This window comes from Paraburkholderia sp. GV068, assembly GCF_003058125.1.
Classification (GTDB): Bacteria; Pseudomonadota; Gammaproteobacteria; order Burkholderiales; family Burkholderiaceae; genus Paraburkholderia; species Paraburkholderia graminis.
On the sequence record NZ_QBUB01000007.1, the window covers coordinates 115036 to 171991 of the forward strand.

Consider the following 56956-nt stretch of genomic DNA (forward strand, 5'->3'; position numbering starts at 1 on the left):
ACGACACAAAAAAGCCCGGCAGCGCAGCCTCGATAATTGCTTTCACCTGCTGTTCATGCGCCGGGTTGCGGTACGAATGCAGCAGCGACACCACCACGCCTTCGCAGCCCGCCGCCTGCAAGCCGCGTATCGCATCGAGCACGCTTTGTTCATCGACCGGTGTCTCTTCTTCGCCGTCAGCGCCGAGCCGTCCGATGACACCGAACACGCGGTCGCGCGGAATGAGCGGCGCGGGACGGCTCGACATCAGGTGATACATATCGGGAATCTTCAGGCGCGCGATGTCGAGCACGTCTTCGAAATTGCGCGTTGTGATGAGGCCGAGTTTCAACCCGCGGCGCTGTACCACCGCATTCACGCCGACCGTCGTGCCGTGCGTGAAATAGCTGACATCGTGCGGCTCGATGCCGTAGCGCTCGCGCAGTCCTTCGACGCCCGCGAGCACTTCGCTGCCCGGGCTGTCCGGGCGCGAAAACACCTTTAGCGTGCGGATGCTGCGCGTGTCCTCGTCAAGCACCGCGAAGTCGGTGAACGATCCACCGATATCGACTCCGATTCTCAAGCCCATTGTCGTGCCCTTGCGTGTGTTAAATGGTATGCGTCAAGCGATGTGCGGCCGTTCATGCGTGCCGCCTGCGTTTGTCGATGACGTCGCGAATCTGGTAGTAACTGCCGAGCGCGGGCATGAACCACGGCTTGCCGCTATAAAGCGGATGCGTGACCATCGGCGTGCCGTAGGCGCTTGTCTCGGGCGCCTGTCCTTCGGCGATCAGCCGCGCGACCTTGTAGCCGAGGTAGGTCATCATCACGACGCCGCTGCCGTTGCAGCCGAGCGCGTAGTAAATGCCATCGGCGGTGCGGCCCAGATGCGGGAGAAAATCGAGCGTGAGCGCCACGGTGCCGCCCCAGCTATACGCGACCTTCACATCGGCCATCTGCGGAAAGCGCTCGACCATCTGCGCGTGCAGCACCGCAGCCGACTGGCGGCGATCGAGGTGATAAAAGCGCGCGCGGCCGCCGAACAGCAGGCGTTTGCCATCCGGCGAATAGCGGTAGTAGTTGACGACACGCCGTGTCTCGGAGATGCCGCGACGCTTCGGTATCAGCGAGGCGCGCAGGTCGGCCGGCAATTCCTCGGTGGCAATCTGGTGCGATACGACCGGCACCACGCGACGCTGCAAATCGGGCATCGACGAACCGGTGTAGCCGTTCGTGCAGATCACCACATGCCGGCTCGTGAGCGCGCCGCGCGACGTTTCCACCCGGTATTGAGCGCCGCTTCGCGCGATGCTTCGAACCGCCGCGCGGCTGCATACGGTCACGCCCGCGCCGCGCGCGGCGGCGAGCAAACCGGCGAACATCATCGACGGATGAACCTGGCCCGCGCGTTCGATCAGCACGCCGCCCGCATAGATGTCGCTCGCCAGTTCGCCGCGTAATTCGTCGCGCGACAGCATGCGTGCGCCGGCGCGCGCATAGGCGTTCAGATTGACGATGCGCTTGCGCCAGGCGGCCATGTGCGCATCGGTCCACATTGCGTTGATGCGCCCTGCCTTGACGTAGCTGCATTCAATCGCGTTGTCGCGCAGAATGTTTTCAAACACTTCGTACGACACGGACGCTTCGCCGAGCAACCTTCTCTGTCTTTCTTCGGATACCGAATTATCCAGCTTCTTACCCGACGGCGCCTTGCCGACGTTCACGCCTCCCGATACCTGGCCACCGCTTAGCGTGCTGGCGCCGATGCCCGGCACGTCCGCTTCGAGCACCGCCACGCGCAAGCCCTGCTTCGCGAGTTCGAGCGCGCACGACAAGCCCGCATAACCGGCGCCGACAATCGCCACGTCCGCGTCGCGAGGCACGTCCGACATCAGTTCGTCATGAGGACGCCAGTCTTGCCACCAGTACGGCGTGTCGGTGAAATCGGAAGAGAAAACCTGCTTGCGCGTGGACACGGTCGAGTCCCTGGTTGAGTTGAAGAGCCCCGCTCGCGAGGCAAGCGAGGGCGTGAAAACAGGCGGCTACTGCACGGATAACGCGTCGCTAACATCGTCCAGCGCACGGCGCGCAATCGCGACAATTTCGTCGATGTCCGCGCGCGTGGCGACAAGCGGCGGCGCAAAGCCGACGATGTCGTTCGTGCCGAGCGCACGCACGATCAAACCGCGCGCAAGCGCTGCCTGCGCTACCCGCTGGCTCGCCTTCGCCGCGGCCGGAAACGGGCGGCGCTCGCTCTTGCCGGCCATCAGTTCGAGCGCGGCGAGCATGCCCACGCCTCTGACATTGCCGACGAGCGGATGCGCGTCGAACGCCTCATGCAAACGCGCCTGGAAATAAGCGCCAACCTGCGCTGCGTTGTTCACGAGCTGCTCGCGCTCGATGATGTCGAGATTCGTCAACGCCGCCGCCGCGCACACCGGATGGCCCGAATAGGTCCAGCCGTGATTCATCGCGCCCTGCTCACGCGAGCCGCGCTCGATCACATCCCACACGCGCTCGCTGACGATCACACCCGACAGCGGTAGATACCCGCTCGTCAGGCCCTTCGCCACCGACATCAGATCCGGCTCGAGACCGTAGTGCTCGCTGCCCGTGCGCGAACCGAGCCGGCCGAAACCGCACACCACTTCATCGACGGCGAAGAGAATGTCGTGACGCCTGAGCACCGCCTGAATCGCGGGCCAATAACCTGACGGCGGCGGCACGATGCCGCCCGAGCCCATCACCGGCTCGCCGAAAAATGCGGCGATCGTGTCGGCGCCTTCACGCGCGATCAGTTGCTCCAGGTGCTCGACGCAATCCGCGACGAACTCCGCTTCGCTCGCGCCGGGACGTGCATCGCGATAGAAGTCGGGACTAGCCGTGTGCAGCACTTCGCGCATCGGCAGATCGAAACCGGCGTGGAACTTGGGCTGCCCCGTGAGGCTGCCGGTCGCGATGCCCGAGCCGTGATAACTGCGCTGCCGCGCGATGATCTTTTTCTTGCGCGGCCGTCCCAGCACGTTGTTGTAGTACCAGGCGAGCTTGATCTGCGTTTCGTTCGCGTCCGAGCCCGACATGCCGTAGAACACTTTCTTCATGCCGGGCGGCGCCCACTCTTCGATCAGGCGCCGCGACAGTTCGACAGCGGGGTCGTTCGAGAAGCCCGCATACGTGTGATAGAACGACAACTCGCGCGTCTGCGCGGCGATGGCGTCGGCCATTTCCTCGCGTCCATAGCCGATGTTCACGCAGTAGAGTCCTGCGAACGCGTCGATGTACGAACGTCCCGCCTGATCCTCGATGCGAATCCCTTTCGCCCGCGAGATGAGGCGTGCGTCGAGTTGACCCGACGCATGATCGGACGCATGCGTGCCGGGATGCATCAGATGCCGCCGGTCGGTTTCGAGCGTCAGTTCGCCAGGCGTGCGGATCGCGGGGTTCATGGCGGTGTCGATGAAGTTCATGGTTTGTCCGCCGCTGATGAATGCGCAGGTGCGTCCCACTCGGGATGCCACGCGGGCTTGCTCACGCGGCCGTCGGCGCGAGTGAGCGCGCCGATGCGCGCCATTGCGCCCGCATCCAGTTCGAAATCGAACACGGCCAGGTTTTCGCCGATGCGCAGCGGATTCGACGACTTGGGAATCGCCGCCACGCCAGGCTGCTGCACGAGCCAGCGCAAGATGATCTGAGCCGGCTTGCGCCCGTATTCGCGTGCGATCTCCGCGATGACCGGATCGGCGAGCAGCTTGCCGCTGCCAAGCGGCGTATGCGCAATGAGCACCATGCGATGCCGCCGGCACGCGTCGAGCACGCGCGTCTGATCGAGATACGGGTGGTATTCGCACTGATTGGCGGCCAATGGCACAGAAGCAAGCGCGACCGCGCGATCGAGCAGCGCGGCCGGAAAGTTCGATACGCCGATATGCCGCGTCAAGCCGCTGCGCTGCGCGTCGCAGAGCGCGCCGATGGTCTCTTCGAGCGGCACATCCGGATTGGGCCAATGCACCAGCAGCAGATCGACGTGATCGAGCCCGAGCCGCGCGACGCTCGCCTCGGCGGCACGCCTGAAATCCGCCGCGCGCAATTCTGTGTGCCACACCTTGGTCGTGACGAACACTTCGTCGCGCGGCAAACCGCTCGCCGCGAGCGCCTGCCCGACCGCCTGCTCGTTCTCGTAACGCGCCGCCGTGTCGATATGGCGATAGCCCGCTGCGAGCGCCGCGCACACCGCTTGCACCCCTTCGTCATGGGTGGAGCGCCAGGTGCCGAGGCCGATGGCGGGCAAGCGCGCGCCGTGCGCTTCGATAACCGGCGCAGCGCCGGGCGGCTGAAAAGAGAGTCCCATTGCCTTAATCGTTCTCCGATGCTTTGCAACTCTAAGAGAGGTGTGCCACAATACGGCACGGCGTGCCACGAACAGTGCCCGAAAAGTAACACGCGCTTTTTTGCGTTGCAAGCGCAGCGTGGGCGCGCGCTCGCCCGTCGCCGTCGCTCATCGGAGACCTGCATGAAAAGTTTGTTGAAGAGCCTCGAGATTCTCGAAGCTGTGTCGAAGAACCAGCCGGTCAGCGTCGGCGTGCTGGCGCGCCTGCTCGATATGCCGAAGTCGAGCGTGCAGCGCGCGCTGCTGACGTTTCACGAGGCCGGCTGGCTTCGCCAGACGAGCGGCGACCTGACACGCTGGGAAGTGGGTCCGCGAATCCTCGGCGTGCGGCCTGCCGCGCTGCGCGGCGGTGCGCTGTATGCGGCCGCGCGCGGGCCGATGCGCGAGTTGCGCGATTTGACCAACGAGACAGTTCATCTGTCGGTGCCGGACAGCACCAACTCAATGGTCCTGATCGATCGTGAAGACTGTACGCAGACGGTGCGCACCTTCAGTCCGATTGGCGATCTGAGTCCGTTTCATGCGACCGCGACGGGCCTGGCGGTACTGGCGTACATGACGGAAGCCGACGCCGACGAAATCCTGAGCCGTGACTTGCCGAAGTTCAGTGACACGACGCCATCCGATCCGGCCGAGATACGTCTCGAACTCGAGCGCATCCGGCAACGCGGCTATTCGGTGAATCTCTCGCAGTATCGTCCTGCGGTGTGCGCGATCGGTGCGCCGGTCATCGACTCGGACGGCGCGCCGGCGGCGAGCATCTGCATCTCGATGCCTGAATCGCGCTATGACCCGGCACGTCTTGAAGAATGGGGTAATGCGGTGGCGAAGGCCGCTGCCGCGATCGGCGTCTAGCAGTCGGGCGGCATGCGGATTTCACCAGTCATTTTTTGCAGATATCAGCTTCAGCTATCGCGCGCTCAAACGCTTCCCGTATCGCGCCGCAAAACGTCTCTGCCACGAGCGATAACGGCCGTGACCCATTGGTCACGAGATAAAAATGATCCGGCACGGCGGGCGTGAACGGCCTCACGGCCACACGCTGCCGCGCAAATGCAGCGGTGACCGGATCGATCAGCGCGACGCCCGCGCCATTCGCGACGAGCGCCACGATGGCTTGCGAGAGTTGCGCCTCAATCACGAGATCGCGCGCGATGCCTGCATCGACGAAAACCCGGTCGATCGCGCTGCGTGCATCGAAACTCTGCGGAAACGACACGAAGCGCTCGCCGCGTAAATCCGCGGGAGTCAGCGACGTCTTGCGCGCCAGCCGATGCCCGCGCGGCACGATGCAACGCATGACCGCATTCGCCAGGCGTTCGCTTTTGACGGCCGGATGCGGAATCGGCTCCGCGATCACGCCGACATCGCACTGCCCGGACGCGACTTTCTCGACGACCGTCGTCGCGCTATGCGTAAGCAGACTGATGTCGATACCCGCATGCCGCTCCACGAACCGCGCGATCACCGAAGGCAGCAAATCCAGCGCCACGGCGGGCGAGCCTGCCACGCGCAACGAGCCGCGCCGCATCGCGCGTATCTGCCGCGCCGCCTGCGAGATGCGGTCCATGCCGACGAACGCGCGCTCCACTTCCTCGGACAACACGCGCGCTTCCGCCGTGGGCGTGAGCCGCCCCTGCTGACGATCGAACAGCACGAAGCCGACGCGGCTTTCCAGATCGGCGATAAGACGGCTCACGGCAGGCTGCGAAATATGCAGCGACTCCGCGGCGCGGGTGACGGTGTGCCGAAGCATGACGGCGCGAAAGGCCTCGATCTGGCGAATCTTGAGTTCGGATGTGTCCATAACATTGGATTATAGATGACCGACAAACTGGCATTTGACGCAGTTTTTTGCAGCGCCCAAAGTTCGGTCTCGACTCGTAAAAACAGGCAGGAAACGCATTTCATGCAGCATAAGCTGGCTCATAACACGGCACGCCGCTTCGACATCGTGATCGCGGGCGGAGGACTCGTCGGCATGGCCATCGCCTATGGGCTCGTTCGTGCAGGAAAACGCGTGGCCGTATGCGACGGCGCGGACTCCGCGCATCGAGCGGCACGCGGCAATTTCGGGCTCGTCTGGGTACAAGGCAAGGGCGGCCGGTGCCTGCCCTACGCGCAGTGGTCGCGTGAATCGTCCGAGCGCTGGGGCGCGTTCGCCGCGCAATTGCAGCGCAAGACCGGCGTCGATGCGGGCTTCGAACGTCCCGGCGGCATCGAGTTGTGCGAAACCATCGAGCAGCTCGAAGCGGGCCGGCAATTGCTTGAATCGATTCGCTCGCGCGACGCGTCGCTCACTTATGAGGTGCTCGATATCCATGCGCTGAAGGCGCGCGTGCCCTCGGCATCGGACAAACTGGCGGGCGCGCTGTACTCGCCGCATGACGGACACGCGAGCCCGCTCTATACGTTGCGCGCGATGCAGCAGGCCTTCGCGCTCGCGGGCGGCACGTATCTGCCGCATCATGAAGTCCGCGAAATCCGCCCATATGTGGGCCGCTTCGAAATCGATACGCCGCACGGCACGCTGGAAGCCGAACGCGTCGTGCTCGCCGCGGGCCTCGACAACCAGCGCCTGGCGCCAATGGTCGGCATGCTCGCGCCCATCACGCCCCTGCGCGGCCAGATCATGGTGACGGAGCGGCTCGCGCCGTTTCTCGACTATCCGACGCTCGTCGTACGGCAGACGCCCGAAGGCTCGGTGCTACTCGGCGATTCTGCCGAAGCCGTCGGCTTCGACGACGGCCAGACGCGCGCCGTCATGGCCGATATCGCGCGCCGCGCACGCACCGCATTTCCGGTGCTCGGGCATGCGCGCATCGTGCGCGCGTGGGGCGCGCTTCGCATCATGACGCCCGACGGCCTGCCGGTCTACGAGGAATCGTCCACGCATCCCGGCGCGTTCCTCGCCATCTGCCATAGCGGCGTGACGCTCGCCGCCGCCCATGCCGACGTGATCGCGCCGTGGATCGCGGGCGGCGCGCGACCTTCAATACTTGATCCCTTCGTCGCCACGCGTTTTTCGAATTCGACCGATGCCCACGTACTTTGAATCTCTCGTCACCTTGCCGGCGCCCACGGTGCGCGTCGATATCGACGGCACGCACCGGCATGTGCCGCAGCACTACACGGTCGCCGCGGCGTTGCTCGAAAGCGGCGCGCTCGCCTGCCGGACCACGCCCGTCAGCGGCGCCCCGCGCGGACCGTTCTGCATGATGGGCGTGTGCTTCGACTGTCTCGTGGAAGTCGACGGCGTGCCGAACGTGCAGGCGTGCATGACGCGCGTCTGCGACGGCATGCGGGTCCGCGCGATGTCCGGTAAAGCGAGGCTCGCATGACGCAGCGTCCAGTGCAATCGACGTGCGATCTGCTGATCATCGGCGCGGGACCGGCGGGCATGTCGGCGGCGATCGCTTCGCGCCGTGCGGGTCTCGATGTGATCGTCGCGGACGAAGGCGAGGCGCCTGGCGGACAGATTTATCGCAACGCCGCGCAGTCTCCGCTCACGGATGCGCATGTGCTCGGCGACGAGTATCTCGGCGGACGCACGCTGATCGCGGCTTTCGATGCCAGCGGCGCGAAGCATCTGGCGCGCTGCGTCGTATGGCAGATCGCGTTTGAAAACGGCCGCGCCGTCGCGATGCTCACGCGCCGCGCGCAAGGTGCACAAGGTGCGCAACCTGGCGGCACGCTCGACATCTCGGCGCGCGCGGTGCTCGTCGCGACGGGCGCGCAGGAGCGTTCGTGGCCGGTGCGCGGCTGGACGCTGCCGGGCGTGATGGGCATCGGCGCGGCGCAAACGCTGCTCAAGTCGTCGGGACTCGCGCCATCGCAGGACGCGGTGCTCGCGGGTTGCGGACCGCTGCTGTGGTTATTCGCATCGCAGTTGCTGAATGCCGGACGCCGTGTGCGCGCCATCATCGATACGACGCCGCGCGATGCGTGGCGCGCCGCCTTGCCTCATGCGCTGCCCGCGCTTGCAGGCGCCGATTATCTGCTGAAGGGTCTGCGCATGATGCGCGCGGTAAAGCGCGCGGGCATCCCCATTTATCGCGGCGCAAGTGCGTTCTTGATCGAAGGCGAAGAGCGCGCCGAACGCGTGCATTTCGCCGATGAACACGGCACGCGTCGTTCGATCGACACGTCGCTCGTGCTGCTGCATCAGGGCGTGATTCCGTCGACGCAACTGGCCCGCTCGCTCGGTTGCGAGCACGAATGGGATGCGTCGTCGGCCTGCTGGCGCCCGCGCACCGATGCGCACGGACGCAGCACGGTCGGGCATGTTTGGATCGCGGGCGACGGCGCGGGCATCGGCGGCGCGAAAGCGGCTGCGCACGCGGGCACGCTTGCGGCACTCGATATCTCGCGCGAACTCGGCGCGCTCGATGCCGCGTCGCGTGATGCACGCGGCCGCCGCTCGCGGCTCGCGATGAAACGGCACCTCGCCGTGCGCCCGCTGCTCGATGCGCTCTACACGCCGCCTGCCGCGCTGCGCCGTCCCGCCGACGACGTCATCGTGTGCCGTTGCGAGGAAGTCACCGCAGGCGAGATTCGCGCGATCGCGGCAATCGGCTGTCAGGGGCCGAACCAGATGAAGGCGTTTTCACGCTGCGGCATGGGCCCGTGTCAGGGCCGATGGTGTGGCGCGACGGTCGGCGAACTCATCGCGCAGGTGCAGGAACGCGCGGTCGGCGACGTCGGCTACTACCGCATTCGCGCGCCGATCAAACCCGTTACGGTCGACGAAATCGCCGACTCCATCGCGCTCGGCGACGACTTCACTCGCGGCGAATTTCCCAGTTGATCCCATCCATCGCAGACGAAACGAATCGCACCACACCCACACCACACCACATCACACACGGAGCCTCTATGAAGACCACACGCGTAAAGACGATGTTGAGCGCCGCCCTGCTCGCCCTGATGGCCGCGAGCACGATGGCATCGGCCAAGGAGTGGACCACGATCCGCATCGGCGTCGACCCGACGTACCCGCCGTTCGAATCGATCGCAAAAGACGGCACGGTCGTGGGCTTCGACGTCGACCTCGGCAATGCAATCTGCGAGAAACTGAAGGCGAAGTGCGTGTGGGTGCAAAGCAGTTTCGACGGACTGATTCCCGGCCTTCAGGCGCGCAAGTTCGACGTGATCCTTTCGTCGATGGCGGCGAACGCGAAACGCCGCGAACAGATCGACTTCACCGACCGGCTGTACCGCAACCAGACGCGCCTGATCGCGAAGGACAGCGCGCATCTGCTGCCCGAAGCGTCGAAGCTCGCGGGCAAGCGCGTGGCGGTCGAGCAAGGCACGGTGCAGGAAACGTATGCGCGCGAGAAGTGGGCGTCGTCGGGCGTGGAAGTGGTCGCATATCCGAGCTACGACCAGGCTTATTCCGACTTGACGGCGGGGCGCGTCGATGCGGTGCTGATGGACGCCGTGCAGGGCAAGCTGGGTTTTCTCGCGACGCCGGCCGGCAAGGGCTTTTCATTCGCAGGCGATGTGGTCTACGACGCGAAGATCATGGGCGACGGCGACGCGGCGGGCGTGCGCAAGTCGGAGCCGCAACTGCGCGACGCGTTAAACGGCGCGATTGCCGAATTGCTCAAGGACGGCACGTATCGCAAGATCGAAGCGAAGTACTTCGATTTCGACATGTACGGGAAGTAACAACCGTTTTTCTCGCTTGTTGCGTATGTATGCGCCGGATAGCCACATCCATTGAACACCGGCGCATCGATCCAGCTAAAGAGTAGCGAGCGTCGCCTCGCTCTCTCCTACTCCAACACCAAATCCCCCGCTAAACGGCTCCGTAACCTCCACGTCACGTTCGCCCACGACAATGCGCCATCTTTGACCCTCAGGATGGAGTTGGCATGTTTGCGTCACGAAGCCGTTTTCCGCTGCACGTCGCAGCGTTGTCGAGTGCGATCGTTCTGGCTGCCTGCGGCGGCGGCGGCGATGTCGTCGCCACTAATACGCCCGTCGCGGCCGTGCCGGCGCCGCCGGCCGATCCCGGTTTCGTCGACAGCGCGCCCGTGCCGGGCGTGCCCGCCTTCGTCGATAACATCGCGACCAACCAGCGTGGCGACGCGCGCTATGCAACGCTGTCGACCAACGCCGCAGTGCGTGTCGTGAGCCGCTTTCTCGACCTGTGGCAGCCGTCGACGATGCTGGTCGACGCGGGCGTGAGCGCGCCGGCAAACGGCGCGTTTCCGGCGATCGTGCCGTCGACCTGCTCCGGCTTGCCCGCCAGCGGCACGCCGTGCGGCACGATCCTGAACAGCACGGTGCTGAGCGCCAACGTTCAATACGTGATCGACGCGACGACCGCGCGCACGCCGCAGCAGGCCGACGCCGCGTATTTCGACGACCGCCGCGGCAAGGGCTACAGCGTGACCGACGGGATGGGCCCGCTCACCGCCGCATGGCGCACGGCGGCGCAGCAGACGACCAGCATCACGAGCGTGCCGCCGGATGCGACGACCGTGCTGTACAACGACTCGGGCAATAACGTCGGCGTCGGCGGCAGCACGAACGCGAGCTTCGGCAAGGTCGTCGATCTGCTCAACGAGATGGGCAACAACGCATCGACGGAACCAGCGAAACGCTTTTACAAGTACGCACGGCCGTATCGCTGGAGCGCGAGCGTCGTGGTCGCGCCGACGCTCGTTCCCGCGGAAAGCACGACACCCGCGACCGACGGCGGCTTCATCAGCGGTCATGAGGCCGAAGCGATGCGCGATGCGACGACGATGGCGTGGCTCGTTCCCGAACGATTCCAGGAAATGGTGAGCCGCGGTCTCGAACTCGGCGAGAACCGGATTCTCGCCGGCATGCACTCGCCGCTCGACGTGATCGGCGGCCGGATGCTCGCGCTCGCCGTCAGCGCGGCGAACCTGAACACGTATGCAAGCGACGCGCAGGCCGCCTACGTTCAGGCTCACCAGGCGCTGCAGCAGCTCAGCGGGACCAACGGCGCGAGCTTCGCCGCATTCGCTCGTTCGGGCACGGCGGCAACGGACCGCTTCGCCGATTACACCGCAAATAAAGCGGCATTCATGCGCCGCATGACGTTCGGCTTCGGCCCGATCGCATCGACCGATGCGCCGCCGCTCGTGCCCAAGGGCGCGGAAATTCTGTTGCAGACGCGCTTCCCGTACCTGAGCGCGGACCAGCGGCGCGTCGTGCTGAAGACGACCGAGATGCCGTCCGGCTATCCGGTGATGGACGACGCGGAAGGCTGGGGCCGCCTGAACCTGTTCGCCGCGGCGGACGGCTATGGCGCGTTCAACGGCAACGTGATCGTGTCGATGGATGCGTCGCAGGGCGGGCTCAATGCGGCCGACGTGTGGCGCAACGATATTGCCGGTGCAGGCAAGCTGACGCTGCAAGGCACAGGCACGCTGACGCTGTCGGGCAACAACCGCTACACGGGCGGCACGCAAGTGAGCGGCGGCACGCTCGCGGCGGGCTCGGCGAACGCGTTCGGCAACGGCGACGTGTACGTCGGCTCGGGCGGCAGCGTGAAGATCGCGGCCGGCGTGCCGGTGACGATCGCGACGCGCTACACGCAGCTCGACAACACGACGCTCGAACTCGACATCGACGGCAACGGCGGCGGGCGTCTGCGTGTGGGCGGCACGCTGAGCGTCGTGGGCGGCACGCTGCATGTGAAGTTCGTCAACGGCTATGCGCCGAAAGCCGGCGACACCATCGCGCTGATCGACGGTGCGGCCGGCTCGGCGAAGTTCTCGACGGTGACCGTCGACGGCTTCAAGGCGACGCCGGTTTATACGGGGACGGGCGTGTCGGTAAGGTTGTCGGCGGCGTAACGGTTGTGGCTGAGCAGTGAACCGCGACGAGACGTTCGCTACTTCAAACGTCTCGTCGCCTCGCGCATCCTAGTGCGCGCCTGCCGCCGCCCCGCCGCCACCGCCCTTGCCCGGCTTCGTGAGCCAGATCAGCGGAATGATCACGATAAAGATCATCGACGAAAGCCAGAAGATGTCGTTCAGCCCGAGCATCGCGGCCTGTGCATTCAGCGAGCGCTCGAAGAACGCCGCCGCCTGATCCATGTTGCCGCCGAGCGTCGTATGAATGTCCGCGAGCGCGGACGTATAAGCCGGATTGTTGACGCTCGACTGTTCCGCGAGTTGCGCGTGATGCAGGATCGTCCGGTTGTTCCAGCCCGTCGTGATCAGCGACGTGCCCACGCCGCCGGCGAATACGCGCACGAAGTTCGACAGGCCGGCGGCCGCAGGAATTTTATCGGGTGAGAGTCCCGACAGAATGATCGCGGTAAGCGGCGTGAAAAAGAGCGCCATCGGAATGCCTTGCAGCAGCGTCGGCAGCACGAGCGTATAGGTGTCGACGCCCGTCGTGTAATGCGAGCGCATCAGGAAAACCGCGGCGAAACCGACGAAAGCCAGCGTCGCGAGCACGCGTGCATCCGTCTTCGGCATGATCTTCGCCATCACGGGCGCGAGCAGCACCGCGAAGATGCCGAGCGGCGCGGTGACGAGACCCGCATCCACCGAACGATAGCCGAGATAGCCCTGAATCCATTGCGGCAGAATCACGAGGTTCGCGAAGAACACCGCATACGCGACCGAAATCGCAATCGTGCCGCCGCGGAAATTGCGTACCGCGAAGAGCCGGAGATCGACGATCGGGTTCTTTTCCGTGAATTCCCAGATCAGGAAAAACACGAAGCTGACCGCCGCCACTGCCGCGAGAATGCAGATCACCGGCGAGCTGAACCAGTCGAGGTCCTTGCCCTTGTCGAGCATGATTTGCAGCGACGCGACCCATGCGACGAGCGACATCAAACCCACTTTGTCGATGGGCAGTTTGCGCGCCGGCGTCTCGCGGTCGCGATAGATAAACCACGTCACGGCCGCAGCAAAGAGACCAACCGGAATGTTGATGTAAAAGATCCACGACCAGCTATAGCTGTCGGTGATCCAGCCGCCCAACGCCGGACCGGCAATCGGGCCGACCGTGGCCGTCATCGCCCACAACGCCAGCGCGGTCGAGCTCTTTTCCTTTGGATACGAGCCGAGCAGAATCGCTTGCGACAACGGAATCAGCGGACCGGCCACGGCACCCTGCAACACGCGCGCGGCGAGCAGGATCACCAGGTTCGGCGCGACCCCGCACAGCCACGAAGAAAATACGAACAGCACGATCGCGGCGACGAACAGCTTGATTTGACCGACGCGCTGCGTGAGCCAGCCCGTCAGCGGAATGGCGACTGCATTCGCCGCGGAAAACAACGTGATGACCCACGTGCCTTCATCGACGGATACGCCGAGGTTGCCCGAGATAGTCGGAATCGCAACGTTGGCAATGGACGAATCGAGCACGTTCATGAACGTCGCGAGGGCGACGGCGAAGGTCGCGAGAACCAGCTTTGCGCCGCTCAGCGGCGGCGGTGCGAGTTGCGTCGAGGAATTCATCTTACTTCCAGTACGAAGTCGCGAACAGGCCGGCAATATCTATCTGACCTGTCAGCTAAATGGATAAATGAAGACGCGATAACGAACGGCGTCACGTTCTGCACTTCAGCCCGCGCGTTTTGGCATGGCGGCGCTGTTGCGCTTGTCACGCGTGCCCTGTGCCGACGATACGACACGCTCCGTCGGTCCCGGATGCGCGACAACACTATTCCGCTCGATGATCTTCTGAATCTCCGCATCGGCCTGAGCCCCGTATTGCGCGAAGACATCGGTGCGGTACGTCGTATTCACGGCCGCGCCGAGTTGCGCGCCGGTGCTATCGCGTGTGTCCACATCGACCTGCATCGACAAGCCGATTCGTAGCGGATGCGCTTGCAGTTCCTTCTGATCGAGTTCGATGCGCGCGGGCAAACGCTGAACCACCTTGATCCAGTTACCGGTCGCGTTCTGCGCGGGCAACGTCGCAAAGGCGCTACCCGTGCCCGCCGAAAAGCCGACCACGCGGCCGTGATATTCGACCTTGCTGCCGTACACGTCGGCCGTCAGTGTGACGGGCTGGCCAATACGCATGTTGCGCAACTGGCTTTCCTTGTAGTTGGCATCGACCCAGACGCCGTTGAGCGGCACTACCGCCATCAACGGCGTGCCCGGCGATACCCGCTGGCCCACCTGCACCGAGCGCTTCGCCACATAGCCGGTGACGGGCGCGGGCAACGTGTTGCGTGCATAGGCGAGGTACGCGTCGCGCACTTTCGACGCCGCCGCCTGCACGCTCGGGTGCTGTTCGATTGTCGTGTGGTCGGTCAGCGCGCGATTGGCTTCCGCCTGCTGACGCGCGGCGTCGAGCGCGGCCTGTGCGGCGGTCACCGTGTCGCGTGCATGCGCGATGTCTTCCGCGGACACCGCGCCCGTGTCGGCGACGGCCTGGCGGCGGCGCAGATCGTCTTGCGCCCGAGCCAGATCGGACTGTTTCTGCGCGATGTTGGCGGCGTAGAAATCGTTGTTCACGTACAGGCTGCTCACCTGGCGAACGGTCTGCCCCAGCATCGCTTCGGCGTTGCCGAGCGCGACTGTGGCGTCCGCGTTATCGAGCGTGACGACAGGGTCGCCCGCCTTCACGATCTGCGTGTCGTCGGCGTTCACCGCGACGACCGTACCGGTTACTTGCGGCGTGAGTTGCACGAGATTGCCGCTTACGTAGGCGTCGTCGGTCGTCTCGTGATAACGCGCATAGGTCATGTAATAGGCACCGTATGCCGCGACCGATACGACGACGGCCGCACCAAGCAGCGTGAGCAGCAGTTGGCGCTTGCGCGAATTCGGTTCGCTCGCGGCGGTGGGCGCGGTGGCCGCGGTGGCCGCGGCGGCATTGGGTGCCGTCGCTGTGTCTACGTTGGCGGGCGCCGCATGCGTCGCGGCGCGCTCCGGCGTGTTGATTTCACTCATGTCGATTCTCCAGGCAGATTCGGTCGTGGGTTATTCGGAAGGCCGCTCAACGCGCGGCGTCAACGGATGGGTTCGATGCTTGCGTGCGCCCCGCATCGGTGTTCGATGTATCGACGAAGCCGCCGCCAAGCGCGGAAGCCAGCGCAATCTGCTGATCGCGGCGGCTCATGCGCAGGTTCGCCACGGCCTGATCGGCGGAAAGCGCGTTGACGTCGGCGTTCAATACGGTCAGTTGATTCGTCAGGCCCGCCTTGTATTGCACGAGCGCGAGTCTGTCGGCCTCGCGCGCGGCGTCCTGTGCCGCCTGTGCATCGACAAGCTGTGCATCGGTCGAACGCACATTGGCCAGTTGAGATGCGACCTCGCTCAGCGCCGTCACGAGCGTCTGGTTGTAGGTCGCGACCGCATAGTCGAAGTCGGCGTAGCGGCCCTTCAACTGCGCCCGCAGTGCGCCTGCGTCGAAGATCGGCAAGTGAATTGCCGGGCCGGCCGATGCCGTTCGGCTAGCCGCCGTCAGAAAGCGGCCAAAGCCGAATGCGTCGAGCCCGATTGCCGCGCTCAGGTTGATGTCGGGATAGAACTCGGCCTTCGCTTCCTTCACGTCATGCGTCATCGCGTCGACGCGCCAGCGCGCGGCCACGATGTCGGGGCGGCGGCTCACAAGATCGGCGGGCAGGTTGTCGGGCAGACGGACTTCGTCGCCGAGACCGAGCGACGGCCGCGCAATCTGCAACCCGCGGTCCGGGCCCGCACCGAGCAGCGCGGCGATCTGGTAGCGCGTCGCGAGAATCTGTCCGTCGAGCGACTTCAGCGCGGCACGGCTCGTCGCGAGATTGGCCTGCGCCGTCTTGCGTTCGACTTCGGTATCGAGCCCGGTCGCAATGCGCCCCGCGGTAATGCGCTCGATCTGCTCACGCTGCGTGACCTCCTGCTGCGCGATGTCGCGCAACAGATAGAGGCGCGCAAGCTGGTTGTATGTGCGTGCAATCGACGTCGTCAGCGTCAGCTTCACGACCTCGGCATCGGCCTGACTCGCTTGAAGTTGCGAAATCGCGGCCTTCAGCGCTTCGCGATTCTTGCCCCACAGATCGAGATCGTATGAAGCATTCAACAAGCCCTTGTTTTCCGTTTGCCACGAGCCGCCGTACGGAGGCGGAACGAGCGCCGTGCCCGAGAATTGCTGACGCGTCAGCGAATAACTCGCGTCGACGCGCGGCATCGTGCCGGCCTTCGCGGTTTCGCTATAAGCAGCGGCCGCCGAGACGCGGGAGCGCGCCTGATCGAGCGTCGGGCTGCTCTTCAGCGCTTCGTCGATCAGCGCTTTCAGTTGCGCGTCGCCGAACTGGTCGGCCCAGTCCGCGGCGGGCCAGTGACCTTGTTCGGCGGGAATGCTTTGTTGCGTGGCGTACTGCTGCGGGCCGGCCGTCTTTGCGTCGCTGTGGATGCCCGCATAATTCGCGCACGCCGACAGCACCGCGGCAAACATGATCGACACACCCGCTTTCAGCAGCCGTGAAGCGCGCCGTTCTTTCTTTAACTCGTTTCTCATTTGCTGACCTGTCAGATATATGGTTAAAAAAAAGCGCTCAGTCGCTCAGAAACTTGCCAAGCAGACGGCGCAGTTCATTGAATTCGTCGCGAGTGAAGCCTTCGAGCCGGGCATTCAGCACATCCGGCACAATCTCGGCGATACGCAGCGCAACGTCGCGGCCCGCTTTCGTGAGTTCGACGTTGACGACGCGGCGGTCGCCCGTGCTGCGCGAGCGCGTCAACAGGCCCCGCGTCTCGAGTTTGTCGAGCGTGCGCGACATCAGGCCGGTATCGACGCCCAGATGACGCGACAGCGCCGCCGGTGTCGTGTCGATGCCCTGCAGTAGCGACAGCAAAATGCCGACGTGATGCGCGCGCACATTCAAGCCCTTCACCGCCGCGTCCATGTGCATCGCCATCAGATTGCGCGCCTTGCTGATCGCAAAGCCGACGCTATCCGTCAAATGAAAGTCAGCCTTTGAATAGTGCGACATGCGTTGCTCCTCGTTGCCTGCCGACACAATAGTTGACATGTCAGATACTATCAACGGCGCCACATGGAACTCATTGTTTCATTGGCGGCGACAGTCTTTAGTTTTGCGGAGGCACGGGCGAAGCAGACGGAGCAGACGGCGAGCGCCGCGTTCAGTCGCTCAGGAATTTACGCAGCAAACGGCGCAATTCAACGAGTTCGGATTTTGTGAAGTCGTTCAGCCGTGCGTTCAGCACAGCGGGCGCGACGTGAGGAATCTGATCGGCGACGGCGGCGCCCTCTTTCGTGAGTGAAAGATTGACCACGCGGCGGTCCGTCTCGTCGCGCGAGCGCACCAAAAGGCCCTTGGTTTCGAGCTTGTCGAGCATGCGCGTCATCAGGCCCGTATCGATGGCGAGCATTTTCGACAGCTCGAACGGCGTCGACGCGAGGCGCTGGCGAAGCGTCAGCATGATGCCCATTTGCTGGCTGGAGATGTCGAGTTCCTTGAGCGCCGCGTCCATTTCGGCGACGATCAGGTTGCGCGCCTTCACCAACTGGAAGCCCACGCTCTCCGTCAGCCTGAAATTGTTTTTGGTGTAGTGACGCACGCGAGGCCTCCTGAATGATCCGATATAACTGACCAATCAGATATTATCAAATCAGGCCTCGGGACATCGGCGTTCGGTTTACCGCGGTGCGCGCACTCAGCGTCAGATACGAGCGTAAATCGAACTGCCGATCGTCAGCGTCGTCGCGCCAGGCGACGCAAAGCGAATCTCGTACAGGTCGCGTCCGAAGTTGCCCGGCACTTTAACCGACATGCCGCCGAGCGTATCGCTCACCGGCACGAACAGTTCGTAGCGAAGATCTTCGTTGCCGAACAGCACGTAGCCGGGAAGTTCAGCCAGGGTCGCGAAAAACGCCGGCGGATTGCCAAGAACGACAATCGGCACGGCGCTCGGCGAATCGTTGGTCAAGGTCCATTGCGTGCCGACGCGTTGCTGCCACGCGCTGTCGAGCGGCGCCAGCGGTGCGAGTTGCTGGCCGACCGGCAGCGTCAGATACGCGTAGCCCGCGCCCGGCACGACCCGCTTCATCAGATAGCGATAGTTGAATGCATTGCCCTCGCTGTCGTTGCCCGACACGACGGTGAAGCGGTACGACGCCGTATCGGCAGCGCTCCACCACCAGCCGTCGCTGCGGTACTGGTATGCGCCGATCTCGGCCCAGCCTCGCGTATCGGCGTCCCACTGGTTGATCTGCAGACTGCCGTTCGCATTGGCGAGCACCTGATACGGCGAATCGGAATTGCCGTAAATGCCGGCGCCGCCCGCGATGCCCGGCCCCGATGCGGCCGGCGGCGCCGTGTTGGCGAGCTTCGCCGGCAGCGACGCGATCGTGCCGTCTTCCTTCAGCGCCGACAGCACCAGCGTTTCGGCAATCGCACGCGCGTTGTATCCGGCATTGCCGGTCACCATCAGCGCGAACTTCGCATTGGGGACGACGAAAAATTCGGTCGAGTAGAACGCCGTGCCGCCGTCCTTCTCCCAGCCGAGCACGCCTGCGGCGTTGAGCGCGGGCTGGACCACGCTGTCCCAGCCCAGACCCCAGCGCCATTCCGGCGACGGGTTGATCCTCAGGCTTTTCGTCTGGTCGGCGCCCATCTCCGCGATGCCCGCCGCGGACACGATGCGCTGTCCCTGGAAGACGCCGCCGCCGTAGATCATCTGCGCGAGATTCATCATGTCGACGGGTGTCGAACTCAGTCCGCCGGTCGCGTACGCATTGACGAATTCCTGATGCTGCGCGCCCTTCACGTACGGCAGCGAGAACGATCCATCGGACGGCACACTCGTCAGATAGCTGGAGTGCGTCATCTTCAGCGGCGCGAGAATCTCCGACTGCACGAAGTCCGCGAAACTCCGGCCCGTCACGGCGAGCACGATCTGCTCGACCATCGTGAAGCCGTCGTTGCAATAGACGGCCAGCTCGCCGGGCAAATGCTTCAGATGCGAGTTGGCGAGTTCGGCTTGCGTGTCGGCGGCGTAACCGGCGACCGGCTCAAACGTGAAGAGATTGCGCCCGTTCGTGCCGGGCAAACCGGATGCGTGCGACAGCAGATGACGCGTGGTGATTCGCGCGTATTCCGGCGACAGCATCGTGAAGGCCGGCAGATATTTGACGATCGGCGTGTCCAGCGTGATGAGCCCGCGGTCGACGAGGATCGCCGCCGCCAGCGCCGGGAACAGCTTGCTGACGGAGCCGATGTTAAAGCGCGTTTGCGGCGTCGCCTTGATCTGCCCCGGCACCGACGCCACACCGAACGCCTGCTGCCAGACCACCGCGTTGCCCTTGACCATCGCGACGGAGATTGCCGCGACGGGAGTCGACGGATCGCTGACGACCTGCTGGATCATCTGCTGACCGAGTGCAATGGTCTGCTGATAAGGCGTCGACTGCACCTCGTCGCTGCCGCAACCGGGCAGCATCGCGGCGAGCACGCCGGCGCCGGTGTAGCCGAGAAACTGCCGCCGGCCTGTGTTGAACGGAACCTCGTGATTGCGATCGTAGCTGGCCACGGCATTCCCCTTCGTTCTGGTTTGTTTCCAGGACCTGCAAAAGGCGCTTTGTTCAACCGCTTGTTCAACCGCTTTGTTCAACCGCTTTCTTCAACCACGAGCCGCCAACGCGGCAAACACAATCTTCACCAGTTTCGACGCAGCGGGACGGCGCTTTTGAATAGGCCAGGCGCCGCCCTGCTCCAATCATAGCTGCGCGGCGCGTGCGCGAATAGCGGCGTGTCGAGATGCTGCGAAGCTATGGCTCAATAGAGCGTCCTTGCGCCTCGCCGCTCAATACGCGCTCAATAAGCAAATTGCCGGTAGTTTTCATCGAAGGTGCGCGCGGTTTCTTCGACGACCGGATTAAAGCGCAACAAACGCCGCGCGCGCGGCGGCAGTTCGGCGAGCACCTTGCGCGGCACGTCGATATGCACTTCCGGCCGGAAATACCACCCGCGGCTATAGCCGATCACGACCATCGGACGCGGCACGCCGGTCAGATTCGGCGTGCCGCGATGCAGCCCGCGCACGTCGCGGATCATCACGTCGCCGACCTGCATCGGCACGCGCTCGGCTCGGAAGCGCCCCGCTTCCAGACCTTCCAATGCTTCTTCCCGCGAGATGCGATGCGTGCCGCGCGTCGTCTCGAGCGGCCCATTGCTATCGTCGACATCCACGAGCGGGAAGTTGACCGCAAGCTGAAACGACGGCGTTTCCGGCGCGTCGTCAAAGAGCGGCGGCGTATCGCGATGCCAGTCCTGGAACTGCGAGCCGAGCACCGGCGTATCGGTGGCAAGCTGGCACATCACCGGATCGTGGCCCGCCACACGCTCCACGATACCGACGATGTCTTCATCGCAGGCAATGGCCGGATCGGCAAAGAGGCCTTCGAACGGCAGCGTCACGTAATAGCGGCCGGGGCCGCGATTGCCGTTCGCGTCCGATTCGACATGAGGCTCGAGCAGCGGCGCGAATGCGTCGCGCCACGCTTCGATCGTCGCGCGCGGAAAGTGATTGCGCAACAGCACGAAGCCGTCGCGGTTGAACGCATCCGCGAGTGCGTCTCTCGTGCTTTCGTCGTAACGGGCCATGCGCGTCTCCTCCATGTCGGTTTGCAAAAAAGAATCGCATGCGTCGCTTTGGGTCGTCAATATTATTAGTAATACTCGGTGAAAACCCCGATCGAATGGGCGCCGATGCGCGTTGTTCATCGCTAATATTAGTGGTAAGTTTGCTGCACTCCAGCCGGCAAGCCCATGAAGAAGACGACCCAACGCCGCCCTACCATGACCGACATTGCGAAGCTCACCGGAGTCTCGCAATCGACGGTTTCACTCGTGCTCAACAACGCGAGCGGCGCGAAGTTCTCCGACGCCACGCGCGACAAGGTACTGCGCGCGGCCCAGGAACTCGGCTACCGGATGACGCAGCGCGAAACGAGCGCGCTGCCCTCGTTCGACACGGCACAGGGCGAACGCAACCTGATCGTCTATCTCGCCGATGAGATCTCCACGAGCCCGCATCCGGTCGTCAGCATCGACGGCGCGCGCGATGCCGCGTTCGCTCACGGCCGCATGCTCGCGGTGTATTCGACGCACGGCAACGCGGAGATCGAAGCCCGCGTGCTCGAAGCGACGCTCGGCAATGCGAACGTGCTCGGCGTGATCTACGCGACCGTGTACACCCGCCGCGTGACCGTACCCGCGGCGCTCGCGCGCGTGCCGACCGTGCTGCTCAACTGCTATTCGAGCGATGCCGATGTGTCGTCGGTGGTGCCCGCCGAAGTCGCGGGCGGCCACACGGCGACAGACTATCTGCTCGCGGCGGGACACAGGCGGATCGGTTATATCAACGGCGAGCCGTGGCAGGATGCGGCGCGCGATCGTTTGAAGGGTTATCGCACGGCTTTGGCGACGGCCGATTTGCCGTTCGCGCCGGAACTCGTGCGCGAAGGCGACTGGGGACCGGCGACCGGCTTCGAGGAAACGCTCTCGCTGATGCGCGAGCCGAATCCGCCGACGGCCATTTTCTGCGCCAACGATCTGATGGCGCTCGGCGCCATCGAAGCGCTCAAGCAGCTCGGCCTGCGCGTGCCCGACGATGTGTCCGTGCTCGGCTACGACGATCAGGAAATCGCGCGGCACACGCATCCGCCGCTATCGACCGTCGTGTTGCCGAACTACGAGCTTGGCAAATGGGCGGTCGACACGCTCTTGCAGGAAGAACACAACCGCGCGGCGGGCGCGCCCGTGCGGCGTCGCACGGTCAAGCTCGACGGACCGTTGATCGAGCGCGGCTCGGTCAAGGTCATCGCCGAAACGAAGCAACTCGCTATTAATAATATTAACGACTAGCCAGTGCATCTAGCTCTCTAGCTGGCGCTCTCGCAGCACGCAGTAGACCGGGCATCACAAGCATCGGCATTGACAAGAAGAGGCAAACCATCCTTATCGGAGGAAGACATGCTGTCGCTCACAAAGAAAACGGGCCTGCGCCCGATCGCTGCATCGTTTATCGCACTCGCTGCGCTCACCTTTTCCGCCGGCTTCGGCATCGCGCATGCCGCGGACGACGCGCTGCCGAAGATCCCAAACAAGAAGCCGCTGAGAGTCGGCTTCGCGCAGACGGAAAGCAATAACCCGTGGCGGCTTGCGGAGACGAGAAGCTTCAAGGAGATCGCCTCGAAGTGCGGCTGGCAGATGGTCATGACCGACGCGAACAGTTCGGCCGCCAAGCAGGTCGCGGACATTCAAAGCATGATCGCGCAGCACGTCGATCTGCTCGTGTTCCCGCCGCGTGAAGAGAAGCCGCTCGTGCCCGTCATCATGCAGGCGAAAAAGGCCGGCATTCCGGTGATTCTCGTCGACCGCAACGTCGATCAGTCGATGGCGAAAGCCGGCAAGGACTACATCACGTTCATCGGTTCCGACTTCATCGACCAGGGACAGCGCGCCGCCGACTGGCTCATCAAGGCGACCAATGGCAAGGCGACCATCATCGAACTCGAAGGCTCGACGGGCGCGTCCGCCGCGAACGATCGCAAGAAAGGCTTCGATGAAGTCATCGCCAAGAATCCGGGCATGAAGATCGTTGCATCGCAAAGCGGCGACTTTGCACGCGACAAGGGCCGCCAGGTGATGGAGACGCTGTTGCAGGCGCATCCCGACGTGACCGCCGTCTATGCGCACAACGACGAAATGGCGCTCGGCGCGATCGCCGCGATCAAGGCCGCGGGCAAGCAGCCGGGCAAGGACATCCAGATCGTGACAATCGACGGCACCAAGGGCGGACTCGAAGCGATCAAGGCCGGCGAACTCGGCGCGAGCGTGCAATCGAGCCCGTTCTTCGGACCGCTCGCCTGCGACGTCGCGCAGAAGTACGCGAAAGGCGAAACGATCCCGCCGTGGGTCAAGGTCTCCGATCGCTTCTATGACAAGAGCAACGTCGACGCGAGCATGCAGTACGGCTATTGAGCGACAGCTCTGTGCCTTCGCGGGCGCTTTTTCCAAAGCGCCCGCTTTGTCGTTTCAGTTCTTTCGATGATGGATGACGCACGATGGCTCAAGCTCCGTTGCTCGACATGCAGGACATCGACATCTCTTTCGGCGGTGTCGCCGCGTTGAAACGCGCGCGGCTGACCGTAACGGCGGGTGAAGTGCATGCGCTGATCGGGCAGAACGGCGCGGGCAAATCGACGCTCATCAAGATCCTCACCGGCGCGTATCGGAAAAGCGCGGGCACGATTCGCTTCGACGGACGCGAAGCCGATTTCCGCACGCCGAAGGAAGCGCGCGAAGCGGGTATCAGCACGATCTATCAGGAGATCAATCTGGTGCCGTTCCGCTCGGTCGCGGAGAACATCTTTCTCGGACGCGAGCCGCGCCGCTTCGGCCTGATCGACTGGAAAACCGTGCAGCGCCGCGCGGACGAACTGCTCGAATCGTTCGGACTGAAGATCGATGTGAAGAAGCCCGTGCGCGAATATTCCACAGCGATTCAGCAGATGGTCGCGCTCGCGCGCGCGGTGTCGTCGGATGCGAAGATGGTCATCATGGACGAGTCCACCTCGTCGCTCGATGAACGCGAAGTCGAGTTGCTGTTCAGCGTCGTGCGCCGTCTTCGCGATGACGGACGCGCGGTGATCTTCGTCTCGCATCGGCTGGACGAACTGTATGCGTTGTGCGATCGCGTCACCGTGATGCGCGACGGGCAAACCGTCGCCGAAAGCGCGATGCAGGACATGGACAAGCTCAGGCTCGTCACGACGATGCTCGGCCGCACGCTCGCCGCCGTCGTCCACGAAGACAGCGCGGTCAAGGAAGCGAATCTCGCGAAGCGCGGCGGCCTCGCGCTGAGTGCGCAAGGACTGTCGGCCGGCGCAAAAGTCGCGGACGTGTCGCTCGACGTGCACGCGGGCGAAGCCGTCGGCCTCGCCGGACTGCTCGGCTCGGGCCGCACGGAGACGATGCGTTTGCTGTTCGGCGCGGATCGTCCGGAGAAAGGCACGCTGTCGATGAATGGCGAGACCGTCGCATGGAAATCGCCGAAAGATGCGATCGCGCATGGCGTCGCGTATCTGACCGAAGACCGCAAGGCCGAAGGCATCGTGCCGGAGTTGTCGGTGCGCGACAACCTCACGCTCGTGTGTCTGCCCGCGCTCACGAAACGCGGCATCGTGGATGTCGCGCGGCAGAAAGAAATTGTCGATGGCTTTATCGAGTCGCTCGGCATCAAGCTGCGTTCCGCCGATCAGCCGATCCGCGAACTCTCGGGCGGCAATCAGCAGAAGGTGCTGCTCGCGCGCTGGCTCGCGACGCATCCGCGTCTGCTGCTGCTGGATGAACCGACGCGCGGCATCGACGTCGGCGCGAAGGCCGACGTCGCGAAGATCGTGCGCGAACTGCGCGATTCGGGGCTGGCGGTGCTGCTGTCGGCCTCGGAACTCGAAGAGCTCACGGCGGTCGCGGATCGCGCAGTCGTTATCCGCGATGGACAGACCGTCGCGCAGCTCGACGGCGCGCAGATGAACGAGGCCTCGATCATGGACGCAATCGCACACGGCGCGGGCGAGCGGTCGACGCTGGCCGAAGCGGTGGAGGAAGCCAAACATGATCGATGATACGCAGCGCGCGGCGCAAATCGTTCAGGCGCCCGCGAGGAAAAAACGCGGCGTCGCGATTCAGCGCGAGATCGTCGTGCTCGTCGCGATGATCGTCTTCAATCTGCTTTTCACGCCGCACTTCGTGTCGCTGCAAACCTTCAACGTCAACTTGACGCAAGTGGTGACGATCGTGATCGTCGGCATCGGCATGACGCTGGTGGTGGCCACAGGCGGCATCGATCTGTCGGTGGGCGCGTCGATGGCGATTGCCGGCGCGGTCGCGCCGATGCTCTTTATGAACATCGCGGGGCCGCCCGGCATTGCCCTCGCCTTCACGCTGCCGATCGTCGCGGCCGCGCTATGCGGCGTGTTCAACGGCCTGCTCGTCACGCGGCTTCGCGTGCAGCCGATCGTCGCGACGTTGGTGCTGTTCATCGCGGGACGCGGCATCGCGCAGGTCGTCACCGACGGCAGCCTGCAAGCCTTCTCCAATCCGGCGTTTCAATGGATCGCGCTCGGCAAGGTCGCGGGCGTGCCCTTCCAGATTCTGTTGATGCTCGCGCTCGTCGCCGTATTTACGTGGATCGTGCGCAAGACGCTGTTCGGCAAGTATCTGCTGGTGACGGGCGGCAATGAAGACGCGGCGTATCTGTCGGGCATTCCGACCGTGCGCGTGAAGATGATCGCCTATACCGTCTGCGCGGCGCTCGCCGGACTCGCCGGTCTGATTTCGATTTCGGTGAATTCGTCGTCGGATGCGAACGTCATCGGTCTGGGCGTCGAGTTGGATGCGATCGCGGCGGTGGCCGTCGGCGGCACGGCGTTGACAGGCGGCAAGGCGTATATCACCGGCACGCTGATCGGCGCGCTCATCATCCAGTTGCTGCGTTACACGCTGCTCGCGCACGGCATTCCGGATGCGGCGGCGCTGGTGCTCAAGGCGGCGATCATCATCGTCGCGGTGTACGTGCAACGCAAGCGAGGCTGACGCTTATGAAGAAGAATCTGCCCATTATCAGCGCACTCGTAGCGCTGCTCGTGCTAGGCGTGACGCGCTACGAGCATTTCGCCGACGCGTACAACGTGCTTTCCTTTTGGCGCTACAACTCGATGTTCCTGCTGATCTCGATCGGCATGGCGTTCGTCATCATCACGGGCGGCATCGATCTTTCGGTAGGCGCGGTGGCGGCGCTCGCGAGTGTCGTGTCGGCGCTGGCGAGTCCGCATGGCGGCGTGGCCGCGGTGCTGGCGGGATCGTTAGCAGGGCTTGCTGTCGGCGTGCTCAACGGACTCGTCATCACGCGCATGCGTATTCTGCCGTTCATCGTCACGCTCGCGACGAGTCTCGGCGCGCATGGTCTCGCGCTGCTGCTCGGTCACAACGACGCGGTCGGCATCGCGTCCGATTCGAGCTTTGCGGGCTTCGGCCAGGGCGATCTGTTCGGCTTGCCGATTCCGGGCATCGTGTCGGCAGTCGCTGCGATTCTCGGCTGGATCGCGCTGCGCTCGTCGCGCTTCGGGCGGCATGCGCTGGCTATCGGCGGCAGCGAGGAAGCGTCGCGGCTCATGGGGCTCAACGTGGATCGCACGCTGGTCGCCGTGTATGCGGTGAGCGGTTTGCTCGCGGGCATTGCCGGCAGCATTCTCGCCGCGCAGTTCGGCGCGGGGCAGCCCAACGAGGGCGTCGGCTGGGAGCTGTTCGCGATCTCGGCGGTCGTGCTCGGCGGCACACGGCTGACGGGCGGCGAAGGCTCGATTGCGATGACGATTGCGGGCGTCGCACTGCTCGCGCTCGTTTTCAATCTGCTCAACTTCGAGAACGGGCTCGGCTATATCAGCTTGTCGGCTTACTGGCAGTCGGTGATTCGCGGCATGTTCCTGCTGCTTGTCATCGTGTTGCAGGCGCGCGTGCTGAACCGCAATCGCGGCGCGGTGAAGCTGGCGCATTGAGTCGCAGCCGCAGCCGCAGCGCAGCCGCCGGTTAGCCTTGCATCGTGAAGACGGTGCGCAAGCGGCTGCCGCTTTCGTTCCAATGCGTCGCAAGTTCGGCGAGAGGAACGGCCTGCGTGGCAATCTCGAAGCGGGATGGAATCGCGGCATGCAACACCTCGCGCGTCGCGTTGAACAGCCGCTCGAGAGGAATGCTGCCAATTCCGCTGCCCATCAACATAATCGCCGATGCACGCAGCGCCGCGCCCGGCAGCGAGATGGTTGCGCCGCCAACCGAGCCGATCTGCACGAAGCGCATCGGATAACCACCCGGAAGCGACCGCGCCGCGCCCGTCAGCAGCGTGAGCGCGCTGGCGCCCCAGAGGTAATCGAGCACCACGTCCACACCTTCATGAAAGTGAGGCTCGAGCGCGCGCTGCAATGCGGACTCTTCCTGATCGAGCGAAAGCACGTAATCCGCGCCCACGGATGCAAGCGTGCTGAGCGTCTGCGGATGCCGCCCTGTGGCGATCACCTTCGCGGCCCCGAGATGTCTGGCGATCTGCACAGCCAGCCGTCCCGACGCACCTGTCGCGCCGTTGATCAACACGGTCTCGCCGCGAGCGAAGTGCGCGCGTTCGGCGAGCGCTGCCCACGACGACATGCCGGGAATCGCCATCGCCGCAGCCAGGACGGGATCGAGCGTCTCGGGGATTTCGATGCACTGGCTTTGCGCGACGACGGTTCGCTCGGCCAGGCCGCCTGACGGCTCCTTCGGCGCGAAGAAATAGACGCGCTTGCCGTCCTCGCGGCGGCGGCCCACACCGTCGATGCCCGCGACGAACGGCAGACGCGCCGATGACGAATAGTGCGTGCCGGACGCCCTGCCGCGCGTGATGTGACTGAGCGCCGAAGCCTCCACGTCGATTATCGCGTGACCTTCCGCGGGCGCGGGCTCGTCGATGTCCGAATACACCGGCATCTGACCGGCTTGCATGACGACCGCTGCTTTCATGACCGCGCCTCGGTAGCCGAATGAGTCGGTGCCCCGCTATCGATCCACTCGCGCAACTGTGGATCGCGAATCATCACGAAGTCGAACAGGCCGGACGCGCGCAACGCCGGCAGCGCCTCGCGAATATCGGCGGCGGCCTGGCCGCGTGCGGTCTCGCTTGCGGTGGGATCGGTCCACACACGCGCATTGGCAAAAAAGGCCGCGATCGTGCCCTTGCGAATCGTCACGCCGCCGACATCGACGGAATCGGCATGGTCGGGAAGAATGTGTTCGGCTCGCATCGTGATGAACTCCTCGAAGTGGTAGTGAGTTCAGTCTAGAGATGCAGTGCCGGGTCGTCTCAGGTATAAATGCCATTCGATACGGATTTCGAGCCATGACTATTCCGCTGATTCGTCCAGAACTGCTCACAGCGCCTGACGTGCCCTTTCTGATGGCGGGAGAACTCACACAACGGGCGTCCCGCGAAGTGGCCTCGCACGCGCATGCACGCGGGCAGTTGATGGGCGCGTTGAGCGGCCTCGCGTCGGTCGGCGTGGGCCGGCAGCAATGGGTCGCGCCCGCCATTTACGCCATATGGGTGCCGCCGTATTGCGAGCATTCGATGCGCTCGCATGGTCCGTTTTCCGGCTGGAGCGTGTTCATTGCCGAGGAGCGGTGTGCCGGGTTGCCCACGCAACCGCGGGCGATCCGCACGACGCCTTTGCTGCGCGCGGCCGTGCGCCGCGCGGCGAGCTGGACCGGCGCATTGCTCGATGCGCAGCAGGCGCGGGTTGCCGAAGTCATCATGGATGAACTGGCGGCGTCGAAGGCCGAGTCGCTGAATTTGCCGAGCCCGGAAGACCCGCGGCTCATGCGTATCACCGACGCGCTGGCCGCCGATCTTTCCGACTCGCGACGTCTCGAGGAATGGGCCGAGTGGGCGGGACTGTCGCCGCGCACGCTGAGCCGGCGCTTCGTCGCCGAGACGGGACTCAGCTTTGCGCAGTGGCGCGCGCAGGCGCGCCTGCTTCGCGCGCTGGAACTCGTCGCCGAGGGCGTCAGCGTGACGACGATCGCGCTCGAACTCGGCTATGAAAACGTGAGCGCGTTTATCGACATGTTCAGGCGCGCGACCGGGACCACACCGGGGCGCTATGCGGCGGCGGCGACGTCAAATCAAGAACCGGGCTGCGCCGCGTCTCGCGCGAGGGAAAACCCCTAAACCGCGCCACGTCCCCGCCCCACGCTGCTTTCACCGCTTCTTGCCGCGAATCGTTAGCCTCGCGATAACAAATGCTTGCCGAAGGTGATTGAAACCGGGTCTCTGTGTCCCATAGACTCGGCCATGCCCTAAAGAGCCGCGTTGTGCACGCAATGCTGGCTCGTAAGCGGTCAACCCCACCCGTCAGCAGCCCTTGCACAAAACGCGGGTAAGACACTAAAGCAAGAGAGTCGACCGCGGTCGACAGGAGACAACAGATGATCATCTACGGAACGGCGCTGCTCGCTTTCTGCCACCTTGCGGGACTCTTTCTCGGCGATCTGCTCGGGGTCGCGATCGGCGTCAAGACCAACGTCGGCGGTGTCGGCATCGCGATGCTGCTGCTGATTTTCCTGCGGCTCTATCTGCACGGCAAAGGACTGCTGCCGAAAGAAACCGAGGCCGGCGTCGGCTTCTGGGGCGCGATGTACATCCCCGTCGTCGTCGCGATGGCGGCGAATCAGAACGTGGTTGCCGCGCTCAAGGGCGGACCGGTCGCGCTGCTTTCCGCGTTGGGCGCGGTGGCTGTGTGCGCCGTGTGCATCGCGGTGCTCTCGCGCACCGGACGCGACAGCACCTCGTTCATCAGCAGCCCGCAACCCGAAGAGATCTGACGCAGGAGCCAGCCATGATCCATATGATCGACAAAGTACTGATACAAAACGGCCTCGTCACTGCGTTCGCGCTCGTGGGACTCATCATGTGGGTGTCGTCGATGATCTCGCGCAAGCTCACGTTCGGGCGCGTGCACGGCTCGGCGATCGCCATCGTGATCGGCCTCGTGCTCGCGTACTTCGGCGGCGCGTTCACCGCGGGTCAGAAAGGTCTCGCCGATTTGCCGCTGTTCGCGGGCGTCGGCTTGATGGGCGGCGCGATGCTGCGTGACTTCGCGATCGTCGCGACGGCCTTCGAAGTGCAGGCCACCGAAGCGCGCAAGGCCGGGCTCATCGGCGTGCTGTCGCTGCTGCTCGGCACGGTGCTGCCGTTTATCGTGGGCGCAAGCGTCGCGCATGCGTTCGGCTATACCGATGCGGTCAGCATGACGACCATCGGCGCCGGCGCGGTCACGTACATCGTCGGACCGGTGACGGGCGCGGCGATCGGCGCGAGCTCCGACGTGATCGCGCTCAGCATTGCAACGGGTCTCATCAAGGCGATCATCGTGATGATCGGCACGCCGCTCGCGGCCAACTTCATGGGCCTCAAGACGCCGCGCTCGGCGATGATTTTCGGCGGCCTCGCGGGCACGGTCAGCGGCGTGAGCGCGGGACTCGCGGCGACCGACCGGCGGCTCGTGCCTTACGGTGCGCTGATCGCCACGTTTCATACAGGCGTGGGCTGCCTGCTTGGACCGTCGCTGCTGTTCTTCGCGACGCGCGCGCTGGTCGGCGGCTGAGCGGCGACGCAAATGCGCAGCCCTGGTTTATGTGTCAGCCTTCGTTTAGCCTTCGTTTCGCGTACGAAGACGGCACACGGCCATCAGCGCGAGGAGATTCGGGTCGCGCTCGCGCGCCCGCAAAAAACTCACGCCGATGGTCTGGCGCATCCGGTATGGCGGTTTGAGCGCGATGAGTTGGACCTTGTCGCCGAACACGTCACGCACGCGGCCCGGCAACAGCGTATAGCCGACGCCGCCGCTCACGAGGTTCATCAGCGAGAAAATGTCGCCGACTCGCATGGTCACGTTGGGCGTGAACTCCGCGACGCGAAACGCTTCCTGAAAGCCGTGATAGGTCGCAAAGCCCTCGCCGAGCGAGACGAAAGTTTCGTCACGGCAGTCGCGCAGATCGACCGCTTCGAGATTGGCATACGGCGAGTTGGCGGGCGCGGCAAAGAAAATGTCGTCTTCGAAAAGCGGAATGGATTCGATCTCGGGCTCGGCGTCGGGCAAGGCCATCAGCGCGGCGTCGATGGCGCCCTGCTTGAGCTTCTCGATCAGTTCGGCATTCGGGCCGAGCACGAGTTCGACCTGAAGCGCGGGCCGCCGCACCTTGATGTCGACGACGATGCCCGGCACCGTCCTGATGGTCAGCGAATAGAGCGAGCCGATCTTCAACCGGTCCGATGAATAGCCCGCCGCTTCGCGCGTCGCACGAATGCCGTCGGACATCAGCGTGATGACTTCCTGCGCGACGTCGGCGAGCATTTGCGCCGCGTCGGTCGATCTGAGATTGCGGCCTTCGTGGCGAAACAGCGCGCAGCGCACGCCCTGTTCGAGCGAATGCAACGCGCGATGCACGCTGACCGTGCTCACGTTCAGCGCTTCGGCCGCCTTCGCGAGACTGCCGGTTTGCATGAAGGCGAGCAGCACTTCCAGTTTACGAAAGGTGATTTCGTCGTCGATTCGGTCGCGCATGTCGAGCTATGGAACGGTCGGAACCGTCCATTATCGGCTCGTGCGCGCCTGCTGCAAATAGCGTTAATCCCTCACGCGCCGGCGAGCTTGCGGCGCGTGCCTGCATACGTCACGTCGGGGCTGGCCGCGTTGTCAGTGGCGATGCTGATGATGCCGCAACCAGTTCCACACGGGCGCGTGGTCGAGTTGGCGCAGCAATTGTGCGCGGCGATGCTCCCGCCGATAGTGGCCGACCGCGAAGATGATGCCTATCGCGAGCACCGCGCAGCCCATTACGATGCTTACCAGTTGTTCGTCCATGACTACTTTCTCGTCAATATTTCGATGCAACGATGAGAGGTTCGCCGCCTAGCGTTTGCGCGCCACCGCGTTGAGCATGGAATGACCTGCACAAGTGACATGCAGGCGCTGGTGTCCGGAAGCGAGGTCTTCGAGTGCGACGAGTTGCCGTTCAAGCAGCGTGTCGAGTTCTTCGCGACACATATCGATCTGATCCGGAGCAGCCTTGACCAACATGAGGGTGGCAAACTCCTTGGGGCTTAGCATAGTTGTCTCTCTCCAATGTTCTATTAATGCAGACGGAAGAATCAATTACCGGCCGGTCTATCTGAAAAGATAAAATGGCGGGAAGTCTTTCCGCTTTATATTGTTTGCGGCAGCGATGCGCCGGGGAAATAATTGTAAACTGAAATGATGCAATTCCGCCGCATGAATAAATGGATCGGCGTGGGGGGGCCGATAGCGATGGTTTAAACATATGATATGCAATCGGCGACCAGGCGGGCACGCGGTGGATCGGGATAGGGCGACCGGGTGATTGAACGTTTGAAGCTGAAAACGGCTATTTTATTTTTAATTCGCCCGCTTTCATTAAAACTTCTTAAAACGGGTTATCAGCTATCGTGCATTTCGCGAATCGCGAATTAAATCGCCGCATTCGAATTACGCGAATTTTTTACGCCGCTATGGCGAGTTAATAGCCGCGCATGACGCGCGCGACCACTATCCGTTATCGCGGCACGATCCTCGGCCGACGCGAACGTGCGGCACGCCACGGGCCGCGCAAGCGCGCCGGACGAGGATTGGCCGCATGCCGTTGTTGCAGGCCGCCTTCGCCTTGCACCGACGACATCGCGATACCCGCGTCGTGCTCGTCGTTGAATCCGCGGGCCGAGTCGATCGCGCGCAGCATCGTTTGCAGTTTTTTCAGCATCGCAGAAGAGGTTCCTCGTTAGGCCCACTCAAGCACTCAAGCCGCATTAAGCCGCGCCAGCTCCGTATCGACCAGGAGCTTCTTCAACTCCGGCACGCACGAGCCGCAGTTGCCGCCCGCCTTCAGACACGCGGTGATGTCGGCGGCGCTCTTCAGGCCGTGCTCGCGTATCGCCGTGCATATCGTATTGCGCCCGACGCCGAAGCACGAACAGATGGTCGGCCCCGTATCGGCGCCCTTGCCGATCGACTGGCCGGAGAGCACGCCGATGCGGTCCGCGTCGTCGAGCTTGCCCTTTGCAAAGAGGCTCGCGAGCCATTCGCGCGCCGGCAGGTCCGGACGCGCCGAGAGAAACACGCAGTTCTCGATGCGATCGTCGACGAGATGCACCGCGCGATAAACGCCTGCCGCGCGATCCTCGTATTCGAGCCAATCGGCGTGTGCATCGTCGACACAGAAGAGCGCACGCGCCCACGCGCCGCGATCGCCCTCCTCTCCAGGCGGATTGCGGCCGGCCAGTTCATAGCGCACGAACTGCGTGCCCTGCACGCGCGTCCAGTACGTGACGCCGTCGAGAACCGGCGCGCGGCGGCTCAGCGAAAAGCCATGCCACGCGACATGAAACTTGTCGACGCGCACGGGCGTGTGCTTGAACTCGGGCTCGCCGGAAACCGGATCGACCGACGGATTCACCACGGCCCCGACGCGCGCGTCGGACGCCACCTGATCGTTCCAGTGAATCGGCACGAACACGCTGCCGCGCGGCATGCCGCCGCCGTATTGCACGCGCGCGACCATCGCGCCCCAACGGCTCGACACTCGCGCGAGGTCGCCTTCGCGCACGCCGCACAACAACGCATCCTGTGGATGCATGTCGACGAACGCCTCGGTCACATGGCCCGCGAGTTTTTCGGACCTGCCCGTGCGGGTCATCGTGTGCCACTGGTCGCGCACGCGGCCCGTGTTGAGCGTCAGCGGATAGTCGTCGTCGGGCGCATTCGCGGGCGCGCGCGGCGGCGTGGCGATGAAACGCGCGCGGCCGTCCGCGTGGCTAAAGCGGCGATCGTCGAAAAGACGCGCGGTGCCGGGTGCGGCCGTGTCGCTGGCCGTGTCGCTGGCCGTGTCGCTGGCCGTGTTGTTATTGGCGCGTACGGGCCATTGAACAGGCTGCAACGATGAGTAGCCGTCGCTGCCGAGGCCCACCAGCCCCGCCAGATTGAACGCGCGACGCACGCTGTCGCCGTGTTGGCTATGCGATTGGCTTTCGCTCTCGCTCTCGCCGTTGCGCCATGCGCTCAACCGCGCATGCTCGTCGAAGATCTCCTGCTGGCTCGCGAATTCGAAGCCCGCATAGCCCATGCGCTTTGCCACATCGCAGATGATTTGCCAGTCCGCGCGCGCCTCGCCCGGCGCGGGCAAGAACGCGCGCTGACGCGAAATCCTGCGCTCCGAATTCGTGACGGTGCCGTCCTTCTCGCCCCAGCCGAGCGCCGGCAACAGCACATGAGCGAACACATTGGTGTCCGTGCGCTCGACAATGTCGGAGCTGACCACCAGTTCGCAACGCGCGAGCGCGCGCTTTGCCTGATCGCCGTCGGGCAGGCTCACGACCGGATTCGTGCCCATGATCCACACGGCCTTGACGCGTCCTTCCTCGATCGCCTCGAACAGCTCGACTGCTTTGAGCCCCGCGCGCGATGCAATAACCGGCGCGCCCCAGAATTGCTGAACGAGTTCGCGATGCTTTGCATCGTCGAGTTCGAGATGCGCGGCGAGCGTGTTCGCGAGACCGCCGACCTCGCGCCCGCCCATCGCATTCGGCTGTCCGGTGAAAGAGAACGGCCCCATTCCCGGCTTGCCGATGCGCCCCGTCAGCAAATGGCAATTGATGATGCTGTTGACCTTGTCGGTGCCCGCGCTCGATTGATTGACGCCTTGCGAATAGACCGTCACGACGCGCTCGGTGCGCGCGAACAGGCGGTAAAACTCGAGCAGATCGTGCGGATCGACCTTGCACGCCTTCGCGCATTGGGCGAGATCGAAGGCCGCTGTCGTGCCCGATACTTCACCCTCAGAAGCAGCGGCCAGTGCCTGCGCAAAACCGTTGGTATGCGCATCGACGAACTGCGCGTCGATCGCACCATGCTCCGCGAGAAAACTGAGCAGCCCGTTGAAAAGCCGCACGTCGCTGCCGGCGCTCAACGGCAGATGCAGATCGGCCATCTCGCACGTCGCGGTATAGCGCGGATCGATCACGACCACTTTCATGTCGGGCCGCGCTTCCTTGATCTTGACGATCCGCTGGAACAGGATCGGATGACACCACGCCGTGTTCGAACCAACCAGCACGACGAGATCGGCGAGTTCGAGATCTTCGTAGCACACCGGCACCACGTCTTCGCCGAAAGCCCGCTTGTGTCCCGCAACGGAAGACGACATGCAGAGCCGCGAATTCGTATCGATGTTCGCGCTGCCGACGTAGCCTTTCATCAGCTTGTTCGCGACGTAGTAGTCCTCGGTCAGCAACTGGCCCGATACGTAGAGCGCGACCGCATCCGGCCCGTGTTCGTCGACGATCCGGCGAAAGCCGTCCGCGACCGCATCGATTGCTTCGTCCCACGAAACATCGCGCAACGCGCCGCTCGCGCGCTCGCGCATCTTCGGATGAAGCAGCCGTCCGTCGAGCCCGATCGTTTCGCCGAGCGCCGAGCCTTTCACGCACAGGCGTCCAAAGTTCGCGGGATGCTGTTCGTCGCCGGCAATGTCATGGCCGCCGTCGGGGCGCGCTCGCGCGCGCACGCCGCAACCGACGCCGCAATACGGACAGGTGGTTCTGACAGCATCGCCGCTGCCGGACGTGCTCGAAATAGCGATGGGAAAACTCACGGTGTGTTCCAGGTCAGGCTGCCTGCGTCTCGCAGAGGGCTTTGCCGAACAGCAACTGGCTGCGCAGCGAGGAAATGTCGGTCCGGTTCTGGATCAGCTCGAAGTACCACGCGCCTTCGTTGACGTCGCCATACAGCACGGCGCCGATCACGCGGTTCTCTTCGATCACGAGGCGCTTGTAGACGCCGCGCCGCGGATCGCGCAGCACGAGGTCTTCGCTGTCCGGGCCGCCGATGAAGTCGCCGGCCGAATACAGTTCGACGCCGGTGACCTTGAGCTTGGTGGCAGTCGCGCGCTGCACGTAGCGGCGATGGCCCGCGCCCGCGAGATGCGCGCCGCACACGCGCGCCTGATCCCAGATCGGCGCGACGAGGCCGAAGGTCGCCGTGCGGTGCTGCACGCATTCGCCGACCGCGTAGACGCGCGGATCGTAGGTCTGCAACGTATCGTCGACGACAATCGCGCGCTCGCAATGCAGCCCCGCCTGTTTCGCGAGGTCGATGTTCGGGCGCACGCCGGCCGTCATCACGACGAGGTCCGCGGGAATCTGCGTGCCGTCGGCGAAACGCACGGCGCTCACACGATCCGGTCCGACGATCTCCGCGGTGTTCGCCTTCAGCAGGAAACGCAGGCCCTTGCGCTCGAGCGCCTGTTGCAGCAGGACCGACGCGCTGCGGTCGAGTTGGCGCTCCATCAGGCTGTCCATCACATGCACGACGGTTACCGACATGCCCTGGCGCATGAGTCCGTTGGCGGCCTCGAGCCCGAGCAATCCGCCGCCGATCACCACGGCATGCCGATGATTGCGCGCCGCCTCGAGCATTGTTTCGACATCCTGAATGTCACGAAATGCGATTACGCCAGGCAGATCGTGGCCCGGCACCGGAATCAGGAAAGGCTTCGATCCCGTCGCGATCAGCAGACGGTCATAGCCGACTTCCACGCCGCCTTGCGAACGCACGACGCGGCGCCTGCGGTCGATCGCGATCACCGGGTCGCCCGCATAGAGGCGAATGCCGTTCTCGTCATACCAGTCGCGCGTATTGAGGATGATGTCGTCGACCGTCTTTTCGCCCGCGAGCACCGGCGACAGCAGAATGCGGTTGTAGTTGCCGTACGGCTCGGCGCCGAACACGGTGATGTCGTACAGATCCGGCGCGAGCTTCAGCAGCTCTTCGACGGTGCGCATGCCGGCCATGCCGTTGCCGATCACCACGAGCCGCGGGCGCGCGGGCGCGGCGTGGGAGGCGTGTGACGCGTGCGAGGCGCCTCCCGACAACTGTGCGTCGATCTCGTGTCTCATGCCGCGACCCACACCTTGCCGCTTTCCACCCGCACCGGATACGCGCTGACCGAATTCTCGGGCGCTTCGAGGCACTCGCCGGTGCGCAGATCGAAGTGATGCTTGTAGATCGGCGAGGCCACGACGATGCGCTCGCCGAGGCTGCCGATCAGCCCGCGCGACAGCACGGCCGCGCGCGAGCCCGGGTCGAAGTTGTCGATGGCGTACACGCCGCCCTCACCGTCCGTGACGTGAAATACGGCGACCTGTCCGCCGTTGACGAGCGCGCAGACGCCCGTATTCGGAACGATGTCGTCGAGCGTGCAAACAGGCGTCCAGGTTTGCGGCAAGCGGTCGTGACTCATGGCGGAGTTCCTCTCGGCAACGTTCATGACAAAGGCTTCCTTCATTTGCGATGCGGTACGCGGCATGATGTGTCCGGCAATAAAAAAGCGTCCCGCGGATGCAATCGCCAGTGCGACTGTATTCGGGGGACGCCGTTGTCCAAAACGAGTGATCTAAAACAGAGTGCGTGCTGCAGATGAGCCGGATCGCCTTTGATCCGCAGCCACGTTAAATGCAAGGCTCATGCCATTAGGCGAGAACGCCGCGAAGGCCCCGCGCGGTGGGCTTCTGGCGAGTATTGGAGCGCGCGCCGTGCGCCGTGGGCTGGCGCATTCCGATGCATGAACGCGCGATGATGGTGCGGCGCAGCACCTTGGGCGTGCAACGCTGCCTGGCCGATTGGGCCATGCTCCGGGTCAGCAACGCGACGTTGTAGAAGCCTCGGACGCAAGAACATCCGGCGAAGCGAGCCTCTGCGCGCGACGCACATCGACCGGCAGATCATTGTCTTTCGCGAAGCGCATCACGAAGTCGAATGCGTCGGCACAGACTGCGCGCAGTTCGTCGGAAACGAAAAAGCATTTGATCCCGGCGTCGATCACAGGCATCGCGAGACGCGTGCACGCGATATGAATGCCCGGCCGCTTTTCGCCGACGAAAAGCGTGATGACGCCGGCAAGACGCTCGGGCCAGTCGCCTGGCCGAAAGGTCTTCTGCGAATGCGTGATGCCCTTGATCAGATAGCCCTGAATCGCCCCTTCAATCGGCTCTTGTGTAGTCAGAGGTAGACGGTCCATGCGGGTCTACTCGCCTCCCGATGACGACCGGTCGACGTCGCTCTCGTCGCCCGGCACATCGCGAGCGGCGATCTTGAGTTGCCGGAGCTTGTGATACAGCGTCTTTTTCGGCATGCCGAGCTCGACGCTGGCTTCCGCGACGTTGCCGTTGTGACGCCGCAGCATGTCTTCAATCAGCATGCGCTCGAAGTACGCAAGCTGTTCGCCGAGCGTGCCGCCCTTGCTTGCGTTGCCGCCGGGCGTCAGCAGACTATCGCCGGTTAGTCCGAGCACGAAGCGGTCGGCGACGTTCTGCAACTCGCGCACGTTGCCGCGCCACGAATGCGTCATTAGCTCGGAAAGCTGCGACGCCGATACGATCGGCGCGGGCTGCCCGAAACGGCGCGCGGCCGCGAGCACGAAATGCTCGAACAGCAAGGGCACGTCCTCGCGCCGTTCGCGCAACGGCGGCAATTCGATCTGCGCGACGTTCAGGCGATACAGCAGGTCCGCGCGAAACTGGCCCTCGGTGGAAAGCTGCATGAGGTCGGCCTTGGACGCCGCAACGATCCGGCAATCCACCGATATAGGTTCGTTTGCGCCGAGACGCTCCACGGTGCGTTCCTGCAGCACGCGCAGCATCTTGATCTGCAAGGACACCGGCATGGTTTCGATTTCGTCGAGAAAAAGCGTGCCGCCATGCGCCCATTCGATTTTGCCGATGCGCTTTTTGATCGCACCGGTGAAGGCGCCCGCTTCATGCCCGAACAGCTCGCTTTCGAAAATCTGTTCCGGCAAGCCGCCGCAGTTCAGCGCGACGAAATGCTTGTCGCGTCGCGCGCCGAACTCGTGCAGGCTGCGTGCGATCAACTCCTTGCCCGTGCCGGTCTCGCCGGTGATGAGCACCGACACCGACGTATCCGCCAGACGCAGGATCTTCTTGCGCACCTCGGCGATGGCGGGCGACTTGCCGAGTACGAGCGCCTCGATGCCTTGCCAGTTATCGAGCGCGGCGCGCAAGCCCTGCACTTCGAGCGTGAGGCGGCGCTTTTCGACGGCGCGCGCCACGCGCCGCGCAATATGGTCCGACGAGAACGGCTTTTCGATGAAGTCGTACGCGCCCACCTGCATCGCGCCGACGGCGGTGGAAATATCCGCGTGTCCGCTGATCAGAACGACCGGGATTTGCGGGTCGATCGCCATGACCTTGTCGAGCAATTGCAAGCCGTCGATGCCCGGCATTCTCACGTCGGATACGATCACGAGCGGCGCGCCGGGCGCGACTTCGGCGAGCGCATCGGCCGCACCCGCGTAAGCGGACACGGGCAGGCCCGCGAGCTCGACGGCCTGCTGGACACCGAAGCGCACGTTCTCGTCGTCCTCTACCACGAGAACGCGAATTTCATCTCCCATCGACAACTCCCTTCGCTGACGCAAACTCGATATTGAAGCGCGCGCCGCCTTCATCGCGATTGACGGCGGAAATTTTCGCGCCGAATGCTTCGACGATACGCGACGTGATCGCGAGGCCAAGCCCGAGGCCGTGGCCTCGCGGCTTCGTCGTGACGAACGGCTCGAACAGATGCTCGAGCACTTCGGGCGCGATGCCGGTGCCGCTGTCGGCAATCGAGAACAGCACGCGGCCATTGTCGGCGGACTCGGTTGCTTCGAGCGTAATCACGCGCTGCTCCTGTTCGCGGACCGCGTCGAGCGCATTGCCGAGCAGATTGACGATCACCTGTTGCAACTGGCTCGCCTCCGCACATACCAGCGTGCCCGGCGCCATTCGCACGTCGACTTGCACGGCCTCGTCGCGGATTCGCGCGTCGTAAATGAGCCGCGCATGCGCCACCGCTTCGTTGAGCGACACGGCCACGCGCTCGACAACCGGCTTGCGCGCAAACGCTTTCAATTCGCCGGTGAGCGTGGCCATGTTGTCGACGAGACGCGACACGCGCTCAAGATTCGTGATCGCGTGCGCCGGCTGATCGCGTTCGAAAAACGTGCGCGCGTTATCGCACAGCGTGCGGATCGCGACGAGCGGCTGACTCAGCTCGTGCGTGAGACCCGCAGCCATCTGGCCGAGCACCGCGAGCTTGCCCGCATGCACGACTTCCTGCTGTGACTCGCGCAAGCGCTCTTCAGTCCGTTTGCGCTCGGCGATCTCCTGCTGCATCCGTTCGTTCGTTTGCGTGAGCGCCGCGGTACGTTGCGCGACGGTCGCCTCGAGTTCATCGTTGGCGCGGCGCAATGCGTCCTGCGCTTTCAGCTTCTCCGCAATCGTGCGACGGCGCTGCACCGCGTAAAGCGCATAGAGACCGGCGATCAGAAAGCCGCCCGTCACGAAACCGAGCGCAAGCTCCTGCTGACGCCGCGCGCCCGCGACGTCGAGCAGCACCATGATCGAGTCGCCCGCTTGTGGCGCGGGCCGCGACATCGCGAGATAACGCGTGGTGTGACCGGGGCGGCGCGGGTCAGGAAAGCGGCCGAGCCACGCGCTTGCGCCCCACTCGCCGATGCGCCGATATTGAAGCGGCTCCACGAGGCGGCCCGCGTATTGCCGCGACGCCTGAATCTCGCGCTGCTGTTCCGAAGTGATGGGCCGCAGCGCGGTGAATTTCCACGCCGCCACCGTCGAGATGACGATCACGCCGTTGTGGTCGATGACCATCGCCGCCTCATTCGGCCGGCGCCACGCCGACTCGAGTTCGTCGACGCTGATCTTCACCGCCGCCGCGCCGATCGCCTTGCCGCCGTCGCGCACCGCGCTCGCGAAGTAAAGCCCCGGAATGCCGGTATTGGTGCCGATGCCGAAGAAGCGCCCGCTGCCGCGCGCGAGTGCATCCTTGAAGTAAGGCCGGTACGACACGTTAGTCCCGACGAAGCTCAGCGGCTGGTTCCAGTTGCTCGCGGCGATCACCGAGCCTTGCAGATCGATCACGTCGACCGCGACGCTGCCCGCCTCCTGGTTCACCGCTTCGAGATACGTATTGACGCCCTGCACCAGCGCGGGCGACGCGTGCGGCCCGGCGTTGAGCAACGCACGCACGCTGTCCTGTCGCGCGACGATCGCGGGCATCATCTCGAAGCGCCCTAGTTCGCTTTTCAGGCTCGCGCCGTACAGGTCGAGCTGATGCGCGCCGGCCTCGGCGAGCGCGTCAATCGCGCGATTCCACGCGAGTTCGATTGCCGCCGCGGCCATGCCGGCATACAGCAGTGCCGCGATCGCCCACACCCACAGCGGTATCCCTCTTATTCTCACTTGATGTTCGACCTCGCGAATACCCGATGCCCGACGACGCCACGCGCGCGCCGCACCGGAACGCGACGCGTCAGACACCATGCGCGACCGCGATCAGCGTAACCGTGACGACGATCGCACCGCCGATGCGCGTGGCGATCTGCGCGAACGGCATGAGTTGCATGCGGTTGGCCGCGGTCAGGATCGCGACGTCGCCGGTGCCGCCCTGCCCGCTGTGACAGGCGTTCACGATCGCGGTGTCGATAGGGTACATCTTAAGCTTGCGGGCAACCAGAAAACCGGTGCCCATCAGCGTCGCCACCGTCGCGACGATCGTCACGATATTGGCGATGGTGAAGGCGGCCATCAGCTTGTCCCACGGCGTCATCGCGACGCCGATGGCGAACAGCAGCGGATACGTGACCGCGGTCGAGAAGAACTTGTAGACGACGAACGCGCCTTCCTGCAATTGCGGCGACACGGCGCGCGCGAGCTTGACCAACACGGCGAGAAACAGCATCGCGACCGGCGCGGGCAAGCCGAACAGATTGCGGCACATCAGGCCGAGCAGATACAGCGTGATCGCGGTGATGCCGGCCGCCGCGATATGCGTGACGTCGATATGGCCGCGAATTTCTTCTTCGGCGGGCGCCATTTCGTCGGTCTCGCCGACTTGCAGACGTCCGTCGCCGGTGAGATGCGGAAAGCGCTTGCCGAGCATGTCGAGCGCACCCGACAGAACGATCGCGGTGAGGCTGCCGAGCATGACGGGCGGCAGCACTTGCGCGAACAACTCGCCCTGCGGCAAGTGCATGATTTCCGAATAGCCGATCGACAGCGGAATAGCGCCTTCACCGACACCGCCGGCCATGATCGGCACGACGATATACAAAAGCGTATGGCGCGCGCCGAGCCCGAATGCCGCGCCGACGGCAATGCCGACAATGGCCGCGGCCAGCGAGCCCAGCGCAAGCGGCACGAAGATCTTCACGAAGCCGCGGATCAGCACGCGCCGGTCCATGCTCAGAATGCTGCCGACGATAATCGACGCGATGAAGAGATACAGGAAGTTCGTCGACTTCGTGAACTCGGTCGTGAGATGAAGAATTGGCTTGGGCAGCACGTGGTAGTACGTGAGCGCCGACGGCACGAACGTCGCGCAGATTGCGGCCGCGCCGATGTTGCGCAGAAGAGGCAGACGCTTGCCCAGTTCGGCGCACGTGAAGCCGAAGAATGCGAGCACGGCGATTGCCATCGAAATTTCGCCCGGCATTTTGCCCGTCACCGCAAAGCCGACGATCAGCGCGAGGAGAATGAAATAGACCGGCAGCGGGATGATGCCGATGCGGTATTCCATCAGCTTCCACCAGCCTTCTGGCCAGAAGCGGGTCTTTTCGTTGGACAACGGCGCGGCGTCGAGCGCGGGCGTGGAACGCGAAGCGTCCTGGGTATGGGCGGGTGTGGACAAAACATGTCTCCTTGCTTTGGCGCGCCGCGGTGGCATGGCGGCGTCGCGTTTCGATGCGGATGTCGGCGCATCCGGCTGCGGCTCTTCGAGCCAGGTGCTGGATAAGCTCGGGGAAAACCCGGGCGATCCGTGGAAAATATTGTGGGAAGTGGGAAGCGATGCGCGCGGGTTAGCGCCGCGCGGGTCGATGAGAGTTGGGCTGGGTCATGAGTGTCTCCGTGAGGATCTCGAGTCTTGTGGATTGCGCTCTGGGCGCTCTTGTAGGGGTATAAGGCAAGGCCTATGCCAATGGCGGCCTGATTGCGGATATGTTTTAAGCCATTGATCTAGCGGGCTTTTTTGTGACGTGAGCGGACACCGCAAGCCCCGTGTTCCGAGACTTCAGAATTCGCCGCGGTGGGCAGGCTGAGAGTTCAGCCGTGAGCGTGTGGATGAGCGCGATCCTCTGACGAAAGGAGCGAGCGGCGCGAAGGCCATCTTCGATTGCGTGCTTTCGATATGCGCAAACATTGGTTGGATTTGCGCGGGCGTCGATTTAACGTCGCGAGTTCAACGCGCACCGTGCGCCGCATCTTTCACGCAGAGAGCAAAGACCGATGACCACACGCAAAGATTCGATCGATACACGCAGGCGCCGCCTTCTGCACGGCGCCGCAGCCGGTTTGACGGGCGCCGCGCTCGGCGGCGTACTCTCGCCTATCGCGCCGTTCACGGGCGGCTCCGCTCACGCGCAAGGCGACAGCAAGCGCATCCGCATCGGCTATCAGAAGTACGGCAACTTCGTCGTGCTGAAGGCGCGCGGCACGCTGGAAAAGCGGCTGGCAAGCGAAGGCGTCGCGGTGCAGTGGCTCGAATTTCCGGCCGGCCCGCAGTTGCTCGAAGGATTGAATGCCGGTGCCGTCGATGTCGGCACGGTCGGCGAAACGCCACCCATTTTTGCGCAGGCTGGCCGCGTGGACTTCGTTTATATCGGCAACGAGCCGCCCGCGCCGCGTGGCGAAGCGATCGTCGTCCCGCAGGATTCGCCGATTCGCACGGTGGCGCAATTGCGCGGCAAGAAGGTCGCCTTCAACAAAGGCTCGAATGTGCACTTCCTGCTCGTGAAGGCGCTGCAGCAGGCGGGACTGACGTACGCGGACATCGAGCCGGTCTACCTGACGCCCGCCGACGCGCGCGCCGCGTTCGTGCAAGGCAGCGTGCACGCGTGGGTGATCTGGGACCCGTACCTGGCCGCTATCGAACGGCAGGCGAATGCGCGCACCATCGCGAACGGCGACGGGCTCGTGCGCAATACGCAGTACTACGTCTCGGCGCGCAAGTTCGCGACGGCGCAACCGCGCCTGCTGAATGCGCTGCTCGAGGAAGTGAACGCCGTCGACAGTTGGGGACGCGACAACGTGGCCGAAGTGGCGAGCCTGCTGTCGCCGCTCGTGGGCCTCGACGCGGCCACGCTCGAAGTCGCGCTCAAGCGCACCGGCTACGGCGTACAGCCGATCACCGATGCAACCCTCGCCTATCAGCAGCAGATCGCCGACACGTTCAGCGCGCTGAAGCTGATTCCCGGCAAGCTGAGCGTGGTGGACGCGCGCTGGAAAACAAGCTGATTTGAGGATGTGCGTCCGCGCGCGCCGCATCGTGTGGCGCGCGACGCGCTGCACGTGTGAGACTACCCCGCCGTCCCGTTGTACGCTGCCCGCAGCGCCGCGACGTCGAACTTCACCATTTTCATCATCGCCTCGGCGGCGCGCCGGGCCTTCTCCGCGTCGGGGTCGCCCATCATGCCGATCACATCGTTCGGCGCGATCTGCCATGAGACGCCGAAGCGGTCTTTGAGCCAGCCGCATGCCTCGGGCACGCCGCCGCCTTCCAGAAACGCGTCCCAGTAACGGTCGATTTCCGCCTGATCGGCGCAATTGACCAGAAACGATACCGAGTGATTGAACGGGTCTTTGCCGCTCGAACTCATTGCGAGAAACGGCTGTCCGAACAGCACGAAGTCGACGACTTTCGTCGAGCCGGCGCTCGGCACCTCCGTGACGCGAACCACGCGCGAGTCCGGAAAGACGCTCGTGTAGAAAGCCGCGGCCTCTTCGGCCTCGTTCAAATACCAGAGAAACGGGGTGATCTTCTGAATCGTCATGGCGAGTCTCCTGTCAGGATCGGTCAACTGGCGGCCGAGCCGCATGCCGCTATTAGAACGACGAAGGAGGATCATCCGAATCGACACGACGGCAATAAAAAATTTTCGCCTGCCGTGCTTTCGATTTGACGTGCCAGCTTCGTCGTTGCATCCGGCCGATTATAGACAGCGGAGCACTGCGCGATGTTGATAGCGAGCCGGCATGATCGCCATGCACCAACCTTCATGCGGCGGCAAGGGGTTCGCCCTGGCCGCCGCTTGCGATCATGCCGTGAAGCGACGCATCAAACGATGGTCAGCGTCACGTCGATATTGCCGCGCGTTGCGTTCGAATACGGGCAAACGATATGCGCCTTGTCGACGAGCGCCTGAGCGGCGTCGCGCGGCATGCCCGGCAATGCGATCTTCAGTTCGACTTCGATGCCGAAACCGTTCGGAATTGCGCCGATACCCACGCTGCCGTCGATCGAAACATCCGCGGGAATCGCAATCTTGTCGCGCGCCGCGACGAATTTCATTGCGCCGAGGAAGCACGCGCTGTAGCCGGCCGCGAACAGTTGCTCGGGATTCGCGCCGTCGCCGCCTGCGCCGCCGAGTTCGCGCGGCGTGGTCAGCTTGAAGTCGAGCTTGCCTTCGGGGACGATGGCGCGGCCATCGCGGCCTCCGGTAGCGTGAGCATGAGCGCGATACAGAACTTTTTCGACCGACATGGTGAAGCTCCTTAGTGAACAGGTTTAAAGTCGCCTATCTATGTACAGATAGATGCGATTGCACAGTCAAACGGGTTTTATAAAACTACCACTTACATCATTCAAAGTCTATCTATCACAAGATAGACAACACACCGCAAAAAAAGACAGACGTGCTGCTTTCGGATATGCCCGCTTGACGTCTTACCGAGCTATCCTTACCGACGCCTCGACATCATCCAGCCGGGCCTTGGTATTGAATAACCGGCTCGCCAACACGCTACCTTGAAACGCCGCGAAGAGCGCGCGCGCCGCGTTCTCAGGCTTGCCATTTACCGCCAGCGTACCCGCTTTCGAGCCTTCCGCGAGCACCTTCGCGAGCCACTTCTCGTTCGCCTTGAAGAATGCCTGCACCGCTTGCCGAATATTGTCCGGCAATGTTTCGATGTCCGACGCCAGCATGCCGCACAGGCAGATCTGGTGCCCGTCGCCCAGCGTGCGGCCGAACAGCTTGGTGTACTTGCCGAGCCTGGCCTCAGCGGGCAACGATTCGTCAATCCCTTTCAACGTGTTGAACACTTCGTTGCTATAGGCGTTCACCGCTTCGAGAACGAGGTCGTCTTTCGACGGGAAATAGTAATGAATGCTCGACGTCTTGACGCCGACCAGGCTCGACAGGTCCCGATAGCTAAAGCCGTTATAGCCGCGCATCATGATAAGCGTGATGGCGTGCTCGAGAATCTGTTCGCGCACTGAAGTCGTCGTGTCCATGAACCGAACTCTATCTACCTGCAGATAGATTGTCAAGCACGATTGAATCGGCGGACAGCGTTGCCCGATTGGCATCGGCGAATGGTGTCGCGCGCGGCGACGTGACCGCCGCCGCGCTCTACCCTGCGCTACTGCTTGACCTCGCCAGTCCGCGGCGGCGCCGACGCGCCTTCCGGCGACATGGCATTCGCCCGCTTGTCCATCAGCGTGCCCGGCTTGTTGCCTGGCGCGCCGACGTCCGCCGGCTTATCCACGGCCTGCCCTGCCTGTCCTGGCTGAATCTGTTTTCCGCTTTGCGTACCGCTGTTCGCCGGCGCGTTACCGCTTTGTTGCGAGTAAGCCACGCTGCTCATGCAGACGATCAACGCGATGCCGGCAACCTTGAAGGTTCTCATGTCTGTCTCCCAGTTTCACGGCGCTTGCCGCTTTTTAGAAGCACAGCATGGAGCGTGCCGCGTGCGGAAGCAGGCGCGGTTATTCGATCCGCCGACGTGTGGAAATAGCCGAAGCGGTCGAAATCACGAGATCGGCGAAGCGTTTTTCGTCGCGATCGGCCTGCCAGCGCGAGCGCGCCACGGCGATATTCACCGCGCCGATGCCGCGTCCGTGCGCGTTCGTAATAGCCGCCGCCGTCGAAATATCGCTGACGAAGTACTCGTCTTCCGTATGCGCGTAGCCCTGCTTGCGGATCTGCACGATCCGCTCCTTGATCTTGCGCGGCTGACAAACCGTGGAAGCCGTATAAGCGACGAGATTCGTGCGCGACAGAATGTCGTCGATTTCGCCGTCGGGCAGCGTCGCAAGAATAGCGAGACCCGGCGCCGTGCAATACGCGGGCAGCCGCGAGCCGGTAATGACGTGCGCGTTGAATACATTGCGGCTGACGATGCGCAGCACGAACACAATGTCCGTATCGTCCAGCACCGTGAGGTTGGTCGCCTCTTCCGTCTCCGAGCCGAGTTGCTGCAGATAAGGCGTTGCGCGGCTCACCAGATCGTTCGACGTCAGATAGTGATAGGTGAAGTCGAGAAGCCGCGGCGAGAGTTCGTACTTGCGGCTGTCCGCGTCCTTGAAGAGATAGCCGAGCGCAGCGAGCGTGTAAGTAAAGCGCTGTGTCGCGCTCATGTCGAAGCCCGTGGACGCCGAGATCTCGGAGAGCGACAACTGACGCTTGCTGCCGTCGAACGCGGTGAGCACCTTCATCGCCTTCTCGACCGACTGCACGTAAAGCGGCGACGCGCTCGGGTCGGCTGCCTCCGCGGGCAGCTTTGCCTGCGAAGTGTTGCGCTTGCGTGCGGCTTTGGGCTCGTCGCTCATCACGTCAGTGTCTGTCTGGTTCGAACGGGAAATTATCGCATAGCCCTAACAATCCACCTCTATACGATAACTATTGCGTGACCGTCGCGAGACGGTCCCACGCGTCTTCGGTGTTGCGCGACAGCAGATGCTTCTTCACGCGCTCGCTCGCGGTCAACTCGAACGCGGAGACCGCGCGGTAATAGCGCGGCAACTGGAAGCTCGCAAGGCGCTCTTGCGCCCACGCGTGCAGCGCCGGCCACGCGACCGGCTCGTCCTTGAACTGGACGTTGAGCAGGATATCCTGCTCGCCGATTGCCGACGCGACGCCAATTGCCGCGCTGGCGCGAATCGCCGGATGCGCCGCAAAAATACGCTCGATTTCCCATGCGGACACGTTCTCGCCGCGCACGCGCATGCTGTCCGTCTGCCGGCCGATGAAGAACAGATCGCCGTCCGCATCGCGCCGCGCACGATCGCCGGTGTGAAGCCGCCCGTCGCGCAGCGCGGCTTTCGTCGCATCGGGATTGTTCAGATACGTCGGCAAAAACGTGCCCTCCACTTTGCTCGACAGCACGATCTCGCCGGCTTCGCCGTCTTGCACGCGCTGCCCGTTTTCGTCGAGTAACTCGATGTCGATCCACGGCAACGCGCGGCCGATCGAGCCCGGCTTTCCCGTGAGATTTGCGGTTGCGAAGCTCGAGCATTCGGTCATGCCGTAGCACTCGCGCAGCGAGACCTTGAGCCGCGCCTGAATCGCTTCCCACGACGCCGCGCTCACACCCGCGCCCCACGCGACGCGCAGCGTGTGCGCCGCCGGCTGCTCGCTCTCGGGCAACTGCATCAGAATGTCGAGCACGCCGCCGAGATAATGCAACTGAGTCGCGCCCGCGCGCTCGATCTGCGGCCAGAACTGCGATGCCGAAAAACGCGGCACCGCATGCAACGTCACGTTCTCGAGGAACGGCAGCAGCAGCATTTGCGCGCCGCCGATGTGACACAGGGGCTCCCACAGAAACAGCCGGTCGCCGTCGCGCACATCGGCGACACGCAGCGCCGCCTCGCTCGCGATGCGCATCATCCGGTGCGTGAAGACGACGCCCTTCGGCGCGCCCGTCGTGCCCGACGTGTAGATGATGCACAGCGGATCGTGCACGCCGATCGCGGGCGTCGCGAACGCCGCATGGGTGTCGCTTGCGTCGAACGCAGGCAGACGCGTGCGTTGCGCCGCGCCGCAATCGAGTTGCGCGGTCACCGCGTCGAATTCATCGTCGATCACGAAGAGCTTGGGCTGTGCATGTTGCAGCAGATATTCGAGGCCCGCTGCACGCAGCTTCGTGTTGACGGGCACCCACACAAGCCCGCTGACATGCAGCGCGTAAATCAGGTGAATGTGTTCGGGACTATTGCCGAGCATCGCGGCGACGCGATCGCCCTGTACGAGACCGCGTTCGCCGAACCAGCGCTGCAACTGCGCGACGTGCCGTGAAGCGTCTTCGCAGGTGATCGCGTGATCCTCGAAATGCACGACGGTGCGCGTGGGATCGCGGCGCAATCCTGCCGCGAGCAGCGGCACACAGTCGAGCTCGTCGTTGGCGTGCCGGTGAGCAAAATATTCTGGATAACGATGCATGTGTGAACCGGTTGAATGACCGAAAATTAGCGCGCCTTGCGCTTGAGCCAGGAAGAAACCGCGACGACCAGCGCGATCAGTATCACGAGCGTGGTCGACACGGCCGCGAGCGTCGGCGTGATGGCGAGCTGGATGTCGTCCCACATCTGCTTGGGCAACGTCGAGTTGATGCCGCCGGAGACGAAGATCGCGATAGTCAGGTCATCGAACGAAACGAGGAATGCGAACAGGAACGCGGCGGTCACGCTTGCCATGAGGAGCGGCAACACGATCGACGTGATGCGCCGCAACGGCGACGCGCCCATCACGCGCGCGGCGTCGTCGAGGCGCCAGTCGAAGCGCTGGAAGCCTGCGGCCAGCGTCACGACGACATAGGGAATAGCGAGCACGGTATGGCCGATCACGAGGCCGAGGTTCGTACCCGTCAGCCCAAAGCGCGCGAACAGATACAGCAAACCGACGGCCACCACGATACGCGGCACGATCAGCGGCGCGACCAGCAACGCGAATACGGGCTTGCTCACGCGGCGCGGCATGCGCGTCATCGCGAGCGTCGCGCCGAAGCCGAGCAGCAGCGACAGCAGCGCGGTGCCGAGACCCACTTCGAACGAACGGATCACTGCGCTTTGCCACACCGGCGAATCCATGAACGTGCCGAACCAGCGGATGCTGAAGAGCTTCGGCGGAAACGCGATGTAGTCGCTCTTCGTGAACGCATACGGGATCACGGACAGCACCGGCACCACCAGCACGAGCATCACGACACAGGTGTAAAAACCCAGCGGGCCGAGCGCGCGCGATGCTTCGCCGGCGTGCACCTTGCGGCGCATCGTCAGCGGTGCGAAGACGCGTCCCGCGGTCATCAGCAGCGCGAGCTTGAGCCCTTGCGCACGCGAGCCGCGTTGACGCTCGGCGACTTCGCCGGTCAGCGACGTGAGGCCCACCATCCGGTCGTAGATGAAGAAGATCACGATCGAGCAGACCAGCAGCACGGTCGAGAGCGCGCCGGCAAAGCGCATGTCGAAGAGTTCGAGCACCGACGAGATCACGAGTTGTGCGATCATCGTTTCCTTCGGCGAACCGAGAAGCGCGGGCACGATAAAGAAGCCGAGGCTCGAGATGAAGACGAGCAGACCCGCTGCCGCCACACCGGGCGACGACAGCGGCAGATAGACGGTAAAGAAACTCGTGCTGCGCTCCGCGCCGAGCGTTTCGGCGGCTTGCGTCAAACGGTCGTCGATGCCGCGCATGACGGGCAGCATCGTCATCACGGCGAGCGGCAGCATGGAATGCACCATGCCGATCAGCACGCCGGTCAGCGACGGAATCGTGCCGCTCGTCTCGCTCACGAGACCGAGCGATAGCGCGATGGTCGACAGTACGCCGGTCTTCGACAGCAGCAGCATCCACGCATACGTCTTCACGAGATAGCTGGTCCAGAACGGCAGCATCACCCACAGCAGCCAGCGTTCGCGGGCGCGCTCCGACAGACGGCTCAACAGATACGCGACCGGATAGCCGAGCACGATGGAAAGCGCCGCTGTCATGAACGAAATGGCGAAGGTGATCCATAAAACCTTCGCGTAAACCGGCGTGCGCGCGATGCGCTCGAACTGCGTGAGCCCGATCTGCCCGTCCGCGCCGACGAGCCCGCCTTGCAGAATCTCGCCAACCGGTACGATAAAGAACACGAGCAGAAACAGCAGCGTCGGCACGATAGGCAGAAAGCGCAGGCAGCGCGCGAGCCACATCGAACGGCCGCGCCGCGAGGCTTCGCTTTCGCGATGCGCGTGAAGAGCGATGGTCATTCCGATCCCTTTCAGCTATGCAGAAGCGTCGTGCGATACGGGTCCCACACGAGGCCCACCTTGTCGCCGATACGCGGGGACAGACTGCGTTCGCAACGCACGGTGAGCTCGCTGCCGTCGTTCATCGCGAGCTGCACGCGCGTATCGCTGCCGAAGAACACGACGTCCGCAATCGTGCCGTCGACAAAACCGCTGCGCGGCTCGACGAGACGCGGCGCTTCGGGCCGCACGAGCAGCGTGTGGCGCGCAGCGGAAGCCGCGCCCTTCCCGTTCGTCGCCTTCATCGTATTCATTGCGTTCATTGCGTTCATCGGCAATGGAATGCGGCCGCCGGCTGCGAGCAGGATCGGTTCGCCGCTCGCGCCGCGCGTGTCGTCGAGCGCGCCTTCGAGCAGATTCGAATGACCGATGAAGCCGGCCGCGAAACGCGTCGCGGGGCGGTCGTACAGATCGGCAGGCGTGCCCACCTGCTCGATGCGCGCCTGATTCATCAGGCAGATGCGGTCGGATAGCGTGAGCGCCTCGTCCTGATCGTGCGTGACGTACACGAACGTTGCGCCGAGCTCCTTATGCAAGCGACGAATTTCGCCCTGCATGTGCTCGCGCAATTTTTTGTCGAGTGCGCCGAGCGGCTCGTCGAGCAGAATCACCGACGGCCGGTAGGCGAAGCAACGCGCCAGCGCGATGCGCTGCTGCTGCCCGCCCGACAGTTCCTTCGGAAAGCGCTTCGCGTAGTCGGTCATGCGCACCATCGCGAGCGCGCTGTCCACAGCCGCGCGTACTTCGTCGCGCGACTTGCGGCGCATGCGCAAACCGTACGCGACGTTGTCCCACACGCTCATGTGCGGAAACAGCGCATAGCTCTGGAACACCATGCCGATGCCGCGCTTGCCCGGCTCGACGTGCGTGACGTCGCGCCCGTCGATTTCGATGCGGCCCGCGCTCGGCGCGACGAGCCCCGAGATCATCTGCAGCAGCGTCGTCTTGCCCGAACCCGAGGGACCGAGCAGCGTCAGGAATTCGCCTGCCTGCACGGCGAGATCCGTCGGTTCCAGCGCGAGAGCCTCGCCGTAGCGCTTCGCAATGCCTATCGCCTCGAGTTTGGAGCTCATCGTGCGTCCTTACGAAATGATCCACGAATTGAACCGTTCGGTGACTTTCTGGCGGTTCGCTTCCCACCATTGCGGACTCGGCAGCCGCATGTCGCGAAGATTGTCGGGCGCCGTGGGCAGCAACGTCGCACGCTCTTTCGAAATCGTCTCGAACGCTTTTTTGTTGGTCGGCCCGTAGGCGAGCGTGCGCGTGAGCAGCGCCTGGCGCTTCGCGTCGGCGCAAAAACGCACGAACTGCTTCGCCGCATCGGCACGCGGCGTGCCCTTCGGAATGCCCCAGCCTTCGATCGAATACAGCCCCTGATTCCACACGATCGTGACCGGCGCGCCCGCGTCTTTCGCGGCTTGCGCGCGGCCGTTCCATGTCGAGATCATGTCGACGTCGCCGCTCTGGATCGCCTGCATGGCCTGCGCGCCCGAGGTCCACCAGATGTTGACGTGCGGCTTGATCCTGTCGAGGCTCTTGAACGCGCGGTCGACGTCGAGCGGATAGAGCTTGTCGAGCGGCACGCCGTCGGCGAGCAGCGCCTGTTCGAGCGTGTCGAGCGGACTGCGACGCAGGCAGCGGCGGCCGGGGAATTTCTTCACGTCCCAGAAGTCGGCCCACGATTTCGGGCCGCCGTCCTTGAACTTGTCGGCGCGATACGCAAGCACCGTCGAATACACGTCGACGCCGAGCCAGTTCGGCGTGATCGCTTCGGGCATGAGCTCCGGATAATCGCTCGCTTTCAGGCCGATCGGTTCGAGCAGACCTTTTGCTTCGAGGTACGGAATATCGGCGGAGAGCGTCAGCGTGGTGACGTCCCACACGTAGTTCTTCGTCTGCACCATCGCCGCGAACTGGGCAACGGGCTGCGATTCGCGCGCGACGCTCACGACCTTGATGCCCGTCGCTTTCTCGAACGGATCGTAGAACGCTTCGCGATAGGCGGTCGTGTAGGGACCGCCCGGGTCCGACACCACGATCTGCTTGGCCTGCGCACGCGCGGCGAGCGGCAATGCGCTCGCCACGGCAAGCGCGCCCGCGCCGTGAAGGATGCGGCGGCGCGCCGCGCTGAAGTCTTGCGTCATTGTTCAGGTCTCCGCACTACGGTTGAGATTGGAACGGCTGACTTGCGGTTGCTGTGGGACGGGCCTGACTCGCAGGCCTGATTCGCGAGCCTCGCTCGCGGCGGCTACTTCGCGCGCTTGCTGAAGAACTCTTCCATCATGCGTGCAGGCTCGCCGGAGTCGTACGCTTCGCGCTGAATCCGCTCGCCCGCTTCGATGCAGTCGATGAACCCCGGCTCCGTCATTTCGCGAAAACGCTGCTTGTCGAGGCGCATCGCGACGGGCGGCTTCGCGGCGAGTTCGGTGGCGATTTCGAGTGCCTTGTCGAACACCTTGTCTTCGTCGACGAGGTGATGAATGAGGCCGATGCGATGGCACTCTTCCGCCTCCATCAAACGGCCGGTCAACGTGAGCTCGATAGTGCGCGACATGCCGAGCATCGCGTTCATGATCCACGGGCCCGTGGTGCTCGCGATGCCCGCGTTGATCTCCGGCTGCCCCATGCGCACGCCGGGATGCCCGACGCGAATGTCGCCGAGCAGCGCCACCTGAAATGCGGAGCCCGCAGCCGTGCCGTTCAGCGCCATGACGAGCGGCTTCGACAGGCTGCGCAGCGCCGTGTAGTAACGCTGCCATTCCTTGACCCACGCGACCGCGCGTTCGCCGTCGAAATCATGCGCTTCCGACAGGTCCTGGCCCGCCGAGAACGCGCGATTGCCCGCGCCCGTCATGATGATCGCCGCGACCTCCGGGTCACGGTTAAAGCGCTCGAGCGCGTCGATGATCGTCTCGCGCATCGGCGTCGTCCACGCGTTCAGGCGCTCGGGACGGTTCAGGGTGATGACCGCGACGCGGCCGTGATTCGAGAACAGCACGTCATTGCTCATGATTTATCGCATCGCAATAGTTGATGGTGTATAGCAATATAGGCGCGTCAAAATCATGATGCAACCGGGTTTACCAGAGAGATGGAGAGGTCGACGAAAACCGGGCGGGTGCGCGTGAAGCGCGGGCGCCGGGAGAGACTTAGTCGTGTTGCGAGGGGGAAGGCGCGCCGCCTGTCGTCAGGTCAAAGGCGTCTGACGAACGCAGAGACTTGCGACTGCGAGGCGCAAAGAAAAAAGCCGCAGACAAAGCTGCGGCCAAAAAACAAACACACACGCCGAACGTTTGGGAACGCTGACGCCTTACAAATCGTAGCCATGTTTACCCGCGCTGGAAATCGGGTATTTCGTATGAATGGTTAGCGTTGTGCCGTCAAATGCTTCCGGCGCGTGCTGTTCCCGCATGCGGCGTTTTGTGCAGGTCGCGAAAAAACAACGATCCACTCCGACGTCGGGCGCGGCGCGTCGAGCGGTCAGGCCGGAAGCTTGCTTTTGAACCTGCATTCATGACCGGGACGGCAAAACGCGAACCGGTCTTATCGATCACTGCAGGCCGACGAAATAGCAAGCGACGCGACGCTTTGCATTTCAGCGGCCACAGCGTGCACGAAACGCTGATGGGTCATACAAGCAGCGGACGGATCGAAGCGCCGCTCGTTCATCATACGTTCGAGACCACAGCGGAGATGATGCAAAAGCTCGATCTTTATACCGATCTCGCTTCGATCGATCTGCTCGACAGCAACGACCCGGCTGCGATGCTGTGGCTCAAGAGTTGCATCAGCCCGCTCGGCGCGTTCGTGAAGTGGTAGGTTCGCAAGGGGAAGATCCGCGACGGTCGCGTCGGTCTGATATTGGCGCTTTACGCTTGCGCTTATACGCGGCGCAAGTACCACAAAGCGCTGGCGCTGGCGCGGCGGCGTCGCGAGCGATGACGCACTTACTGGCAACGCTCGCAAGCGAAATGAAAAGTGCCCCGCCGATACTGGACCATGCCGCGCGATCCGTATCGCAGTGAGTGAAGACGACCGGGAGTGAGCCATGACGGTATCGATGAATGCGTGTTTCGAGGGTCCGGGCAGTTTGCGCGCGGGCACGATCGGGCTGACGCTGGCGCTCTTCGTGTCCAGCGCCGACGCCACGTCGAGTTGTCCGACGGTGATCACGACGCCCGCCGGCAGCGCGTTCGACGTCGCTTCGCTCATTTCGGACAACGGCTCGCCGCAAGCGGCGCTCGCGAAGCTGCGCACGATGTTGTCGAAGCTCGGCGGCGGCGCTCGCTGCAAGCTGCTGAGGGACGTGGTCGCGTGTAACGAAACCGTTGAGCTTGCAAAACGCGCGGCGGTCGCGCTCGAGGCATGCGCGGGGTCCGCGCCGCCAGGACCGAGCGTCGACCGGCGAGATCAGAAGCGTCCCGATCGACGCGAGTCCGCGGAATTGAGCCGATGAAGCGGTGAGGCAGCGCGGGGCTCGATCGACGGCGCAAGGATGTCGCCTGGTTGTCGATCGTGATACGACTCGCTCGTCGTATGGATGGGCCGATCCGGTCCGTCAACCTGGAGAACCCCATGCGCAAGCTCACTGTTTCGGCATTCATCAGTCTGGACGGCGTCATTCAGGCGCCCGGCGGTCCGCGCGAAGATCTCAGCGGCGACTTCCGCCTCGGCGGCTGGATCGTGCCGTATGGCGATGAAGCTATCGGCGGATATGTGCAGGAACTGCTCTCAGAGCCCTTCGAATTGCTGCTCGGACGTTGCACCTACGACATTTTCGCGGCGCATTGGCCGCAAGTGCCGGCTGGTTCGCCGAGTCGCGGCATCGCCGATCTGTTCAACAGCGTGCGCAAGCATGTGGCCACGCATCGGCCCAAGACGCTCGAGTGGCAAAACAGTCATGCGCTTGAGGGCGGTTTGGCCGATGCGCTGCGCGTGCTTAAACATGATGACGGTGCGGATCTCTTGACGTTTGGTAGTGCGAATATGGTTAGGCAATTGCTCGCTGCCGGTTTGGTGGATGAGCTGAGGTTGCTTGTGTATCCGGTGATACTTGGGCGGGGGAAGCGGCTTTTTGGTGATGACGCTGCGGCGTGCGCGTTCAGGCTGGTGCAGTCGGTGGGGACGTCGCGTGGGGTGATTATCACGCGGTATTTGCGCGACGGTGAGGTGCGGACTGGGGCGTTTGGGAAGGAAGGTTAGGTTGCTGGGCGGTTCTTGGGTACTTTGCGAAAGCTCATCTTTTATCGGAATGGCCGTCGTCGCCACCTGATCGCAACCAATCGACGAAATCCCTCATATGCACAGGCTTGTCGGCATCCAGCGGTACCAATGCAAAGTAAGTCGCTCCCTTCGAAGTCAGATCGGGAAACGGTTTTTGTAGACGCCCTGCAGTGCAATCGGCATCGAGCGTTGGGAACGGTCCGATACCAAAACCCAGGCCATCGACCACGGCCTGCAACGTCACAAAAAAGTGATCGAATCTCAAGGTACGACTGGCCCGGAGCGTGGGTTGACCGACGGCCTGGGTCCATCTCTCCCAATCGCTCGGACGCGATTCCGTGGTGAGCCATGTTTCGGCGGCAAGTTGTTCGACCGACGAGATTGTGGTTTGCGCGATCAGCGCCGGACTCGCGATCACCGTGTTGCGCTCCTCAAATAATGGCCACGCCTGATATTGCCCGGCTGCGGGTACTTCGCGACGAATCGCCAGATCGAAACTGCCACGCAGTGCGGAATCGGTCGTCAGCGTCGTGGAGACGCGCACATCCACATCCGGGCAGATCGCCGTGAACAACGGCAGGCGAGGAATCAGCCAGCGCATTGCGACCGTCGCCGCCGCGCTGACCCGGATCACTTTACGGTGCTGGCTCTTGCCATAGCGTT

General features: G+C 63.7%; 54 protein-coding genes (2 of these 54 running past the window's edge). 18 read left to right on the plus strand and 36 right to left on the minus strand.

What is annotated here, in order from left to right; translation table 11 throughout:
- The 4 genes from C8K18_RS16325 to C8K18_RS16340 form a co-directional block, all read right to left on the minus strand.
- On the minus strand, positions 1–568 hold the 5' portion of the coding sequence (locus C8K18_RS16325) for a hydantoinase/oxoprolinase family protein (RefSeq protein WP_107708314.1). 1472 nt of this gene lie to the left of the window's left edge; only the first 568 of its 2040 coding nucleotides appear in the window; the start codon lies at positions 566–568; the stop codon falls past the left edge of the window.
- Positions 569–620: 52 nt separating this feature from the next.
- A complete protein-coding gene (locus C8K18_RS16330) occupies positions 621–1955 on the minus strand; it encodes an FAD-binding oxidoreductase (RefSeq protein WP_107708315.1) in 1335 nt (444 codons plus the stop codon).
- A 66-nt stretch (positions 1956–2021) separates the two neighbouring features.
- Positions 2022–3446, minus strand: a complete 1425-nt coding sequence (locus tag C8K18_RS16335; RefSeq protein WP_244230982.1) for an aminotransferase — start codon at positions 3444–3446, stop codon at positions 2022–2024.
- Positions 3443–4327, minus strand: a complete 885-nt coding sequence (locus C8K18_RS16340; RefSeq protein ID WP_107708317.1) for an aldo/keto reductase — start codon at positions 4325–4327, stop codon at positions 3443–3445. Before C8K18_RS16340 ends, C8K18_RS16335 begins: the two co-directional genes overlap by 4 nt.
- 162 nt (positions 4328–4489) lie before the next feature.
- Here C8K18_RS16340 and C8K18_RS16345 point away from each other — a divergent pair, with 162 nt between their 5' ends.
- On the plus strand, positions 4490–5221 hold the full coding sequence (locus tag C8K18_RS16345; protein ID WP_029969294.1) for an IclR family transcriptional regulator: 732 nt from the start codon (positions 4490–4492) through the stop codon (positions 5219–5221).
- A 28-nt stretch (positions 5222–5249) separates the two neighbouring features.
- On the opposite strand, the gene C8K18_RS16350 is transcribed toward C8K18_RS16345, so the two are convergent.
- Positions 5250–6173, minus strand: a complete 924-nt coding sequence (locus tag C8K18_RS16350; RefSeq protein WP_107708319.1) for a LysR substrate-binding domain-containing protein — start codon at positions 6171–6173, stop codon at positions 5250–5252.
- A 102-nt stretch (positions 6174–6275) separates the two neighbouring features.
- Between C8K18_RS16350 and C8K18_RS16355 the strand changes: the two genes are divergently transcribed.
- From C8K18_RS16355 to C8K18_RS16375, 5 genes are all read left to right on the plus strand, one after another.
- On the plus strand, positions 6276–7421 hold the full coding sequence (locus C8K18_RS16355) for an FAD-binding oxidoreductase (protein WP_107708321.1): 1146 nt from the start codon (positions 6276–6278) through the stop codon (positions 7419–7421).
- Entirely contained in the window at positions 7405–7707 is a 303-nt protein-coding gene (locus C8K18_RS16360; protein ID WP_107708323.1) for a (2Fe-2S)-binding protein, read from the plus strand. Before C8K18_RS16355 ends, C8K18_RS16360 begins: the two co-directional genes overlap by 17 nt.
- Complete coding sequence (locus C8K18_RS16365; RefSeq protein WP_107708325.1) at positions 7704–9173, plus strand: NAD(P)/FAD-dependent oxidoreductase; 1470 nt, start codon at positions 7704–7706, stop codon at positions 9171–9173. The genes C8K18_RS16360 and C8K18_RS16365 overlap by 4 nt, the downstream gene beginning before the upstream one ends.
- A gap of 68 nt (positions 9174–9241) precedes the next feature.
- Positions 9242–10036, plus strand: a complete 795-nt coding sequence (locus C8K18_RS16370; RefSeq protein ID WP_006051045.1) for an ABC transporter substrate-binding protein — start codon at positions 9242–9244, stop codon at positions 10034–10036.
- A 206-nt stretch (positions 10037–10242) separates the two neighbouring features.
- Positions 10243–12201, plus strand: a complete 1959-nt coding sequence (locus C8K18_RS16375) for a phosphatase PAP2 family protein (RefSeq protein ID WP_107708326.1) — start codon at positions 10243–10245, stop codon at positions 12199–12201.
- A gap of 69 nt (positions 12202–12270) precedes the next feature.
- Here C8K18_RS16375 and C8K18_RS16380 read toward each other — a convergent pair whose 3' ends face one another.
- The 7 genes from C8K18_RS16380 to C8K18_RS16410 form a co-directional block, all read right to left on the minus strand.
- A complete protein-coding gene (locus C8K18_RS16380) occupies positions 12271–13827 on the minus strand; it encodes a DHA2 family efflux MFS transporter permease subunit (RefSeq protein WP_107708328.1) in 1557 nt (518 codons plus the stop codon).
- A gap of 105 nt (positions 13828–13932) precedes the next feature.
- Positions 13933–15273, minus strand: coding sequence for an HlyD family efflux transporter periplasmic adaptor subunit (locus C8K18_RS16385; RefSeq protein WP_107708330.1), 1341 nt, complete (start codon positions 15271–15273; stop codon positions 13933–13935).
- A gap of 46 nt (positions 15274–15319) precedes the next feature.
- Positions 15320–16822 carry an efflux transporter outer membrane subunit gene (locus C8K18_RS16390; protein WP_006051049.1) on the minus strand — a complete coding sequence of 501 codons (1503 nt, stop codon included), beginning with the start codon at positions 16820–16822 and terminating at the stop codon, positions 15320–15322.
- Positions 16823–16859: 37 nt separating this feature from the next.
- The gene (locus C8K18_RS16395) at positions 16860–17297 is read right to left on the minus strand and encodes a MarR family winged helix-turn-helix transcriptional regulator (RefSeq protein WP_107708332.1); all 438 of its coding nucleotides are present in this window, start codon (positions 17295–17297) and stop codon (positions 16860–16862) included.
- A gap of 151 nt (positions 17298–17448) precedes the next feature.
- A complete protein-coding gene (locus C8K18_RS16400) occupies positions 17449–17886 on the minus strand; it encodes a MarR family winged helix-turn-helix transcriptional regulator (protein WP_107708334.1) in 438 nt (145 codons plus the stop codon).
- A 102-nt stretch (positions 17887–17988) separates the two neighbouring features.
- The gene (locus C8K18_RS16405; RefSeq protein ID WP_375135815.1) at positions 17989–19857 is read right to left on the minus strand and encodes a serine hydrolase domain-containing protein; all 1869 of its coding nucleotides are present in this window, start codon (positions 19855–19857) and stop codon (positions 17989–17991) included.
- A gap of 284 nt (positions 19858–20141) precedes the next feature.
- A complete protein-coding gene (locus C8K18_RS16410; protein ID WP_107708336.1) occupies positions 20142–20930 on the minus strand; it encodes a phytanoyl-CoA dioxygenase family protein in 789 nt (262 codons plus the stop codon).
- A gap of 165 nt (positions 20931–21095) precedes the next feature.
- Between C8K18_RS16410 and C8K18_RS16415 the strand changes: the two genes are divergently transcribed.
- The 5 genes from C8K18_RS16415 (at position 21096) to C8K18_RS16435 (ending at position 26890) form a co-directional block, all read left to right on the plus strand.
- On the plus strand, positions 21096–22193 hold the full coding sequence (locus C8K18_RS16415) for a LacI family DNA-binding transcriptional regulator (RefSeq protein WP_006051054.1): 1098 nt from the start codon (positions 21096–21098) through the stop codon (positions 22191–22193).
- Between the two features lie 108 nt (positions 22194–22301).
- Positions 22302–23312: an ABC transporter substrate-binding protein gene (locus C8K18_RS16420; RefSeq protein WP_006051055.1), complete on the plus strand. Its 1011-nt coding sequence runs from the start codon at positions 22302–22304 to the stop codon at positions 23310–23312.
- 83 nt (positions 23313–23395) lie between these two features.
- On the plus strand, positions 23396–24958 hold the full coding sequence (locus tag C8K18_RS16425; protein ID WP_107708338.1) for a sugar ABC transporter ATP-binding protein: 1563 nt from the start codon (positions 23396–23398) through the stop codon (positions 24956–24958).
- Entirely contained in the window at positions 24948–25928 is a 981-nt protein-coding gene (locus tag C8K18_RS16430; protein WP_107708340.1) for an ABC transporter permease, read from the plus strand. The genes C8K18_RS16425 and C8K18_RS16430 overlap by 11 nt, the downstream gene beginning before the upstream one ends.
- 5 nt (positions 25929–25933) lie before the next feature.
- Complete coding sequence (locus tag C8K18_RS16435; protein WP_053857943.1) at positions 25934–26890, plus strand: ABC transporter permease; 957 nt, start codon at positions 25934–25936, stop codon at positions 26888–26890.
- Positions 26891–26921: 31 nt separating this feature from the next.
- On the opposite strand, the gene C8K18_RS16440 is transcribed toward C8K18_RS16435, so the two are convergent.
- Positions 26922–27884, minus strand: coding sequence for a zinc-binding alcohol dehydrogenase family protein (locus C8K18_RS16440; protein WP_107708342.1), 963 nt, complete (start codon positions 27882–27884; stop codon positions 26922–26924).
- Positions 27881–28165 (minus strand): hypothetical protein, encoded by a 285-nt coding sequence (locus C8K18_RS16445; RefSeq protein ID WP_107708344.1) that lies wholly within the window; start codon positions 28163–28165, stop codon positions 27881–27883. Before C8K18_RS16445 ends, C8K18_RS16440 begins: the two co-directional genes overlap by 4 nt.
- A gap of 95 nt (positions 28166–28260) precedes the next feature.
- Here C8K18_RS16445 and C8K18_RS16450 point away from each other — a divergent pair, with 95 nt between their 5' ends.
- From C8K18_RS16450 to madM, 3 genes are all read left to right on the plus strand, one after another.
- Positions 28261–29088, plus strand: a complete 828-nt coding sequence (locus C8K18_RS16450; RefSeq protein ID WP_107708346.1) for a helix-turn-helix domain-containing protein — start codon at positions 28261–28263, stop codon at positions 29086–29088.
- 257 nt (positions 29089–29345) lie between these two features.
- A complete protein-coding gene (gene madL / locus C8K18_RS16455) occupies positions 29346–29741 on the plus strand; it encodes a malonate transporter subunit MadL (RefSeq protein ID WP_006051063.1) in 396 nt (131 codons plus the stop codon).
- 14 nt (positions 29742–29755) lie between these two features.
- On the plus strand, positions 29756–30523 hold the full coding sequence (gene madM, locus C8K18_RS16460; protein WP_006051064.1) for a malonate transporter subunit MadM: 768 nt from the start codon (positions 29756–29758) through the stop codon (positions 30521–30523).
- Positions 30524–30568: 45 nt separating this feature from the next.
- Here the strand turns inward: madM and C8K18_RS16465 are convergent, their stop codons facing one another.
- The 11 genes from C8K18_RS16465 to C8K18_RS16510 form a co-directional block, all read right to left on the minus strand.
- A complete protein-coding gene (locus tag C8K18_RS16465) occupies positions 30569–31483 on the minus strand; it encodes a LysR family transcriptional regulator (RefSeq protein WP_006051065.1) in 915 nt (304 codons plus the stop codon).
- 132 nt (positions 31484–31615) lie between these two features.
- The gene (locus tag C8K18_RS33320; RefSeq protein ID WP_006051066.1) at positions 31616–31783 is read right to left on the minus strand and encodes a hypothetical protein; all 168 of its coding nucleotides are present in this window, start codon (positions 31781–31783) and stop codon (positions 31616–31618) included.
- A gap of 48 nt (positions 31784–31831) precedes the next feature.
- Positions 31832–32029 carry a hypothetical protein gene (locus C8K18_RS16470; RefSeq protein ID WP_006051067.1) on the minus strand — a complete coding sequence of 66 codons (198 nt, stop codon included), beginning with the start codon at positions 32027–32029 and terminating at the stop codon, positions 31832–31834.
- 463 nt (positions 32030–32492) lie between these two features.
- Entirely contained in the window at positions 32493–32696 is a 204-nt protein-coding gene (locus C8K18_RS16475) for a hypothetical protein (protein WP_107708347.1), read from the minus strand.
- 36 nt (positions 32697–32732) lie between these two features.
- Positions 32733–35582 carry a nitrate reductase gene (locus tag C8K18_RS16480; protein ID WP_107708349.1) on the minus strand — a complete coding sequence of 950 codons (2850 nt, stop codon included), beginning with the start codon at positions 35580–35582 and terminating at the stop codon, positions 32733–32735.
- Positions 35583–35595: 13 nt separating this feature from the next.
- Entirely contained in the window at positions 35596–36885 is a 1290-nt protein-coding gene (locus C8K18_RS16485; RefSeq protein ID WP_053857937.1) for an NAD(P)/FAD-dependent oxidoreductase, read from the minus strand.
- Positions 36882–37229 (minus strand): nitrite reductase small subunit NirD, encoded by a 348-nt coding sequence (gene nirD, locus C8K18_RS16490; protein ID WP_107708508.1) that lies wholly within the window; start codon positions 37227–37229, stop codon positions 36882–36884. The genes C8K18_RS16485 and nirD overlap by 4 nt, the downstream gene beginning before the upstream one ends.
- 396 nt (positions 37230–37625) lie before the next feature.
- Positions 37626–38006, minus strand: coding sequence for a DUF3579 domain-containing protein (locus C8K18_RS16495; protein ID WP_029969264.1), 381 nt, complete (start codon positions 38004–38006; stop codon positions 37626–37628).
- Between the two features lie 6 nt (positions 38007–38012).
- The gene (locus C8K18_RS16500; protein ID WP_029969263.1) at positions 38013–39398 is read right to left on the minus strand and encodes a sigma-54 dependent transcriptional regulator; all 1386 of its coding nucleotides are present in this window, start codon (positions 39396–39398) and stop codon (positions 38013–38015) included.
- Positions 39388–41328: an ATP-binding protein gene (locus C8K18_RS16505; protein WP_244230981.1), complete on the minus strand. Its 1941-nt coding sequence runs from the start codon at positions 41326–41328 to the stop codon at positions 39388–39390. The genes C8K18_RS16500 and C8K18_RS16505 overlap by 11 nt, the downstream gene beginning before the upstream one ends.
- Positions 41318–42694: a 2-hydroxycarboxylate transporter family protein gene (locus C8K18_RS16510; RefSeq protein WP_107708350.1), complete on the minus strand. Its 1377-nt coding sequence runs from the start codon at positions 42692–42694 to the stop codon at positions 41318–41320. Before C8K18_RS16510 ends, C8K18_RS16505 begins: the two co-directional genes overlap by 11 nt.
- Before the next feature lie 596 nt (positions 42695–43290).
- Between C8K18_RS16510 and C8K18_RS16515 the strand changes: the two genes are divergently transcribed.
- Complete coding sequence (locus C8K18_RS16515; RefSeq protein WP_006051076.1) at positions 43291–44298, plus strand: sulfonate ABC transporter substrate-binding protein; 1008 nt, start codon at positions 43291–43293, stop codon at positions 44296–44298.
- A gap of 62 nt (positions 44299–44360) precedes the next feature.
- On the opposite strand, the gene C8K18_RS16520 is transcribed toward C8K18_RS16515, so the two are convergent.
- From C8K18_RS16520 to C8K18_RS16565, 10 genes are all read right to left on the minus strand, one after another.
- Positions 44361–44834 carry a VOC family protein gene (locus C8K18_RS16520; protein WP_107708352.1) on the minus strand — a complete coding sequence of 158 codons (474 nt, stop codon included), beginning with the start codon at positions 44832–44834 and terminating at the stop codon, positions 44361–44363.
- 284 nt (positions 44835–45118) lie between these two features.
- Positions 45119–45544 carry an organic hydroperoxide resistance protein gene (locus C8K18_RS16525; protein ID WP_006051078.1) on the minus strand — a complete coding sequence of 142 codons (426 nt, stop codon included), beginning with the start codon at positions 45542–45544 and terminating at the stop codon, positions 45119–45121.
- Between the two features lie 183 nt (positions 45545–45727).
- Positions 45728–46294, minus strand: coding sequence for a TetR/AcrR family transcriptional regulator (locus C8K18_RS16530; RefSeq protein WP_107708354.1), 567 nt, complete (start codon positions 46292–46294; stop codon positions 45728–45730).
- A 128-nt stretch (positions 46295–46422) separates the two neighbouring features.
- A complete protein-coding gene (locus tag C8K18_RS16535) occupies positions 46423–46689 on the minus strand; it encodes a hypothetical protein (protein ID WP_029969256.1) in 267 nt (88 codons plus the stop codon).
- A 79-nt stretch (positions 46690–46768) separates the two neighbouring features.
- On the minus strand, positions 46769–47611 hold the full coding sequence (locus C8K18_RS16540; RefSeq protein WP_107708356.1) for an IclR family transcriptional regulator: 843 nt from the start codon (positions 47609–47611) through the stop codon (positions 46769–46771).
- A gap of 70 nt (positions 47612–47681) precedes the next feature.
- Positions 47682–49223 (minus strand): AMP-binding protein, encoded by a 1542-nt coding sequence (locus tag C8K18_RS16545; RefSeq protein ID WP_107708357.1) that lies wholly within the window; start codon positions 49221–49223, stop codon positions 47682–47684.
- A 26-nt stretch (positions 49224–49249) separates the two neighbouring features.
- Complete coding sequence (locus C8K18_RS16550; RefSeq protein ID WP_107708359.1) at positions 49250–51031, minus strand: ABC transporter permease subunit; 1782 nt, start codon at positions 51029–51031, stop codon at positions 49250–49252.
- 11 nt (positions 51032–51042) lie between these two features.
- Positions 51043–52143 (minus strand): ABC transporter ATP-binding protein, encoded by a 1101-nt coding sequence (locus tag C8K18_RS16555; protein ID WP_107708361.1) that lies wholly within the window; start codon positions 52141–52143, stop codon positions 51043–51045.
- Positions 52144–52152: 9 nt separating this feature from the next.
- Complete coding sequence (locus C8K18_RS16560) at positions 52153–53214, minus strand: ABC transporter substrate-binding protein (protein ID WP_107708362.1); 1062 nt, start codon at positions 53212–53214, stop codon at positions 52153–52155.
- A 104-nt stretch (positions 53215–53318) separates the two neighbouring features.
- Positions 53319–54080 (minus strand): enoyl-CoA hydratase/isomerase family protein, encoded by a 762-nt coding sequence (locus C8K18_RS16565; RefSeq protein ID WP_006053145.1) that lies wholly within the window; start codon positions 54078–54080, stop codon positions 53319–53321.
- Between the two features lie 614 nt (positions 54081–54694).
- Here C8K18_RS16565 and C8K18_RS33730 point away from each other — a divergent pair.
- The 3 genes from C8K18_RS33730 (at position 54695) to C8K18_RS16585 (ending at position 56272) form a co-directional block, all read left to right on the plus strand.
- Positions 54695–54889, plus strand: coding sequence for a hypothetical protein (locus C8K18_RS33730; protein WP_006053146.1), 195 nt, complete (start codon positions 54695–54697; stop codon positions 54887–54889).
- Between the two features lie 229 nt (positions 54890–55118).
- Positions 55119–55526, plus strand: a complete 408-nt coding sequence (locus tag C8K18_RS16580) for a hypothetical protein (protein ID WP_029969247.1) — start codon at positions 55119–55121, stop codon at positions 55524–55526.
- Positions 55527–55645: 119 nt separating this feature from the next.
- Positions 55646–56272: a dihydrofolate reductase family protein gene (locus C8K18_RS16585; RefSeq protein WP_107708366.1), complete on the plus strand. Its 627-nt coding sequence runs from the start codon at positions 55646–55648 to the stop codon at positions 56270–56272.
- Between the two features lie 34 nt (positions 56273–56306).
- On the opposite strand, the gene C8K18_RS16590 is transcribed toward C8K18_RS16585, so the two are convergent.
- Positions 56307–56956: the 3' portion of a LysR substrate-binding domain-containing protein gene (locus C8K18_RS16590; RefSeq protein WP_029969244.1), read on the minus strand. 253 nt of this gene lie beyond the right edge of the window; only the last 650 of its 903 coding nucleotides appear in the window; the start codon falls outside the window, past its right edge; its stop codon occupies positions 56307–56309.

Bases quoted from the DNA above. Each gene is read 5' to 3' on its own strand.
- C8K18_RS16340 (WP_107708317.1), bottom strand. From the start codon at position 4,327: ATGGGACTCTCTTTTCAGCCGCCCGGCGCTGCGCCGGTTATCGAAGCG.
- C8K18_RS16565 (WP_006053145.1), bottom strand. From the start codon at position 54,080: ATGAGCAATGACGTGCTGTTCTCGAATCACGGCCGCGTCGCGGTCATC.
- C8K18_RS16380 (WP_107708328.1), bottom strand. From the start codon at position 13,827: ATGAATTCCTCGACGCAACTCGCACCGCCGCCGCTGAGCGGCGCAAAG.
- C8K18_RS16555 (WP_107708361.1), bottom strand. From the start codon at position 52,143: ATGAGCTCCAAACTCGAGGCGATAGGCATTGCGAAGCGCTACGGCGAG.
- C8K18_RS16525 (WP_006051078.1), bottom strand. From the start codon at position 45,544: ATGTCGGTCGAAAAAGTTCTGTATCGCGCTCATGCTCACGCTACCGGA.
- C8K18_RS16475 (WP_107708347.1), bottom strand. From the start codon at position 32,696: ATGCTGAAAAAACTGCAAACGATGCTGCGCGCGATCGACTCGGCCCGC.
- C8K18_RS16425 (WP_107708338.1), top strand. From the start codon at position 23,396: ATGGCTCAAGCTCCGTTGCTCGACATGCAGGACATCGACATCTCTTTC.
- C8K18_RS16560 (WP_107708362.1), bottom strand. From the start codon at position 53,214: ATGACGCAAGACTTCAGCGCGGCGCGCCGCCGCATCCTTCACGGCGCG.
- C8K18_RS16585 (WP_107708366.1), top strand. From the start codon at position 55,646: ATGCGCAAGCTCACTGTTTCGGCATTCATCAGTCTGGACGGCGTCATT.
- C8K18_RS16580 (WP_029969247.1), top strand. From the start codon at position 55,119: ATGACGGTATCGATGAATGCGTGTTTCGAGGGTCCGGGCAGTTTGCGC.
- C8K18_RS16515 (WP_006051076.1), top strand. From the start codon at position 43,291: ATGACCACACGCAAAGATTCGATCGATACACGCAGGCGCCGCCTTCTG.
- C8K18_RS16445 (WP_107708344.1), bottom strand. From the start codon at position 28,165: ATGCGAGCCGAACACATTCTTCCCGACCATGCCGATTCCGTCGATGTC.
- C8K18_RS16415 (WP_006051054.1), top strand. From the start codon at position 21,096: ATGAAGAAGACGACCCAACGCCGCCCTACCATGACCGACATTGCGAAG.
- C8K18_RS16530 (WP_107708354.1), bottom strand. From the start codon at position 46,294: ATGGACACGACGACTTCAGTGCGCGAACAGATTCTCGAGCACGCCATC.
- C8K18_RS16495 (WP_029969264.1), bottom strand. From the start codon at position 38,006: ATGGACCGTCTACCTCTGACTACACAAGAGCCGATTGAAGGGGCGATT.
- C8K18_RS16505 (WP_244230981.1), bottom strand. From the start codon at position 41,328: ATGGTGTCTGACGCGTCGCGTTCCGGTGCGGCGCGCGCGTGGCGTCGT.
- C8K18_RS16420 (WP_006051055.1), top strand. From the start codon at position 22,302: ATGCTGTCGCTCACAAAGAAAACGGGCCTGCGCCCGATCGCTGCATCG.
- madM (WP_006051064.1), top strand. From the start codon at position 29,756: ATGATCCATATGATCGACAAAGTACTGATACAAAACGGCCTCGTCACT.
- C8K18_RS33730 (WP_006053146.1), top strand. From the start codon at position 54,695: ATGGGTCATACAAGCAGCGGACGGATCGAAGCGCCGCTCGTTCATCAT.
- C8K18_RS16370 (WP_006051045.1), top strand. From the start codon at position 9,242: ATGAAGACCACACGCGTAAAGACGATGTTGAGCGCCGCCCTGCTCGCC.
- madL (WP_006051063.1), top strand. From the start codon at position 29,346: ATGATCATCTACGGAACGGCGCTGCTCGCTTTCTGCCACCTTGCGGGA.
- C8K18_RS16350 (WP_107708319.1), bottom strand. From the start codon at position 6,173: ATGGACACATCCGAACTCAAGATTCGCCAGATCGAGGCCTTTCGCGCC.
- C8K18_RS16365 (WP_107708325.1), top strand. From the start codon at position 7,704: ATGACGCAGCGTCCAGTGCAATCGACGTGCGATCTGCTGATCATCGGC.
- C8K18_RS16385 (WP_107708330.1), bottom strand. From the start codon at position 15,273: ATGAGTGAAATCAACACGCCGGAGCGCGCCGCGACGCATGCGGCGCCC.
- C8K18_RS16335 (WP_244230982.1), bottom strand. From the start codon at position 3,446: ATGAACTTCATCGACACCGCCATGAACCCCGCGATCCGCACGCCTGGC.
- C8K18_RS16395 (WP_107708332.1), bottom strand. From the start codon at position 17,297: ATGTCGCACTATTCAAAGGCTGACTTTCATTTGACGGATAGCGTCGGC.
- C8K18_RS16360 (WP_107708323.1), top strand. From the start codon at position 7,405: ATGCCCACGTACTTTGAATCTCTCGTCACCTTGCCGGCGCCCACGGTG.
- C8K18_RS16355 (WP_107708321.1), top strand. From the start codon at position 6,276: ATGCAGCATAAGCTGGCTCATAACACGGCACGCCGCTTCGACATCGTG.
- C8K18_RS16500 (WP_029969263.1), bottom strand. From the start codon at position 39,398: ATGGGAGATGAAATTCGCGTTCTCGTGGTAGAGGACGACGAGAACGTG.
- C8K18_RS16545 (WP_107708357.1), bottom strand. From the start codon at position 49,223: ATGCATCGTTATCCAGAATATTTTGCTCACCGGCACGCCAACGACGAG.
- C8K18_RS16550 (WP_107708359.1), bottom strand. From the start codon at position 51,031: ATGACCATCGCTCTTCACGCGCATCGCGAAAGCGAAGCCTCGCGGCGC.
- C8K18_RS16430 (WP_107708340.1), top strand. From the start codon at position 24,948: ATGATCGATGATACGCAGCGCGCGGCGCAAATCGTTCAGGCGCCCGCG.
- C8K18_RS16450 (WP_107708346.1), top strand. From the start codon at position 28,261: ATGACTATTCCGCTGATTCGTCCAGAACTGCTCACAGCGCCTGACGTG.
- C8K18_RS16375 (WP_107708326.1), top strand. From the start codon at position 10,243: ATGTTTGCGTCACGAAGCCGTTTTCCGCTGCACGTCGCAGCGTTGTCG.
- nirD (WP_107708508.1), bottom strand. From the start codon at position 37,229: ATGAGTCACGACCGCTTGCCGCAAACCTGGACGCCTGTTTGCACGCTC.
- C8K18_RS16390 (WP_006051049.1), bottom strand. From the start codon at position 16,822: ATGAGAAACGAGTTAAAGAAAGAACGGCGCGCTTCACGGCTGCTGAAA.
- C8K18_RS16470 (WP_006051067.1), bottom strand. From the start codon at position 32,029: ATGCTAAGCCCCAAGGAGTTTGCCACCCTCATGTTGGTCAAGGCTGCT.
- C8K18_RS16435 (WP_053857943.1), top strand. From the start codon at position 25,934: ATGAAGAAGAATCTGCCCATTATCAGCGCACTCGTAGCGCTGCTCGTG.
- C8K18_RS16465 (WP_006051065.1), bottom strand. From the start codon at position 31,483: ATGCGCGACCGAATCGACGACGAAATCACCTTTCGTAAACTGGAAGTG.
- C8K18_RS16535 (WP_029969256.1), bottom strand. From the start codon at position 46,689: ATGAGAACCTTCAAGGTTGCCGGCATCGCGTTGATCGTCTGCATGAGC.
- C8K18_RS16440 (WP_107708342.1), bottom strand. From the start codon at position 27,884: ATGAAAGCAGCGGTCGTCATGCAAGCCGGTCAGATGCCGGTGTATTCG.
- C8K18_RS16520 (WP_107708352.1), bottom strand. From the start codon at position 44,834: ATGACGATTCAGAAGATCACCCCGTTTCTCTGGTATTTGAACGAGGCC.
- C8K18_RS16345 (WP_029969294.1), top strand. From the start codon at position 4,490: ATGAAAAGTTTGTTGAAGAGCCTCGAGATTCTCGAAGCTGTGTCGAAG.
- C8K18_RS33320 (WP_006051066.1), bottom strand. From the start codon at position 31,783: ATGGACGAACAACTGGTAAGCATCGTAATGGGCTGCGCGGTGCTCGCG.
- C8K18_RS16540 (WP_107708356.1), bottom strand. From the start codon at position 47,611: ATGAGCGACGAGCCCAAAGCCGCACGCAAGCGCAACACTTCGCAGGCA.
- C8K18_RS16410 (WP_107708336.1), bottom strand. From the start codon at position 20,930: ATGGCCCGTTACGACGAAAGCACGAGAGACGCACTCGCGGATGCGTTC.
- C8K18_RS16485 (WP_053857937.1), bottom strand. From the start codon at position 36,885: ATGAGACACGAGATCGACGCACAGTTGTCGGGAGGCGCCTCGCACGCG.